The sequence below is a fragment of the Pseudomonas sp. Xaverov 259 genome (assembly GCF_019352915.1).
GTDB lineage: Bacteria > Pseudomonadota > Gammaproteobacteria > Pseudomonadales > Pseudomonadaceae > Aquipseudomonas.
Genome location: NZ_JAAAFV010000018.1, coordinates 90,740 through 148,410, shown reverse-complemented (window position 1 = coordinate 148,410; position 57,671 = coordinate 90,740). Strand labels below are relative to the sequence as shown.

The window sequence follows — 57,671 nt, the reverse complement described above, 5'->3', positions numbered from 1 at the left end:
GCGCTGGGGTTGCAGGCTTGGCCGCAACAGCAGGCTTGGGCGCTGCAGGCTTCTTGGCAACGGCTGGCTTCTTCGCGGCGGCAGGTTTTGCCGCAGGCTTGGCAGCCACTGGTTTTGCTGCAGCAGGCTTAGCGGCAGCTTTAGCGGCGGCTGGCTTGGCTGCTGGTTTGGCAGCGGCCGGCTTGGCAGCAGGTTTGGCAGCTGCGGTTTTAGCCGCTGGCTTGGCGGCAGGTTTAGCAGCAGGTTTCGCTGCCGCTTTAGCAGCCGGTTTAGCCGCAGGCTTGGCAGCGGCTTTAGCAGCCACGGGTTTTGCTGCAGGCTTGGCTGCAGGTTTTGCCGCCGCGGTTTTGGCAGCCGGTTTTGCCGCTGCTTTAGCCGGAGCCCTGGCCGCAGGTTTGGCAGCTGGCTTGGCGGCCGCTTTAACCAGTGGCTTGGCAGCGGTTTTAGCAGCCGGTTTAGCCGCCGCAGTTTTAGCCGCAGGCTTGGCAGCCGGTTTAGCGGCGGCGGTTTTGGCTGGAGCCACTTTAGCGCCGGTGAGTTTTTCGATTTGCTTGGTCAGGGTATCGACCTTGCTGTGCAGCGTCTTCAGTTCCGCTTTGCTGGGCACGCCCAGTCGCGAAATGGCACTGTTGAGACGCTTGTCGAAGGTTTCTTCCAACTTGCCCCAAGTGTCAGAAATGCTCGACTTGGCGGAGCCGGCAGTGGCCTTGGCCGCTTCAACTTTTTTACCAACGGTGGTCTTGGTCAACTTCTCGGCCTTTTCGCCGTCCTTGACCAAGGTCTCGAAGTATTTACCGCCGTCACTGCTAACCTTCGAGTACACGCCTAAACCAGCAAGCCAGATCTTACGGGAATATTTTTCAACCTCCCCGATCCACGAGCTGCCTTCTTTCTGAGTAGTCTTTTTAACAGCCATCCCGATGTCTCCTTAGTGTTTACGCGCGACACGTTCTAGCAATGTCGTCAGCTCTTCGAGCTTAGCAGAGAGTGTCTCCACGTCATGTTTAGACGCAATGCCGATCCGATTCAAGGCACTTGCAACACGCGTGTCAAAAGCTTTTTCAACTTTATCCAGTTGAACTTCAACCAAACCTTTGACGCTGGAGACATTACTCTTTACTTGGTCAATCTGACTGTTGGCGGCATCAAGTTGTTCAACCACAACTTTTTTGCCTTTACTTTCAATATGTTGACCGGTCTTGACCAGCTCTTTGAAGTACTCGCCGCCTTCGCTGCCGACCTTGGCATAGGCGCCAAGTCCTGCCAGCCAGATCTTGCGGGCATAGCTTTTAACGTCACTGAAGGCAGTGGACTGAAGGTCGATTTTTTTCTTCAAAATAACTTTGGCCATGGTGCACCTCACGCAGATTAGGGTCGAGGAACGGCCCGCAGGAGTTGAGGGCTTGGGCACAAAGTAGGCTGGAAAATTAGAATCGGCACCCTAAGAACACATCGATCAGGCCAACGCCTTATCCAAGGCTTTCTCGATTTCGGACTTGATGGTGCCGCTCATGGCCGACATCAACAGGCCAAGTTCCACATCAATACGCAGCGATTCATCGGCGACTAACACCGTGCCTTTAACCCCCGAACGCTTGAGGTTCAGGCTATCGCCCGACCATGATGACTCAAGGCCATATTGCTCCTTGAGTTTGTGCGCCAACTTCTCAGCCTTCGCGCGCGCGCCTTCTTTACCCAGGGAATGTGCACGCTCAACGGTAATACGGGCCATTGCAATGACTCCTCTTTATAACGACTCAGAACACCTGCCATGCGGCAAAAGGTCTCGATGAACACCTATCTTACCTTCAGCCTTGCCAAGACAAAGCAGGCGGTGGGGATTATCATGTCCCGCATTCTCTTTTGGTGACAGCGATATGACTGATCAGCGCAAAGGCAGCGATGCCGAACCCACCACTCACTTCGGCTTCAAGAACGTTCCGGAAAGCCAGAAAGCGGAAAAAGTCGCTGAGGTGTTCCATTCCGTTGCGGCCAAGTACGACCTGATGAACGACGTGCTCTCGGGCGGCATGCATCGCCTGTGGAAGCGCTTCACCATCGAGTTGTCGGGTGTACGCACCGGCAACCGCGTGCTCGATATCGCCGGCGGCACGGGCGATCTGGCGGCCAAGTTCTCCAAGCTGGTTGGCCCGACCGGCCAGGTCGTGCTGGCGGACATCAACGGTTCAATGCTCAAGGTCGGCCGTGATCGCCTGCTGGATAAAGGCGTGGCCGGCAATATCGAGTTCGTGCAGGCCGACGCCGAAAAGCTGCCGTTCCCGGACAACCATTTCGACTGCGTGACCATCGCCTTCGGCCTGCGTAACGTGACCCATAAAGAGGACGCGATCCGCTCGATGCTGCGCGTACTCAAGCCGGGCGGTCGTCTGTTGGTGCTGGAGTTCTCCAAGCCGACCAACGCGCTGATGTCCAAGGTCTACGACACCTACTCGTTCGCCTTCATGCCGCTGATGGGCAAGCTGATCACCAATGACGCCGAGAGCTACCGCTACTTGGCCGAATCGATCCGCATGCACCCCGACCAGGAAACCCTGAAGTCGATGATGGTAGAAGCCGGTTTCGACCGCGTGACCTACCACAACATGACCTCAGGCATCGTTGCCTTGCACCGCGGCATCAAGCCCTGATGCTGTTCGCCGGCCTCCTCGCCAGCGTCGAACACGGCATCAACCGTGTCCTGCGCCTGGACAGCACCGCCCTGGCGCGGCTTGCGCACTTGAACGGCAAAGTCATTGCCGTCGATTGCACCAGCCCCGCCTTGCAGCTGTTTATCCTGCCCAGCGATGAAGGCCTGCTGCTCGCCGGCGCCTGGGCCGCAGAGGCCGACTGCACCCTGCGCGCACCCGCCTCGAGCCTTTTGCACCTGGCGCTGAGCCGCAACAAGACCGCCATCCTGCACAGCCCCGAAGTGGAGCTGGAAGGCGACAGCGCGGTGCTGATGGACTTGGCCGCCGTGCTGCAAGACCTGGAACTGGATTGGGAATACGAGCTGTCACGCTGGATCGGCCCGGTGGCCACCCAGTTGATCAGCGGGCACCTGCGCAGCCGCTCGCGCTGGTACCAGCAAGGGTTCGCCAGCCTTAATCAGAACCTTGCCGAATACCTGAGCGAAGAATCGCGCACCCTGGTCGGAGAACGGGAAGCGCAAGCGCGCTTTCGTGAACTCGACAAGGCCAAAATCGACCTGGAACGCCTTGAGGCACGCTTCGAGCGCCTGAGCCGTTCCCTTGATCCAAGCGATAACGCATGAAGCTGCTCGCCGTCCGCCGTTTGTTTCGTATCCAGCGCGTCGTAATCCGCTACCGCCTTGATGACCTGCTGTTCGCCCTGCCGTTGCCGTGGTTCCTGCTGGCCGTGCGTTATGTGCTGCCGTGGCGCTGGTTCCCGCGCAAACCGCTGGAGCTGAGCCGTGGCGCGCGCCTGCGCCTGGCGTTGCAGGACCTGGGGCCGATCTTTATCAAGTTCGGGCAGATCCTCTCGACCCGTCGCGATTTGCTGCCCGAAGACATCGCCGACGAACTGATGCTGTTGCAGGATCGCGTACCGCCGTTTGACTCCCAGCAGTCGATGAAGCTGATCGAAGAACAGCTGGGTCAGAAAATCAGTGAGGTGTTCAGCCGCTTTGACGTCGAGCCGCTGGCCTCGGCCTCGGTAGCCCAAGTACACGCCGCGCAGCTCAAGACCGGCGAAGAAGTGGTGGTTAAGGTAATTCGCCCAGGCCTCAAGCCGATCATCGGCCAGGACCTGGCGTGGCTGTTTATCCTCGCCCGTGCCGCCGAACGTTTCAGCGCCGACGCGCGCCTGCTGCACCCGGTGGACGTGGTCGCCGACTACGAAAAAACCATCTACGACGAGCTCGACCTGCTGCGCGAGGCGGCCAATGCCAGCCAGCTCAAGCGCAACTTCGAAGGCTCACCGCTGCTGTACGTGCCGCAAGTGTATTGGGACTGGTGCCGCCCCAAAGTGCTGGTGATGGAGCGCATCTACGGCGTGCAGGTCACCGACCTCGCGACCCTGGCCGACCAGCGCACCGACATGAAGATGCTTGCCGAGCGCGGCGTGGAGATTTTCTTCACCCAGGTGTTCCGCGACAGCTTCTTCCACGCCGACATGCACCCGGGCAACATTTTCGTCAGCACCGTCAACCCGTGGAGTCCGCAATACATTGCGATCGACTGCGGCATCGTCGGCAGCCTTACACCGGAAGACCAGGATTACCTGGCGCGTAACCTGTTCGCCTTCTTCAAGCGCGACTACCGCCGCGTGGCGCAGTTGCACATCGATTCGGGCTGGGTGCCGGCAGAAACCAAGCTCAACGAATTCGAAGCGGCGATCCGCACCGTGTGCGAGCCGATCTTTGAAAAACCGTTAAAAGATATTTCCTTTGGTCAGGTGTTGATGCGCCTGTTCCAGACCGCGCGGCGCTTCAACATGGAAGTGCAGCCACAGCTGGTGCTGCTGCAAAAAACCTTGCTCAACATCGAAGGCCTGGGCCGCCAGCTGTACCCGGACCTGGACCTGTGGAACACCGCGCAGCCGTTCCTGGAACGCTGGATGCGCGAGCGCGTCAGCCCGAAAACCCTGCTGGGCAACCTGCACAGCCAGTTCGAACAACTGCCGCACCTGGCCAACATGACCCGCGACCTGCTGGAGCGCATGTCCCAGCCCCACGCCAAAGACCCGGCGCCGCCGTGGCAGAAGCGCAAGGACGACTGGTTCCTGCGCCTGTTGGGCGCCGCGCACCTGGTCGGCGGCGTGATGCTCGCGATTGGCGGGCCGTTGAACCAACTGGGCCACTGGCCGGCTGGCATCATGGTCGCCGTGGGTGTTTATCTGATCGTGCGTCGATAGCCGATCCGGTTATACACTGTCGCAAATTGCCGGAGCCGAACATGAAAGACTGGCTGGACGAGATCAAGTGGGACAGTGACGGCCTGGTGCCGGCCATTGCCCAGGACTACAAGACCGGGCGCGTGCTGATGATGGCCTGGATGAACCGCGAGGCCTTGAGCCTCACCGCCACTGAGCAGCGCGCCATTTACTGGTCACGTTCGCGTGGCAAACTGTGGCGCAAGGGCGAAGAGTCCGGGCACGTGCAGACCCTGCACGAGATGCGCATCGACTGTGACGCCGACGTGGTGATCCTGATGGTCGAGCAGATCGGCGATATCGCCTGCCATACCGGCCGTCACAGCTGCTTCTATCGCGTGTTCGAGAACGGCGAGTGGAAGGTTGTGGAGCCGGTGCTCAAAGACCCGCACGCCATTTACTCCGCAGGACACTGAACATGAGCGATACCCTGAACCGTGTGGCCCAGGTGCTGGAAGACCGCAAAGGTGCGGATGCCGACAGCTCCTACGTCGCCAGCCTGTACCACAAGGGCTTGAACAAGATTCTGGAAAAACTTGGCGAGGAGTCGATCGAGACGATTATTGCCGCCAAGGATGCGCAAATCAGCGGTGATTACAGTGATGTAATCTACGAGACCGCAGACTTGTGGTTCCATAGCCTGGTCATGCTTGCCCAACTGGGGCAGCACCCACAGGCCGTGTTGGATGAACTGGACCGTCGCTTCGGCTTGTCCGGGCACGCCGAAAAGGCCTCGCGCCCGTCCGCCTGAATAACTTTTACAGAGGAATTGCAGCATGGGCATTTTTGACTGGAAACACTGGATCGTCATTCTGGTGGTGGTGGTACTGGTGTTCGGCACCAAGAAGCTCAAGAACCTGGGCACTGACGTGGGCGAGTCGATCAAGGGCTTTCGTAAAGCCATGAACGACGACGAGAAACCGGCCGACCCGATGGCCAACCCAGTGCCTCCGGCCCAGCCAGTTCACCCGCAGGCCACCCAGCCGATCACCGAGCGTCGCACCTTCGACGTGCAGGCTGAGAAAGTCCAAGAGCCGACCCGCAAAGACTCGTGAGCACTGACTAATGTTTGGTATCAGCTTCTCTGAACTGCTGCTCGTCGGCCTCGTGGCCTTGCTGGTACTCGGGCCGGAACGCCTGCCCGGTGCCGCACGCACGGCCGGCCTGTGGATCGGGCGCCTGAAACGCAGTTTCAACGCCATCAAACAGGAAGTTGAACGGGAAATCGGCGCCGACGAGATCCGCCGCCAGCTGCACAACGAACATATCCTGTCGTTGGAGCAAGAGGCGCGCAAGATTCTGTCGCCGGTTCAGGAGCCCGCCAAACCGGTGGAACCTGTGATCGAAAACAGCATTGCCCCGGCCGCCGAAGCGCCGCCACCCGCGCCCGCCCCGACTGAGCCAGCGCCGACGCCCGTGGCGTCGCCCGCTCCCCATGACCCTACATTGCCGCCGCGAGCCCCATGAGCGCTGATAAACCGGAAAACGACCAGCATATGCCGCTGGTCTCGCACCTCACCGAGTTGCGGACCCGCCTGCTGCGTTGCGTAGCGGCCATCTTCATCATCTTTGCCGGGCTGTTCGCCTTCACCCAGCAGATCTACACCTTCGTCTCCACGCCCTTGCGCCAGTACCTGCCGGCCGGCGCGACGATGATCGCCACCGACGTGTCGTCGCCGTTCCTGACGCCGTTGAAGCTGACCATGATGGTCTCGCTGTTCCTGGCGATCCCGGTGATCCTGCACCAGATCTGGGGCTTTATTGCACCGGGCCTGTACAAGCACGAGAAGCGCATTGCGGTGCCGTTACTGGTGTCGAGCATCCTGCTGTTCTATACCGGCATGGCCTTCGCGTATTTCCTGGTGTTCCCGCTGATCTTCAAGTTCTTCGCCGCCGCCACCCCGGCCGGCGTGGAAATGATGACCGATATCACCAGCTACCTCGACTTCGTGATGACGCTGTTCTTCGCCTTTGGCGTGGCCTTCGAAATCCCGGTGGCCGTGGTATTGCTGGTGTGGATCGGCGTGGTCGACGTCAAATACCTGAAGAAAGTGCGCCCGTACGTGATCATCGGCTGCTTCGTGGTCGGCATGATCCTCACGCCGCCGGACATCTTCTCGCAGACCTTGCTGGCCGTGCCGATGTGGATGCTGTTTGAGATCGGCATCCTGTTCAGCAGCTTGATCACCAAGCGCGGCGAACACCCGGATGACCAACCCGCCGACGACGACCAGCCGCCAGCGACGCAACCGTGAACCTGCTGTTGCTTGAGGAGGCCGACTTTATCGCGGTCGACCGGGTGATCCTGCGTGATCGGCGCCTCGTGCACATGCAGGAAGTCCACCGCGTGGTGGTGGGCGACAACCTGCGGGTCGGCCGTATTGGCGGGCTGATGGGCAATGCGCAACTGCTGCGCCTGGAAGCCGGTGAAGCCGAGCTGCAAGTGAGCTTCGACCAGCCACCACCGACCAAACTGCCGCTGACCCTGCTGCTGGCCCTGCCACGCCCGAAGATGCTGCGCCGGGTGCTGCAAACCGTGGCGGCGATGGGCGTGCCAAAGGTGGTACTGGTCAACAGTTACCGGGTCGAAAAAAGCTTCTGGCAAACCCCGTTTCTGGAGCCGGAGGCGGTGCGCGAGCAATTGATCCTCGGTCTGGAGCAGGCACGGGACACGGTGCTGCCCGAGGTCGTCATCGAAAAGCGCTTCAAGCCGTTCGTCGAAGACCGCCTGCCAGCCATGACCGAAGGCACTCTCGGCCTGATCGGCCATCCCGGCGATTACCCGGCGTGCCCACGCGGGCTGGATGAGCCGGTGACCCTCGCCATCGGCCCTGAAGGCGGCTGGATCCCCTACGAGGTGGAGCTGTTGGCCAAAGCTGGCTTGCAACCGGTGCAGTTGGGTGCACGCATCCTGCGCGTAGAAACCGCCGTAACCGCCCTGCTCGCCCGGTTGTTCTGACACGACCTACAGACCCCGATCGTTCCCATGCTCCGCGTGGGAATGCTGCCATGGACGCTCTGCGTCCGCTCTTGGGACGCGGAGCGTCCCGGGATGCATTCCCACGCGGAGCGTGGGAACGATCAACGCCTACAGAAACTTCCTACGCAGCCGATAGCCTTTGAATAAGTCCAAGCCTTGTTCCAAAGGAGATCGCAGCATGTATCGTTGGTTAGCCGAAAAACTGGGGAATGTGAGCGTCAATCGCAAGCTGAGCATTGGCTTTGGCTTGGTATTGATCCTGACGCTGTTGACCACCTTCACCGGCTGGACCGGCTTGGGCGACGTGATCAGTCGCGGCGACAAGCTGGGCTTTATCTCCAGCCTTAACGGCCTGACCAAAGACCTGCGCCTGGCGCGCCTGGACTTTGAAATGCGCCGCGGCGAACAAGGCACCGACGCGGTCAACAGCCTGCTGAAGCAATTGGAGGATGGCCTCAAAACCGCCGAAACGCTGATCGAGCAACCCGACGACAGAGCCTTGGTCGAGCAACAGCTGGAGGCTCTGGGCCAATACAAAAAGGCCTTCGGCGCCATGGTCCTGGCCGGCCTCAAGCGCGAGGGCGCACGCAGCAAGCTCGGCGACACCGCCGACAACGCCGTGGCCAAGATCAACGAAATCGAAGCAGCCCTGCTGCAAGGCGACAGCGTCACGCAGTTCAACAGCGTGGTCGACCTGAGCAAGTTGATCCAGCAATCGCGCTTCCAAGTGCGTGGCTACACCTACAGCGGCAAGACCGAAGCCGAGCAGCCGGCACTGGATGCCATCGACAATGCGCTGAAGAAAATCACCGACCTGCAGGGCAAGCTGCCTGAGCAGTACCAGGCCAACCTGCAAGAGGCTGGCGTGTCCTTGCAAGCCTACCGCGCCGCCGTCAGCCAGTACCGTGACTCCCAGGTGGCCAGTGCGGCCGCGCTGAAAATCATGACTGCCCAGGGCGATATCCTGCTGGGGCACAGCGAAAAACTCACCATCTCCCAAACCGCCGTGCGCGATGCCGATGCCGCGCAGGCCAAACAGCTGTTGTTGCTGGCCACCGTGCTGGCGCTGATCTTCGGCATTCTCGCCGCCTGGGCCATCACCCGCCAGATCGTGATACCGCTCAACCAAACCCTCAAAGTCGCCGAGCGCGTGGCCTCCGGGGACCTGAGCCATAACCTCAACTCCGCCCGCCAGGACGAGCTGGGCCAGCTGCAACGCGCCATGCAAAGCATGACCGTCGGCCTGCGCGAGTTGATCGGCGGTATCAGCGACGGCGTCACCCAGATTGCCAGCGCCGCCGAGCAACTGTCGGCCGTGACCGAACAGACCAGCGCCGGGGTCAACAGCCAGAAGGTCGAGACCGACCAGGTGGCCACCGCCATGAACGAAATGGCTGCCACCGTGCAGGAAGTGGCACGCAACGCCGAAGAAGCCTCCGAAGCTGCCGTGGCGGCAGACCAACAGGCCCGTGAAGGCGACAAGGTGGTGGGTGAAGCCATCGCGCAGATCGAGCGCCTGGCCACTGAGGTGGGTAATTCCACGGTGGCCATGGGCGACCTCAAGCGCGAAAGCGACAAGATCGGCAGCGTGCTTGATGTGATCAAGTCGGTGGCCCAGCAAACCAACCTGCTGGCGCTGAACGCGGCGATTGAGGCCGCGCGAGCGGGTGAGGCCGGTCGCGGCTTTGCCGTGGTGGCCGATGAGGTGCGCAGCCTGGCCCAGCGCACGCAAAAGTCCACCGAGGAGATCGAAGAGCTGATCGTCGGCCTGCAAAACGGCACCCAGCAGGTGGCGGCCATCATGGACAACAGCCGTGGCCTCACCGACAGCAGCGTCGAACTGACCCGCCGTGCCGGCAACGCGCTGAGCAACATCACGCGCACGGTCTCGACTATCCAGGCGATGAACTCGCAGATCGCCACCGCTGCCGAGCAACAAAGCGCTGTGGCCGAAGAGATCAACCGCAGCGTGCTGAATGTGCGCGACGTGTCTGAACAGACCTCCTCGGCCAGCGAGGAAACTGCCGCATCGAGTGCCGAACTGGCACGCTTGGGGGTCTATTTGCAGTCTCTGGTCGGGCGCTTCCGCATCTGACCCGCACCTACGCGGCGGCCGGATCAAGGCCGCCGCAACTTATGAAATTTCCTACGCAGTTATCAGCCCGCCACGACCTCGAATCGATTTAGCGTTTCAGCTGTTGCGAAATGCTTCCCCAGATTTGGAGGTTCACCATGTTCCCTCGGCTGACCCGTTTGCTGGTCAACGCCAGCATCCGTCTCAAACTCGCACTGGGTTTCGGCCAAGTGTTGATCTTAAGTATCCTGATCGCCGCGACCGGCTGGCAGGCCTTGAGCGACGTGCTTTATCGCTCAAACAGCCTGACGACCCTTGGGCAACTGGCCCTTGACGCCGAGGCCATGCGCGCCGACAGGATCGTGTACCGCACCCTGACAGACGCCAGCAGCCTGGCCAAAATGCATGCGCAGGCCGAAACGATCGACCAGCGATTGGCCGACCTTTCAAGCCGCCTCAAAGACCCGGCCGACGTGCAACGACTGCAGGAAGCGACACGCTTGATGGCGAGCGTCAAGACAGCGCTGGCGGACTTGCCCGCGTTGATCGAGCAACGCGAGCGCATCGGCCCGGCCCTCAAGAAAACCGCGCTGCAGGCCAGCGACAGCCTCGCCCAGTTCGCCAGCGATCTGCCCAACCAGGAAGACGAAAAAGCCTTGGACGCCATCGAGAACCTGCGTCAGGCCATGGAGCAGGCCGAAGATCGCGCTCAGAGCCCGGCCTGGGCCGCGGAGTCGCTGCAAGCCTATACCGAGGCATGTATTCAAGCACTCGACGCCCTGAATGTGGCACAAGCGGCGGTAACCGCACTGCCCGTGGACGCGGCGCTGCTCAAAGCCGACCTGGCCAACTATCGCGAACAATTGACCAAGCTCAGGGACGCACAGCTCAATACCGAGACCCTGCAAAACCGCTTTGAACAGCAGCTCAATGATTTGCGTGAGCAAAGCCATCAACTGAGCGAAGAGCAGAACACCAAGCGTGACAGCGAAGCCGAGCAGACCCGCACACGGCTGCTAAGCGTTACCGTGGCGGCCTTGCTACTCGGTGTACTCGCCGCCTGGTGGATCGCTCGGCAAGTAGTCGTGCCTTTGCGCGCAATCCTTACGGCCGCCCACCGTATTGCTGACGGCGACCTGAGCCGGGACATTGAGGAGGACCGTCGCGATGAGCTGGGCCAGTTGCAGCAGAGCATCGGGCAAATGACCCGCAACCTGCGCAACCTGATCAGCGGTATCGGCGACAGCGCCCGGCAGATCGCCAGTTCCGCAACGCAGTTGTCCGCCGTCACCGAACAGACTCGCGCCGGGGTCAACGACCAGAAGGACGAAACCGATCAGGTGGCCACCGCAATGAATGAAATGCTCGCCACTGCCCAGGAGGTCGCGCGGCACGCCGAGCAGGCGTCCGTGGCGGCCAATGAAGCGGACCAGGAGGCCGCTGCCGGCGAAAAAGTGGTGACCCAGGCGGTGGAGCAAATCGGCCATTTGGCCCATGAGATGGCGCGCTCGAGCCAGGCGATGATTGCGCTGCAACACGAAAGCCAGAAGATCGGCAGCGTGCTGGACGTGATCAAGTCAGTGTCCCAGCAAACCAACCTGCTGGCCCTGAACGCTGCCATTGAAGCGGCGCGCGCGGGCAGTGCCGGCCAGGGTTTTGCGGTAGTGGCCGACGAAGTGCGCAGCCTGGCCCAACGCACCCAGGAATCCGCCGAAGAAATCGAGGGGCTGATCCTTGGCTTGAACAACGGCACCCAGCAGGTCGCGGACATCATGGACAACAGCCGCAGCCTGACCGACAACAGCGTCGGCCTGACCCGCGATGCAGGCGATGCCTTGGCAGCGATTGCGCGCACCGTGTCGATCATTCAAGAAATGAACCCGCAGATTGCTGCCGCCGCCGAACAACAGAGCGCGGTGGCGGAAGAGATCAATCGCAGTGTGTTGAAGGTGCGGGATGTCACCGAACAAACCGCTGCGGCCAGTGAAGAAACAGCCGCGGCGAGTGCTCAGTTGACCCGGTTGAGCCTGGATTTGCAGACGTTGGTGGGTAAATTCAGGCTTTGAGGCGTCACTAACGTCGGGACGCAGAGCGTCCCAGCAGGCTTTCCCACGCGGAGCGTGGGAACGATCATTACAGGACTTGGCGCAGGAAGGCTTGAGCGCGCGGGTCTTTCGGCGCATCGAAGAATTCGGCCGGGGCCGCATCTTCGAGCAATTTGCCGTGGTCGAAGAACAGCACGCGGTCTGCCACTTCACGGGCAAAACCCATCTCGTGAGTGACGCAGACCATGGTCATGCCTTCCAGAGCCAGGGTCTTCATCACGTCCAGCACTTCGCCGACCATTTCCGGGTCCAGCGCCGAGGTGGGCTCATCAAACAGCATCACCTTGGGCTCCATGGCCAACGCGCGGGCAATGGCTACCCGTTGTTGCTGGCCACCGGACAAGCGCGATGGAAACTCGTTGGCCTTCTGCGCAATACCGACCTTTTCCAACAGCGCCAAAGCCTTGGCTTCACGCTCTTGCTTGCCACGCTTGCGTACGACTTTTTGCGCCAGGCACAGGTTTTCCAGCACAGTCATGTGCGGGAACAAATTGAAGTGCTGGAACACCATGCCGACTTCACGGCGATAGGCATTCACGTCGGTTTTGGGGTCGGCCAGTTGCAGGCCGTCGATGCTCACCGAGCCTGAGTCGAACTCTTCCAGGCCGTTAAGGCAGCGCAAAAACGTGGACTTGCCCGAACCCGACGGGCCGATCACCACCAGCACTTCGCCCTTGGCGACTTGGGTGGTGACGTGGTCTACCGCGCGCACTACCTGGCCACGGGTGTCGAAGACTTTTACCAGATCGCGGACTTCAATCACTTTGCGCGAGCCTCCGCTCAAGCCGGCTGGCCATTTTCGACAGCGGCAGGTTGATCAGCAGGTACAGGCCTGCCACACAGAACAGGATTTCAAAGGGCGAGAAAGAGGTGGTGATCACTTCACGGCCGCTTTTAAGCAGTTCGGTAATCGCGATCACCGAAACCAGCGAAGTGTCTTTCACCAGGCTGATAAATTGCCCGGCCAGTGGCGGCAGCACGCGCTTGAACGCTTGCGGCAACACCACGTGACGCATCGACTGGCTGGCGCTCAACCCCAGGGAGCGCGCGGCTTCGTTCTGGCCACGGGTAATGGACTGCACGCCGGCGCGGACGATTTCCGCCACGTAAGCGCCGGTGAACAGCGACAGCGCGGCAATCCCGGCAAATTCGCGGGACAGGTTGAGCACCGTGCCGATGAAGAAGTAGAAAATGAAGATTTGCACCAATAGCGGCGTACCACGCACCAGTTCGACGTAGATCGTCGACAGATCGCGCAAGGTCGGGTTGCTCGACAGACGGCATAAGCCGGTTGCCAGACCAATCGCCAAGCCCAGAATTCCGGAGACCACCGACAACCACAAGGTGGTCCACAAGCCCCACATCAGCGGGCCCAGCGCCCAATGCCGGGTGACGCCGATAACATCGCCTTCGGCCACGTCGTCACCCCGTGACACTTGCAGGCTGTTGTCGGCCACGGTCAGCTTTTGCTCGGTGCCTGCGTCGTTGCGCAGGGTGACTTCGGCGACGTCGCCGTTGCGCACCAGCTCAATGACAGTGGAGATGTCGGCGGCGCGCTGGGAGGTTTCGGCCTGATAGGCGAAGTACTGCGGCACGCGGTTCCAGCGCCACTCGTAGGACATCAACGAAGTGGCGTAGTACAACGCGCCGGCCAGGCCAACCAGCACGACCACGGTCAGCAGGTGCCAGGGCCATTGGGCTTTTTTCTGTTTCATTTCACTTTCCGAAGATGTATCGCCTGGCATGAGATCGTTCCCACGCTCTGCGTGGGAATGCCTCACTGGGCGCTCTGCGTCCGCTTTGTGACGCGGAGCGTCACGGGCTGCATTCCCACGCAGAGCGTGGGAACGATCGACTGCATTCCAATGTGGGAGCGGGCTTGCTCGCGAAGGGCGCGACTCGGTACTTCGCCGAACTTATTCCATGTCCTTGAGCCACTCGGAGCTCTTGAACCACTTGTCATGGATGCGATCGTAGGTGCCGTCGTTGCGGATCTGGTGCAGGAAGTTGTTGATGTAGTTGAGGCTGTCGTAATCGCCCTTTTTCAAGCCAAACGCCAGGGGCTCGAAGGTGAAGGGTTCTTCCAGGAACACCAGCTTGCCGTTGCCGACTTTCTTCTCGGCGACCACGTTGTACGGCGCGTCATACACAAAGGCATCGGCCTTGCCGTTGACCACGTCCAGCACGCCTTCCTGCTCGTTGTCATAGCCGTGGTACTTGGCTTTGGAGATCAGCTTCTTGGCAACCATCTCGCCGGTGGTGCCGAGCTTGGAGGTCAGACGGTACTTCTCGTCGTTGAGGTCTTTGTAGGACTTGATCGTGCCTTCCAGGTCTTTGCGAATCAGCAGGGTCTGGCCGACCACGATGAAGGGTTCGCTGAAGTTCAAGCGCAGGTTGCGCTCCTGGGTCAGGGTCATGCCGCTGCCGATCATGTCGAACTTGCCGGTCAGGAAGGCCGGGATGATGCCGTCATAGCCGGTGGACACCAGCTCCAGCTTGACGCCCATGGACTTGGCCATGGCCTTGAGGATGTCGACTTCGAAGCCGATGATTTCACCGCGCTTGTCGGTCATTTCGAACGGCATGTAGGTCGGGTCCATGCCGACTTTCAGCGTGCCGCGCTTGACCGCATCGTCGATGGCGCCAGCATGCGCCGCAGTGGCCGCGACCAGCGCGGTGACGCCAAGCATCAGCATCGAAAGATACTTTTTCATCATCAAGTCCCCTGAAAGATTCTTATAAGGCCGGCGCGCAAAAGGGCTGCACCCATTCGGGGTGCGATCCTAACCCACTCGTTGCCCGTCACAAAGGTTTCACGGGTAAATGTTATCGGCGTATGTCGGAAAAGCCCCACAACGGTGCAACACAGCGCAGGGGCTAGACACATCAGCGCAAAGAGTCGGCAATTGATTGATGTGTAAGCATTTATGACGTTCAGTCGATCTCCGCCATCCAGTCGGTGTCCTTGAACCACTTGTCGTGCAACCGATCGTAGGTGCCATCCTGAGCAATTTGATTGAGGAAGTGGTTGATCCAGTTGAGGCTGTCGTAGTCGCCTTTTTTCAGGCCAAACGCCAGCGGTTCAAAGGTAAACGGTTGCTCAAGGGCAAGGAGCTGGTGGTTTTCCGGCCTGGCCATCGCGATCAGGTTGTAGGGCGCGTCATGGATAAAGGCGTCGGCCTTGCCCTCCACCACCTGGCGCACGCCTTCTTCGGGGGTTGCGAAACTGCTCAGGCGCGCGGTGCCCAGAAACCGTTGCGCCGCCGCTTCGCCGGTGGTGCCTTCAGTCGCGGCTATCCGGTAACCCGCCTCGTCCAGGTCTTCGATGCTGGCAATCTTGCCGGCAAGGCTGGGGTTCAGCAGTACGGTCTGGCCGACCACGATAAAGGAGTCACTGAAGTTCAGCTTGAGGTTGCGTTCCTGCGTCACCGTCATGCCGCTGCCGATCATGTCGAATTTCTTCGCCATCAGCCCCGGCAACAACTCGGTATAAGGCACGGCGACCAGTTCAAGCTCGACGCCCAAGGCGCGGCTCATCGCCTGCAGCAAGTCGATTTCGAAGCCGACGATGCGGCCTTGCTTGTCCTTCATTTCAAAAGGCACATAGGTGGGCGTGGTGCCGACTTTAAGCACGCCCCGCCGAACCGCATCATCCAGGGCGCCGGCGCTCAGCCAGCCGGCGTAAACCAGTACGACGATGCCGGTCAGCACTGCCAAACAATACCTTTTGATCATGAATCCCCCTGCGGCCTAGTCAATTTGGAGGGCGATGCTACCCCAGCGACAGGCACGGCAATACGCTTCGAACAAATGACTTTTGTTTCGAAATAACAAGGGGTTAGCAGTATTAGGAGGATGTTCTGAACGCTGTAGGAACAGCGCACCTAACGCCCCCGAGGTGAGCCCTCGGGGGCGTCGGAATCAGGCCGGTTGGGCCTGGGACGACACCGGTTGCAGCGGCAGCAATGGCGCGTGCGGATCCGCCTTGACCGAAGCACGCCAGGCACCGAGCCACTCGGCGTGGCCTTCGCTCCATACCTGCTGATGCAGACGAGCCAGGGCTACCGGGTCGCTGAGCAACGCCAGGCGTTCGCCGTTGTTGAGGCCGGCCGGGCCGACTTTCATCGCGTGGCGCACACGTTCCTGACGCAAGTGCTCGATCGGCTCCGCCTCACGGTGACGCGAGGTCGCCAGGGCGCAGGCCAGGGCGTTTTGCTGCGGGTCGACCACCGAGCGCACAAACCCGTCATTGAGGGCGTGCCAACGGTTTTCGTGAGTGTACTGCTCGGTCGACAGCAAGGCTTGCGGCGGGTTGTATTCCTCAGGAATGAGGAACAGGCTCTCGTCGCGCGACTTGAGGCCCAGCTTGACCCGGCTGGAGATCACCGACACCGGAATCGACAGCATCAGCGAGCCGACGATAGGGATCAGCCACCACAGGAAGCTTGGGTTCAACCACACCACCAGCAGCGCCCACAGGAAGCCCAGCAGGGTCTGTGGGCCGTGGCGCTTGACCGCCTCGCTCCATGGCGTGGAGTCGTCGTCACGCTGCGGCGAGTTCCAGGTCGCAGCCCAGCCCAGGAACGCGGCGAGCACGAAACGGGTGTGGAAGATCATGCGCACCGGCGCCAGCAGCATGGAGAACAGCATCTCCAGCAGCATCGACAGGGTCACCTTGAACTTGCCACCGAACTCTTTCGCGCCCTTGGCCCAGATCAGGATGATGCTGAGCAATTTAGGCAGGAACAACAGCACGATGGTGGTGGAGAACAGTGCCACCGCCTTGTCCGGGTGCCATTGTGGCCACAGCGGGTACAACTGGCGCGGCGCCATAAAGTACTGCGGCTCCATCAAGGTGTTCACCGCCAGCAACGCCGTCGACAGCACCAGGAAGAAGAACCACAACGGCGCCGACAGGTAGGACATCACGCCGGTCAGGAACACCGCACGGTGCACCGGGTGCATGCCTTTGACCAGGAACAGGCGGAAGTTCATCAGGTTACCGTGGCACCAGCGACGGTCACGCTTGAGTTCATCCAGCAGGTTCGGCGGCAATTCTTCGTAGCTGCCCGGCAGGTCGTAGGCAATCCACACGCCCCAGCCGGCACGGCGCATCAGCGCGGCTTCAACGAAGTCGTGGGAGAGGATCGCACCGGCAAACGCGCCTTTACCCGGCAACGGCGCCAGGGCGCAGTGCTCGATAAACGGCTTCATGCGGATAATTGCGTTGTGGCCCCAGTAGTGGGATTCACCCAGCTGCCAGAAGTGCAGACCGGCAGTAAACAGCGGGCCATAAACGCGGGTGGCGAACTGCTGCATGCGCGCATACAGGGTGTCCATGCCCGACGCACGCGGCGCGGTCTGGATAATCCCGGCATCCGGCGTGGCTTCCATCAGGCGCACCAGGCTGGTCAGGCATTCGCCGCTCATCACGCTGTCGGCGTCGAGTACCACCATGTACTTGTATTCACCGCCCCAACGACGGCAGAAGTCGTCGAGGTTGCCGCTCTTGCGCTTTACGCGACGGCGACGGCGGCGATAGAAGATCTTGCCGAAACCACCGGCTTCGCGACACACATCAAGCCAGGCTTGCTGTTCGGCGATGCAAATATCGGCTTCGTTACTGTCGCTGAGCACGAAGAAATCGAAACGGTCCAGGTCGCCAGTGGCGGCCACCGATTCGAAGGTAGCGCGCAGGCCGGCAAATACCCGGGGCACGTCTTCGTTGCAGATCGGCATCACCAGCGCGGTGCGGGCATCCTTTGGAATCGGCTCGTCACCGGCACTTTTACCGGAGATCCGGTATTTATCGTGGCCAGTCAGCAACTCTAGGAAGCCCATCAGCGCAGTCCAGAAACCGGCCGAGACCCAGCAGAACAGAATCCCGAACATGATCAGGATGCTGGTTTGCAGGGCATAAGGCAGCACCTGGGTGGCGGTTTGCAGCAGGGTCTGGTTGCGGATTTCGTCAAAGTCGACCAGTGACCAGCCCTGGTACGGCATGATGCCTTTCATGTACCAGCCGGCAACAATGGTCTGGCCGAGCATCAGCACCAACAGGATGTAACGGCGGATCGAACCCACGGTACGCCAGCGCGCAGCCGGCAGTACACGCTCGTCCTTCGGCGGCGCCGGAGGGTTGGTGCGACCGGTCATCCGGCGCCAACCGCGCACCAGGATATTGGTGCGCCACGGCTCCGGCACCACTTTGGTCCGACGGATCGGCGGCGTGGCCTTCAGGCAAACCCGACCGTTGGCGTCAAGCGCCAGCATCTCGGCGTCTTGCAGCTCTTCGGCGGTATTGAGCGTCAACCGACGGCCGACCGAGGCTTGGGCAGCCTCGGTGGGTGCGTCGAAAGTCTTTGACGACAGGCGTTCGTGCAGCTCGCTGAAGGAGCTGCAGCCCGCCAGTTCGGCGCGCTGCTCTGCGGTCATCGGCAGGTGCGCCAGGTACTCGGACAGAGTCTCTGGCGTGGCTTGAGAATTACTCATCGGCAGGCAACTGATAGCTCCAGGTTTCGGTCAGGACGTGTTCGGTCTTTTCCGGCTCCGGATTGGCGGGGGCAGCCTCTGGCTGCTTGGCGTCCTTGTCTTTCGCTTCCTTGGCGTCTTTCTTGGCCTGTTTTTCGTGTTGCTTGGCCAGCAGCTTGTCGGCCTTGAGCACTTGGGTCGAAACCTTCTCAGGCTCAGCTTTCACGATGTCCTCGACCAGCGCAGCACGCATTTCGGTAGGCTTGCCTGCGTCCTTGATCTTCATGCGCAGGGTCAGGCGCCAGCCTTTGGTGTGCTCGTTATAGCGCACGCTGTTTTCAACGATTTCGGCGTTGTCGCCCACGCTCACCTGGCTACGTACTGGCGCATCCGCTGGAAGGTTCTTAAGGGACGGGCCCTCGAAGTCCACCAGGTAGGCCACGCTGCCGTCAGGCTGGCGGATCAGGTTGGATTGCTTCACATCACCGGTAGAACGCAAGGTCTGCTTGACCCAGGCGCTGTCGGCCGGGTGCAGGTCTTTCTCGTCCATGGTCCAGTGCAGGCGGTAGCTGACATCCAGCGGCTCGCCGACTTTCGGCAACTCGGCCGGGCTCCAGAACGCCACGATGTTGTCGTTGGTTTCGTCGGCGGTCGGAATCTCTACCAGGTCGACAGAACCCTTGCCCCAGTCGCCTTCAGGTTCGATCCAGGCACTTGGGCGCTTGTCGTAGTTGTCGTCCAGGTCTTCGTAGTGGCTGAAGTCGCGGCCACGTTGCAGCAGGCCGAAACCACGCGGGTTTTCGACGGCGAAGTTGCTGACCGACAGGTGTTTAGGGTTGTTCAGTGGGCGCCAGATCCATTCGCCATTGCCGGCATGGATCGACAGGCCGCTGGAATCGTGCAATTCACGGCGATAGTTAAGCACCTTGGACGGCTGGTTCGCGCCAAACAGGTACATGCTGGTCAACGGGGCGATCCCCAGCTTGCTGACCTTGTCACGCAGGAACATCTGGGATTTGACGTCGACAATCGTGTCGGTGCCAGGACGCAGGGTCAGGCGGTAGGCGCCGGTGGCGCGTGGCGAGTCCAGCAGGGCGAAGATCACCAGCTGTTTCTCACCCGGTTTTGGGCGCTCGATCCAGAACTCGGTGAAACGCGGGAATTCTTCACCGGACGGCAATGCCGTGTCGATCGCCATGCCACGGGCCGACAGGCCATAGGCCTGGCCCTTGCCGACCACGCGGAAGTAGCTGGCGCCGAGCATGGTCATGATTTCGTCTTGCTTGTCGGCCTTGTTGATCGGGTACAGCACACGGAAACCGGCATAACCCAGTTGTTCGGTGGCTTTAGGATCAAATTTCACGTCGCCGAAATCGAAACGACTTGGGTCGTACTTGATTTCCTGGACGCTGTCGGCGGTCACTTCGTTGATTTTCACCGGCGTGTCAAAGTGCATGCCCTGGTGATAGAAGGACAGCTTGAACGGTGTGTTCTGATCGGCCCACTCGGCTTTTTCGTTGCGGAAACGAATCTTCTGGTAGTCCGCGAATTTCATTTCGCGAAATTCGTTCGGCAGATTGCTGCGCGGAGCTTCGTATTTCTGCCCGGCCAGCTCTTTTGCCTTGGCCGACACATCATCCAGACTGAATGCCCACAGTTGACCCGCGCCGAACAGGCAAAACAGGGCAGAGCCCGTTACCAGTGCGTTTCGTAACCGTTTGGCAGACAATTTTGGTGCATTACAGGGACTAACAATCACGAGCAACCCTCGCCGAAAACAGATCAAAAAACCAACGGCCAGCTATCTATATGCCAGGTTGGCGAGCATTGTTCCGACTCCCCTGGGTCAAAATGATTCCCCAAAGGCCGTCGGACAAGTCTCTACCTAAGTCAAAAATGGACCAATTTACGCTGATCCCCATAGCGCGCGATTATCTAGTAGCCCGCGATACAACGCATCAGGGTCAACGAAGTATTTGTAGCGAAACCCTGCGTTTTTAGGCATTAAAGTCGTTTTTAATACATTCATGTCTGTAAGAGGAAGGTCACGGGGCCATCATTGACCAGGTGCACCTGCATATCAGCGCCAAAACGCCCTGACGCCACCTTGCCATGCAATTGTTGCGCTTGTAACAACAAGTGCTCAAAAAGCGCCGCTCCCAGGTCCGGAGGGGCCGCTGTGGAGAAGCTCGGCCGCAACCCGCTTTTGGTATCCGCCGCCAAGGTGAACTGCGACACCAGCAGCAAACCGCCGCCGATATCCTTCAACGACAGGTTCATCTTGCCCTCATCGTCGCTGAACACCCGATAGTTAAGCAGCTTGTGCAGCAGTTTATCGGCACTCTGGGGTGTATCTGAAGGTTCGACGGCGACCAGCACCAGCAAACCCTGGTCTATCGAGCCTACGATTTCACCCGCGACCTCGACCCGGGCGCCACGCACCCGCTGCAACAGGCCCTTCATGCTTCTTCTGGCGGCAGATCAAGCAGGCGCCGTGCCATCTCGCCGGTCGCGCGCACCAACGCATCGGTGATGCCGGGCTCGGACGCGGCGTGGCCGGCCTCACGAATCACCTGCAGCTCACTGTTGGGCCAGGCCTGATGCAGCTCCCAGGCGTTATCCAGCGGGCAGATCATATCGTAGCGGCCATGGATGATTACGCCAGGCAGATGGGCGATCTTGTGCATATCGCGAATCAGCTGGTTCGGCTCCAGGAAGGAGTCGTTAGTAAAGTAGTGGCACTCAATACGCGCGATCGACAACGCGCGTTGCGGCTCGGAGAAACGCTCGACATGCTGCGGGCTCGGGCACAGGCCGAGCATGCGCCCTTCCCAGCCGGACCAGGCCTTGGCCGCGTGCATCTGGGCGATCTGGTCGTTGCCGGTGAGGCGCTTGTGGTAGGCGGCAACCAGGTCGTGGCGCTCGTCTGCCGGGATCGGGGCGAGGTAGTCCTGCCAGTAATCCGGGAACATGCGGCTGGCGCCTTCCTGGTAGAACCAGTGAATGTCCTGCGGGCGGGCCAGGAAGATGCCGCGCAGGATCAGGCCAAGCACGCGCTCGGGGTGGGTTTGCGCGTAGGACAACGACAGGGTCGAGCCCCAGGAGCCACCAAACAGCACCCATTTGTCGATGCCCAGGTGTTCGCGGATGCGCTCAAGGTCGGCGACCAGATCCCAGGTGGTGTTGTTTTCAAGACTCGCGCGCGGCGTAGAACGCCCGCAGCCACGCTGGTCGAAGGTGACGATGCGGTAAAGGTTCGGGTCGAAATAGCAGCGGCTCTGGGCGTCGCAACCGGAGCCTGGGCCACCGTGGATGAAGACGACAGGCAAGCCTTCGGGGGAGCCACTTTCATCGACGTACAGCGTGTGGGTGTCATCGACTGCCAGATCGTGCCGGGCGTAGGGTTTGATCTGCGGGTACCAAGTCTGCATTGCGCGCTCCGTAGGGTGTCGGGTTCATCCCTGAGGGGACGTCTATTATTCTTGCCGTCTGGCATCATAAACCCGAATTGTGCAATGAGCATGTCCTTGAATACTTAGACCTGTGTCAGCCCTTCGCTCCTGAGGTAATGCAGCAGATAGTTATAAAGCTGATCCACCTCCGGGGCTTGGCCGCGCGCGCGCAAGCAACCGTGGACCAGACCTTTGCCGGGATACAGCACAGCCTGGACGCCCGCCGCCTGCAGCCGCTCGGCATAGAGCATGCCGTCATCGCGCAACGGGTCGAACTGGGCCACGGCGATCAACGCCTTGGGTAAACCGCCGAAATATTCGGCCAGCAAAGGCCTGGCATAGGCCGATGGCGCGCCCGTACCTTGCAGGTACAGCGCCAGGTAGCAGTCGGTGTCGGCAGTGCTGAGCAGCGGCGCGTCCATGCAGTCACGGCGCGAGGGCAAATCGGCCGGGCCGCCCAAACCGGGGTAAATCAGCACCTGGGCCACGGGCAGCGGCTGGCCGTCGTCGCGCAGGCCCAGGCACAGCGCCGCCGCCAGATTGCCGCCCGCGCTGTCGCCCATCACCACCAGACGTTGCCGGTTGACGGCGTGCGGCCCCTGCCCGGCCTGGATGGCCTGCCACACGGCGCGACAGTCGTCGTAGGCCGCCGGGAACGGGTGCTCAGGCGCCAGGCGATAGTCGATGGCGATCACCAGCACTTGCAGCGCGTTGGCCAGTTCGAAGCAGATGAAGTCGTGGGAGCCCAACCCGCCGACCACCCAGCCGCCGCCGTGCATATAAAGAAGGCAGGGCCAGCCTTCAGTCGGCGCGGGAGCCGTGGGTAGGTAACTGCGCACGCCTACGCCGCCCAGGGAAAAGTCCGAGACTTGCAGCCCTTCAGGCTTCGGTGGCGTGAAGGCCTGGCACATACGGTCGTAGTTGTGGCGTAAGCCTGCCAGCGAGGAGTCGTCACTGGTGAAGGATTCGGTTTTGGCGACGAAGGCGGCAAGTTGCCGAGAAATCGGATACATGCGCAATATCCCTGACAATGGAGATCTAAAGGTGGGAGCTGGCTTGCCTGCTCCCACAGTTGCTCTGTGTTGTTTGATCTACCGTGCCCGGCTTAAGGCTTGAGGCTGGCCTGCACGGCTGCCACGCCATCGCTGCCATCAAACGCCGTAACGCCGGCCAACCAGCGCTGCAAATCTTCTGGGTGGTCACGCAACCACTGCCTGGCCACATCCTGCGGCGACTGGCGCTCCATGATCGGCACCATCAGTTGGCTTTCCTGGGCGGCGGTGAAGGTCAGGTTCTGCAACAAACGATTGGCGTTGGGGCAGCGCTCGCCGAAGTCCGGCGCGGTGACGGTGGAAACCGTAGCGCGACCTTCGTCCGGGCCGAACACATCCTCACTGCCCGTGAGATAAGCCATTTTCATGTTGATGTTCATCGGGTGCGGGGTCCAGCCGACGAACACCACGAACTCCTTGCGGTTCACCGCTCGTTGCACCGCCGCGAGCATGCCCGCTTCACCGGAGGCAACGAGCTTGAAGCCACCGAGGCCGAAGTGGTTGGTGTCGATCATCTTCTGGATATCGGTATTGGCACCGCTGCCCGGCTCGATGCCGTAGATCTTGCCGCCTAACTTGTCTTTGAAGCGGGCGATGTCGGCAAACGTCTTCAGCCCGGCATCCGCTACGTATTGCGGCACGGCCAGGGTGGCTTGGGCGTCGGCGAGACTCGGCGTGTCGAAGACCTTGACCTGCTTGGCGGCCAGGAACGGCGCGATGTTGTTGTCCATCGCCGGTTTCCAGTAGCCGAGGAAGATATCCAGGCGTTTGTCGCGGATGCCGGCAAAGATGATCTGCTGCACCGCGCTGGTCTGCTTGCTGTCGTAGCCCAGGCCGTTAAGCAGTACGTCGGCCATGCCGGAGGTGGCGATGACGTCGGTCCAGCTGACCACGCCCATGCGGATGGCTTTACAGGACGCAGGTTCTGCGGCCATGGCGTTGGCGCTGATCAAAGCGGCACCGGTGAGGATCAACAACAGTCTTTTCATGGATGAGGTCTCACTCGGCAGCTTTATTGTGGGGAGTGGCGTCTGGTGCGCCGTACCCACAACCTTACCCAGCGGGACCTCTGCTGACACGAACTGTGGCGACCGGCAGTTGCACTGGGGCGACCCGAAAGGCCCCATCGCAGGCAAGCCAGCTCCCACATTTGAAAGTGTTCACAGATCAACATGTGGGAGCTGGCTTGCCTGCGATAGCGATATCAGCCATAACGCTTCTGCCCCCAGACCAGTAACCCTTCCAGCAACTGCTTCAATACCACCTGGGTCGGCGCGGCCAAGTCAGGGCGATACCGAAACGGCTCAACCTCTTCCATATACGTGCTCTGGCACAGCTCCAACTGCACCGCATGAATATCCTGCGTCGGGTCGCCGTAGTGGCGAGTGATATGCCCGCCCTTGAAGCGGCCATTAAGCACATGGGTGAACTGCGGATGCTGAGCGCAGATGCCTTCCAACTGGCTGGCCAGCTCGGGGTCACACGCCGCGCCGTTGAAGGTGCCGAGGTTGAAGTCCGGCAGCTTGCCATCGAACAGGTGCGGGATGACCGAGCGGATCGAGTGCGCATCAAACAGCAAGGCGTAGCCGAACTCGGCCTTAAGCCGCGCAAGTTCTTCTTGCAGGGTACGGTGGTACGGGCCCCAGATCTTTTGCAGGTAGGTCACGCGTTCTTCTTCGGACGGCACCTGCCCTTCACGGAACAACGGCACGCCATCGAACAGGGTCGCCGGGTACAGCCCGGTGGTGGCACCGGCGTAGAGCGGTTTGTCGTCGGACGGCCGGTTCAGGTCGATCACAAATCGCGAGTACTCGGCCGACAAGGTGCTGGCGCCCAATGCCTCGGCAAAGTCATACAACGTGGGGATGTGCCAGTCGGTGTCCGGCAGGCTTTGCGCCTCGGGGATCAGCCCGGCTTCGACCGCAGGCGTCAGGCGCAAACCCGCGTGGGGCATGCTGATCAGCAGCGGCACTCGGCCTTGTTTGAAATTCAGAACCTTATCCACAACAACACTCCTCAGACGGTGACGTCGACGCCATGGCGCACGACGCGTTTATCCAGCTCGCCGCCCAGCCAGTAAGCCAGGTCGGCGGGGCGATCAATCTGCCAGGCGACAAAATCCGCGACCTTGCCCACTTCCAGCGAACCATGGGTGTCACCCATGCCCAGCGCGGTGGCCGCATGCTGTGTTGCACCGGCTAGGGCTTCTTCCGGGGTCATGCGGAACAGGGTGCAGGCCATATTCAGCATCAGGCGTACCGACAGCGCCGGCGAGGTACCGGGGTTGAGGTCGCTGGCGATGGCGATTTTCACGCCGTGCTTGCGCAGCGCATCCATGGGCGGCAGCTGGGTTTCGCGCAGGAAGTAGAACGCGCCCGGCAGCAACACCGCGACAGTGCCGGACGCGGCCATGGCGATGGCGTCTTCTTCGGTCATGAACTCCAGGTGGTCCGCCGACAGTGCGTGGTATCGCGCCGCGAGGCTGGAGCCGTGCAAGGAAGACAGCTGCTCGGCGTGCAGCTTCACCGGCAAACCCAACTGCTGGGCGACCTTGAACACACGCTCCACCTGCTCGGTGGAAAACGCCAGGTATTCGCAGAACGCGTCCACGGCATCCACCAACCCTTCCGCTGCCAGCGCTGGCAGCATCTCGGCGCAGATGTGCTCGATGTAGTCGTCAGCGCGGTCCTTGTACTCCGGCGGCAGCGCGTGGGCCGCCAGGCACGTGGCGCGCACGCTCACCGGCAGCACTTCGCCAAGGCGACGTGCGACCCGCAGCATCTTGCGCTCGTTGGCCAGGTCCAGGCCGTAGCCGGATTTGATCTCCACCGTGGTCACGCCGTCACGCAGCAAACTGCGCAGGCGCTTTTCAGCGCTGGCAAACAATTCATCTTCGGTGGCGGCGCGGGTAGCGCGCACGGTGCTGGCAATACCGCCACCCTTGGCGGCGATTTCGGCGTAGCTCACGCCTTCAAGGCGCTGCTCGAATTCGCCGCTGCGATTGCCGCCGAACACCGTGTGGGTGTGGCAGTCGATCAGCCCGGGGGTGACCCACGCGCCTTGCAGGTCCTGCACCTGGGCGTAGTCCGCCGTCGGTACCTGGCTGCGGGGGCCGATCCACTCGATCAGTGAACCGGCGATGACCATGGCGGCATCCTCGATGATCGAGTATTTGCCGCCTGCCATGGTTGCGACGTGGCAGTGTTGCCAAAGCGTTTTCATCAACGCCTCCCTAAGTTATCGATGAGACAAAGCCGGGTCGTAATGGACCTTGGCCGCTTGCCCGGCAGCGGGTTTGACCCACAGCAGGTAAGCGAGCACCAGCAGCACGATCCACACGGCGCCGACCAGCAAAGCCGCCTGGGTATCCGGGAAGTAGCCCAGCACACCAAACACGAACAACATGAACACGATGGCCGCCGCTGGCGCATAGGGCCAGAACGGCACCGGGAATTTCAGCTCGGCCACCTGTTCCTTGGTCATCGAGCGGCGCATGGCGACCTGGGTAAACAGGATCATCAGCCACACCCACACGGTGGCGAAGGTGGCAATCGAGGCGATCAGCAGGAACACGTTTTCCGGGATCAGGTAGTTGAGCACCACGCCGCCGAGCAACGCCGCACCCATCACCAACACGGTCATCCACGGCACGCCGTGCTTGGACAGCTGCGCAAAACCCTTGGGCGCCTGCCCTTGTTGGGCCAGGCCGTACATCATGCGGCCGGCGCCGAAGATGTCGCTGTTGATCGCCGAGACGGCGGCCGATATCACCACGATATTGAGGATGGTCGCTGCCGAGCCGATGCCCAGATTGCTGAAGATCTGCACGAACGGGCTGCCCTGGCTGCCGATCTGCGGCCACGGGTAGATGGCCATCAACACAAACAGGGTCAGCACGTAAAACAACAGGATGCGCAGCGGCACCGCATTGATCGCCTTGGGAATCACGCGCTGCGGGTCTTTGGCTTCACCGGCGGTGATGCCGATGATTTCGATGCCGCCAAACGCAAACATCACCACCGCGAACGAAGCGATCAGGCCGCCGATGCCGTTAGGCATGAAGCCACCGTGCGCCCACAGGTTGCTGAGGCCGCTGGCCTGGGTCTCGCCAGCAGAATGAATGCCGAACAGCATGATGCCAAAGCCGCCGAGGATCATCGCCACAATGGCGCCGACCTTGAGCAGCGACAGCCAGAACTCCATCTCGCCAAACACTTTGACGTTGCACAGGTTCAGGCCACCGATCAAAAACACGATGCCGAGCACCCAGACCCAACGTGCGACCTCGGGAAACCAGAAGCCCATGTAGATGCCAAAGGCGGTGACGTCGGCGAGGCAGACGATGATCATTTCAAACGCGTAGGTCCAGCCGAGCACAAACCCGGCCAACGGACCAAGGTAGGTGCTGGCGTACTGGCCGAAGGAGCCGGACACCGGGTTGTGCACGGCCATTTCACCGAGGGCGCGCATCACCATGAACACCGCGGCGCCGCCGATCAGGTAGGCCAGCAGCACGGCAGGGCCAGCCATTTGGATGGCGGAGGCGGAACCATAGAACAACCCGGTGCCGATCGCGGAACCGAGTGCCATGAAGCGAATATGTCGGGCGCTTAGCCCGCGTTTCAAACCCTTTTCTTGCTGGTGCATTTCTCGTCCCTATTATTCTTATGAGGAGAAGATCGTTCCCACGCTCCGCGTGGGAACACATCCTGTGACGCTCCGCGTCACGACTCTGAAAGCGGACGCGGAGCGTCCAGGGCAGCATTCCCACGCAGAGCGTGGGAACGATCGGTTACAAGCTCGGCAGAAGTTTTGCCGGCACCAGCTCATTCAGGCAGCGGCTGGCGAGCAGTTCGCTGGCGGCATTGATGTCCGGGGCGAAGAAGCGGTCCTTTTCATAGAACGCCACTTTGTCGCGCAGAATCCCACGGGCTTTTTCCAGCTTGGCCGAGGTTTTCAAACCGTCGCGCAGGTCCAGGCCCTGGCATGCCGCCAGCCACTCAACGGCGAGTACGCCACGGGTGTTCTCGGCCATTTCCCACAAACGCTTGCCCGCAGCCGGGGCCATGGACACGTGGTCTTCCTGGTTGGCCGACGTAGGGATGCTATCCACGCTATGGGGATGCGCCAGCGCCTTGTTCTCACTGGCGAGCGCCGCGGCGGTGACCTGGGCGATCATGAAGCCGGAGTTCACCCCGCCATTGCCGACCAAAAACGGCGGCAGTTGCGACATGTGCTTGTCCATCATCAACGAGATACGACGCTCGCTCAGCGAGCCGATCTCTGCGATGGCCAGCGCCATGTTGTCGGCAGCCATGGCCACCGGCTCGGCGTGGAAGTTACCACCGGAGATCACATCGCCTTCGGCAGCAAACACCAGCGGGTTATCCGACACGGCATTGGCCTCTACCACCAGCACTTCGGCAGCCTGGCGGAACTGGGTCAGGCAGGCGCCCATGACTTGCGGCTGGCAACGCAGGGAATACGGGTCTTGCACCTTGTCGCAGTTCTGGTGCGACTGGGACACCTGGCTGCTTTCGCCGAGCAGGTCACGATAGGCCGCAGCCGCGTCGATCTGCCCACGTTGGCCACGGGCGGCATGGATACGCGCGTCGAAGGGCGAGCGCGAGCCCAATACCGCTTCGACGGTGAGGGCGCCACACGCCAGCGCACCGGCGAACAGGTCTTCGCCTTCGAACAGCCCACGCAATGCATAAGCGGTGGATACCTGGGTGCCGTTCAGCAGCGCCAGGCCTTCTTTGGCCGCAAGTGTCAGCGGCGTCAGGCCGGCGACTTTCAGCGCTTCGGTGGCCTCCAGCCATTCGCCCTTGTAGCGCGCCTTGCCTTCGCCCAGCAGCACCAACGACATATGCGCCAATGGTGCCAAGTCGCCGGAAGCACCGACCGAACCTTTAAGCGGAATATGCGGGTACACCTCGGCGTTGATCAGCGCGATCAGCGCGTCGATCACTTGGCGACGAATCCCGGAGAACCCACGGCTCAGGCTGTTGACCTTAAGCACCATGACCAGCCGCACCAGCGCGTCGCTGATCGGCTCACCGACACCGGCGGCGTGGGACAGCACCAGGGAACGCTGGAGGTTTTCCAGGTCTTCGCTGGCGATGCGGGTCGAGGCCAGCAGGCCGAAACCGGTGTTGATGCCGTAGGCGGTGCGGTTCTCGGCGAGAATCTGCTCCACGCAGGCCACACTGGCTTCGATCTGCGCCGTGGCGCTGTCATCCAGACTGAGGGTTACCGGCTGCTGGTAGATGGCCCGCAGTTGGGCAAGGCTCAGTTGGCCTGGAATCAAATTTAGCGCAGTCACATTCATGCTCCTTGTGAATTATTCTTAGTGCAAATTAGGTAATACGTGGTGCAGCAAAGCGGTGTCCTTGAGCAGCGCGGCGGCGCTCGCGATGTCCGGCGCCAGCCAGCGGTCTTGCTCGTAAGGTGGGACCTTTTCACGCAACAGACGCCAGGCGCTGTCAGTGCCCGCGCCAAAACGCTGGTCCTTCAAAAACTCAAACGCCTGGGCCGCCAGCAGGTACTCAATGGCGAGAATCTGCGTGACGTTGGCCAACAGCTGATGCAGCTTGAGCGCGGCATTCGTGCCCATGCTCAAGTGGTCTTCCTGCAGGCCCGAGGTGACGAAGTTGTCGAGCACCGCCGGTTGCGCCAGTTGACGGTTCTGCCCGCACAGCGAGGCAGCGACGTACTGCACGATCATCATCCCGGAGTTGACCCCAGGGTTGCTGACCAGGAACGCCGGCAAGCCACTGACATGCGGGTTGATCAGGCGGTCGAGGCGACGCTCGGCCACCGAGCCGATTTCGGCCATGGCGATGGCGAGCATGTCGGCCGCCAGGGCCACTGACTGCCCATGCGGGTTGGCCTGGGACACCACGCGGTAGTTGTCCGGTGTGCCGAGCACCAGCGGGTTGTCGGTGGCGCTGTTGAGTTCGGTCTCGATCTGGCGCGTGGCGTGCTCCACTTGGTCGCGAGCCGCGCCGTGAATCTGCGGGATCGAGCGGATGCTCAGCGCGTCCTGGGTGCGGATGCCTTTGCTGCTGGCGATCACTTCACTGCCATCGAGCAAGGCACGCAGGTTGATGCCAACTTGCTGCATGCCGGGGTGTGGCTTGAGGGCGATGATGGCTTCGTCGAAGGCATCGATCTGGCCACGCTGGGCTTCGAAACTCATGGCGCCGATCACGTCGGCCCATTGCAGCAGGTGATGGGCATCGGCCAGGGCCAGGCAACTCAGGCCGGTCATGCACGGCGTGCCATTGACCAGGCACAGCCCGTCTTTGGCGCCGAGCACCACAGGCTGCAAACCTTCGGCTTTCAATGCGGCGTGCGCCGTCACGATCTGGCCGCGATAGCTCACCTCGCCAACGCCGAGCAAGGCCACGCCGATGTGGGCCATGTGAGTCAGGTAGCCCACCGAGCCTTGGGACGGCACTTGCGGCGTGATGCCATGGTTGAGCAACGCCAACAGCGAATGCACCACCTGCGGGTGCAGGCCGGATTTGCCGTGGCTGTAATTGATGACGGCCGCGCAGATGATCGCGCGGGTCTGCTCGTCGCTCAGCACCGGGCCGACGCCACAGGCGTGGCTCAGCAGCGTGTTGCGCGACAGCTGGCTGAGTTGTTCGCCTTTGAGCGACACATTGCACAGCGCGCCCAGGCCGGTGTTCACGCCATAAGCGCGTTCGCCGCTGGTGACGATGCGCTGCACGATGGCCTGGGCATTGTCGATGCGCGCCCAGGCGTGGCCCGAGAGTTCGAGCACGGCGCCGTGGCGGGCGACGGCGACCACGTCCTGCCAACGCATGGGGGCGTCGGCGATGATGATTTTTGTTGCCTGGGACATCTTGAGCCTCTTGAATTGATCGTTCCCACGCTCTGCGTGGGAACGCCGCCTGGGACGCTCCGCGTCCCGCTGTCAGGTGTGACGCAGAGCGTCACGGGATGCATTCCCACGCAGAGCGTGGGAACGATCAGCTACACCACCGCCGCCCGGCGCTGAACAAACCGGTCCACATACTCATCCGCCGGCGAATGCAGAATCTCGCGCGGCGTGCCGACCTGGATCAGCTTGCCGTCCTTGAGAATCGCAATGCGGTTGCCAATGCGCACCGCCTCGTCCAGGTCGTGAGTAATGAACACGATGGTTTTGTGCAGGGTCTTTTGCAGCTCCAGCAACTGGTCCTGCATCTCGGCGCGGATCAGCGGGTCGAGGGCGCTGAAGGCTTCGTCCATCAGGATGATGTCGGTGTCCGCCGCCAAGGCGCGGGCCAGGCCCACACGTTGGCGCATGCCGCCGGAAAGCTGGTGCGGGTATTTGTTTTCATAGCCTTTGAGGCCCACGGTTTCGATCCAGTGCAGCGCGCGTTCGGCGCACACCTGCTTGGTTTCGCCGCGCACCTTGAGGCCGTAGGCGACGTTGTCGAGCACAGTCTTGTGGGGCAGCAGGCCGAAGCTCTGGAACACCATGCTGATCTTGTGGCGACGGAATTGACGCAGGGCTTCCATGTCCAGTTGCAGGATGTCTTCGCCGTCCACCAGGATCGCGCCACTGGTCGGGTCGATCAGGCGGTTGAAGTGGCGCACCAGCGTGGATTTGCCCGAACCCGACAGGCCCATGATCACAAAGATCTCGCCGGTGCCGATGCTCAGGGACAGGTCATTCACGCCGACCACGCAACCGGTCTCGGCCAGTACCTGGTCCTTGGTCTTGCCCTGGCCAACCATCGCCAGGGCTTCCTTGGAACGGTTGCCGAAGATCTTGAAGACGTTTTTAACTTCAATTTTGCTGACAGTAGTCATTTGCTCGCCTCATGCCGTGGACGACCATAGGCCTGGGTAATGCGGTCGATGACCACTGCAAGAATCACAATCGCCAGCCCCGCTTCGAGGCCACGGCCGACGTTGAGGGTCTGGATGCCGACGAGCACGTCTTCACCCAGGCCACGGGCGCCGATCATCGAGGCGATCACCACCATCGACAACGCCATCATGGTGGTCTGGTTGATACCCGCCATGATGCTCGGCAATGCCAGCGGCAGTTGCACGCCAAACAGTTGCTGCCAGCGGTTGGCACCAAAGGCATTGATGGCTTCCATGACTTCGCCGTCGACCTGGCGAATGCCCAGGTCGGTGAGGCGAATCAGCGGTGGCGCGGCGTAGATCACCGTGGCGAAAATCGCCGGCACCTTGCCCAGGCCAAACAGCATCAGCACCGGGATCAGGTACACGAAGCTGGGCATGGTTTGCATGATGTCGAGCAACGGCATCAGCACCGAACGCAGGCGATTGCTGCGCGCCGACAAAATGCCCAATGGAATACCGATCAGCACCGAGATCACCGTGGCGACCATCATCAGTGCCAGGGTTTGCATCAGCTTGTCCCACAGGCCAACCGCACCCACCAGGAACAGCAACCCGACGATCACCGCCGTGGTCACCAGCTTGCGGGTGGCGTGCCAGGCAATACCGCCGACGATGGCGAGCATCAGCCACCAGGGCGCTGCGCGCAGCAAGCCTTCCAGGTTGACGATGGCCCACAACAGCGTGTCGGAGATGTGCCGGAACACATCGCCGTAGTTGGTGACCAGCGAGTCCACCCAACCGTTGACCCAGTCGGCGATGGAAAACGTAAAACTCTCAGGAAACATATCGTGCTCTCGATCCAGTGGGTTGTGGCCGTGTGCCCGGCTAACCCCTCAGGGTAGCCGGACACCCTTGACCTACAAGGCCGCGTCGATTTTCTTGGCTGCGTCGTCGCTCACCCATGCGTGCCAGACTTCAGGATGTTCCTTGAGGAAAATTTTCGCCAGTTTTGGCGACTCAATTCGCTCTTTGGCCATGCGACCGAGGTTCTGGTTAAGCAGATCGATAGGCAGGTTGACCTTCTCCAGCACCGCTACCAGTTCAGGCGCTTGCTCGTGGAAGGTCTTGGACAGACCGACCTTGATGCTCACGCTTTTATCCACACCGGGCTTTTCTTCGAGCTTGACCAGATCGACCTGGCCCATCAGCGGGGTGGGTGACCAGTAGTAAAACAGGATCGGCTCGCCACGCTTGTAGCTCGACAGCACAGCGGCATCCAGCGCCGGGCCGGTGCCAGGGCGGAAGTTGGTGTAGGTGCTTTCAAGGCCGTAGCTTTTGAGCATCTCGCTGTTGTCCAGCTCACAGGTCCAGCCGGCCGGGCAGTTGTAGAAGCGGCCTTTGGACGGTTCTTCCTGGTCCTTGAACACCGAGGCGTATTTGGCCAGGTCGGCGATGTTTTTCAGGTCCGGTGCCTTGGGTTCCAGCTTGCGCTTGGCGTCGCCCTCAATCACGTAACGCGGCACGTACCAGCCTTCGACGGCGCCGACAACGGGCGCGCCAACGCCAACGACTTTGCCGGCCTTCTCGGCCTTGTTCCAGACTTCGCTGCGGCCTACCCACTCTTCGGCGAACACCTGGATGTCGTTGCTGCTCAGGGCGTTTTCCATGGTGATGGAATTGCCCGGCAGGCTGTCGGTTTTGCAGTCGTAGCCTTTCTCCAGCACGGTTTGCAGGATGTCGGTGAGCAACATGCCGCTTTCCCAGTTCAGCCCGGCGAACTTCACCGGCTTGCCTGACTCGCACCAACCCGCCGCCTCGGCGCCGGCAGAGGCCAGCAAGCCTGCAGATAACACGGTGGCCAGCAGGGTTTTATTCATCTTCATTGTTGTGACGCTCCCAATCTTGAAATGGATTACGGCAGTCAGTAGGCGTCCTGCCCTGTCCACGTCCCATCAGGCTTGTGCAGCCAGCCCGTTTGTCGTTGGTGCAGCGCCCTGCTCTATTGGCAGGATCAGGTGATCGGGCACTGTGCCGTGCCATTTTTTCGCACATACGTAATACAGGGCCGCAGGCAGTACCAGGCCGATGATCCAGGAGATATCCACATCACCCAGCGCGGCAACCAGGGGGCCGGTGTAGAACTTGGTAGAGATGAACGGCAACTGCACCAGCACGCCGAACACATAGACGCTGATACCCAGCAGGTTCCAGCGACCGTAGCGGCCATTCGGGTCGGCCAAGGCCGGTACGTCGTAACGTTCACGGGTGATGCAGTAGTAATCCACCAGGTTGATTGCACTCCAGGGAGTGAAGAACGCCAGCAGAAACAGGATGAAAGACTTGAACGCACCGAGGAACGAGTGCTGGCCGAGCAACGCGATCAGGGTTGCAGTGCCGACGATCACCAGCACGAACACCAGACGCTGCAGGCGGGTGACCTCCAGGCGACCACGGAAGCCGCTGACGATGGTCGCAATGCACATGAAGCTGCCGTAGGAGTTCAGGGTAGAGATGGTGACCTTGCCGAACGCGATGCTGAAGTACAGCAGCGCAGCGGTGGCGCCCGTACCACTCAACCCAACGATGTAGGCGACTTCGTGACCGGCAAATTGCCCGTTGGACATGGCCGCGGCAAACACGCCAAGGACCATCGCCACCTGAGCACCAATGACTGAACCTGCGCCGGCGGCGAAAAAGGTTTTCAGCGAAGATGTCTTGCTTGGCAGGTAACGTGAATAGTCCGCCACGTAAGGGCCGAAGGCGATCTGCCAGGAGGCCGCGAGCGACACCGCCAGCAGGAAACTGCTCCAGCTGAAGTGGCGGATCTGCAAAAGCGCGCCAACGTCGGTCTGGCTCATCAAACGACTGAACAGATAGACAAAGGCAATCACGCCAATGACGCTGGCGACTCGCCCGATAAAGTGGATCACCCGGTAACCCAGTACGGTGACCAGTACGATCACGCTGGCAAAAATCAGGATACCGACGCTGTCGCTGACCCCGAACAACTGGCCCAGCGCCTGCCCCGACAGTACGGTGCCGGTCGCGGTGAAACCGAGATACATCAAGCAGACCAGCACAATCGGGATGGCTGCACCATAAACGCCGAACTGCACCCGGCTGGAGATCATCTGTGGCAGGCCAAGCTTTGGCCCTTGCGCCGCATGCAACGCCATGACGCCGCCGCCGATCAGTTGGCCGATCAATAGCCCGATCAACGACCAGAACACATCACCGCCGAGTACCACGGCCAAGGCCCCGGTGACAATCGCGGTGATTTGCAGGTTGGCACCCATCCACAGGGTGAACTGGCTCAATAGACGACCGTGTCTTTCCGCTTCCGGGATGTAGTCGATCGAACGCCTTTCGATCAACGGGGTGGTGTCATTTGCAGCCATGTTGTTCAACCTCTGATGGATTGTTTTTCGGTGGTGCGGGTGAAACATGTCTTGGTACACAGCAGGGCAAATGTGGGAGCTGGCTTGCCTGCGATGCGGGCGACTCGGTCTCTCAACAGAACCGAGGGGATGCCATCGCAGGCAAGCCAGCTCCCACACAAGCCAGCTCCCACAGAACCCGGCCAGTTGTTACTTGATCATCGGCAGGTTGAGGCCCTGCTCTTTGGCGCAATCGATGGCGATCTGGTAACCCGCATCGGCGTGGCGCATCACCCCGGTGGCCGGGTCGTTGTGCAGCACGCGGGCAATGCGCTCAGCCGCTTCGTCGGTACCGTCGCAGACGATGACCATGCCCGAATGCTGGGAGAAGCCCATGCCCACGCCGCCGCCGTGGTGCAGCGATACCCAGGTCGCGCCGCTTGCGGTGTTGAGCAAGGCGTTAAGCAGTGGCCAGTCGGACACGGCGTCGGAGCCGTCCTGCATGGCTTCGGTTTCGCGGTTCGGGCTTGCAACCGAGCCGGAGTCGAGGTGGTCACGGCCGATCACTACCGGCGCCGACAGCTCGCCGCTGCGTACCATTTCGTTGAACGCCAGGCCGAGCTTGGCGCGCTGGCCCAGGCCAACCCAGCAGATACGTGCCGGCAAGCCCTGGAAGCTGATGCGTTCGCGGGCCATGTCCAGCCAGTTGTGCAGGTGCGCGTCGTCCGGGATCAGCTCTTTGACTTTGGCGTCGGTCTTGTAGATGTCTTGCGGGTCGCCTGACAGCGCAGCCCAGCGGAACGGGCCGATACCACGGCAGAACAGTGGGCGGATGTAGGCCGGCACGAAGCCTGGGAAGTCGAAGGCATTTTCTACGCCTTCTTCCTGGGCCATCTGGCGGATGTTGTTGCCGTAGTCGAAGGTCGGAATACCTTGTTTCTGGAATTCCAGCATGGCTTTGACGTGCACGGCCATCGACTGCTTGGCGGCCTTGATCACGGCAGCTGGCTCGGTCTTGGCGCGGGCGCGGTATTCGTCCCAGGTCCAGCCAGCCGGCAGGTAGCCATTGAGTGGGTCGTGGGCGCTGGTCTGGTCGGTGACCATGTCCGGGCGCACGCCGCGCTTGATCAGTTCCGGCAGGATTTCGGCCGCGTTGCCCAGCAAGGCGATGGAGATGGCCTTGCCTTCTTTGGTGTATTTGGCGATGCGGGCCAGGGCGTCGTCGAGGTCGGTGGCTTGCTCGTCGACATAACGGCTGGCCAGACGGAAATCGATGCTGACCTGCTGGCACTCGATGTTCAGCGAGCAGGCGCCAGCCAGGGTTGCAGCCAACGGCTGAGCGCCGCCCATGCCGCCAAGGCCAGCGGTGAGGACCCAGCGGCCGGTGAGGTCGCTGTTGTAATGCTGGCGGCCGGCTTCGACGAAGGTTTCGTAGGTGCCCTGCACGATGCCCTGGCTGCCGATGTAGATCCAACTGCCGGCGGTCATCTGACCGTACATGGCCAGGCCCTTGGCATCCAGTTCGTTGAAGTGTTCCCAGCTAGCCCAGTGCGGCACCAGGTTGGAGTTGGCGATCAGCACGCGCGGCGCGTTGCTGTGGGTCTTGAACACGCCGACCGGCTTGCCGGATTGCACCAGCAGGGTCTCGTCGTCATTCAGGTTGGTGAGGCTCTCGACGATCTGGTCGTAGCACTCCCAGTTGCGCGCCGCACGGCCGATACCGCCGTACACCACCAATTCTTTCGGGTTCTCGGCCACTTGCGGGTCAAGGTTGTTCATCAACATGCGCAGCGGTGCTTCAGTCAGCCAGCTTTTGGCGGTGAGCTTGTTACCGCGGGCAGCACGGATTTCGACGTCACGGTATTTAGTAGGCTTGGTTTTCGAAAAATCGGTCACAGCTGGACTCCTCGGCATGATGCGCGAACTTGGATGGTGCGAAGCAGAGTCTTACGCACACATCTTTACTTGTATGTACAAGCATATGCAATCAAGCGGCCAACTTGGTGGGGGAGCGTGTGAGATTTTTTTGGGAGGCGTGTGAAAGCCTTGGAAATTAAGGCTTCCAGGCTTGTTGAAATTTCTTACAGAGGGAGTTTGCGGACGGGGAAATTGCTAACGATTGCCTGGCGTTGCGCCAAGCTGGGGCATTCGGTAACAAATTGGTGCGCGGCTGGAAACAGCTCTTATGAACACTGAAAAGCAAATGTGGGAGCTGGCTTGCCTGCGATAGCGGTGTGTCAGCATCAGATCTGCTGATCTGACACACCGCTATCGCAGGCAAGCCAGCTCCCACAGTTTTTTAACCGCGTGCGGTCAGTTCGATTACGCAGCAGCGGCCGGTGACGGAAATATCCAGCAGGTCATTGTTACCGTCGATTTGCAGGCAATCGTGATGGCCGAGCTTTTCACCCAGCACCTTCACCTCATCCGCCACGCTGAACACCAACACCGTGTGCGCCGTGCTGAAAAAACGCTGCACACCATCCATCCACTGCAACCGCGCGTGGTAACGCTCAGGCGAATAAATCAGGTTGAAATCGCGAATGGGTCCAGTGATCAGGCGGCAAGACACTTCACTCTCACCCTTGAACGCAAATGCCTGCAACGGTAACAACCCACGCTGCTCCTCACCATCCACGGTCAGGACCATACCCGCGCCTTTGATCACGGTGATCACACGCTGGTAGCCGGCAAAGGTAGAAAACCCGCCCGACTCGGCAATATCGGCAATCGACAAGCGCCAGCCAAAGCCATCCAGGCCAATGCCCGCGTCACGGGTGATTTCTTCGGTGCTGCCGCCGCCGTTTTTCCACGGCATGCGGATGTAGTCGGCGGCGCGCCAGACTTTCACTTCACTCATTTACTGAAACGTCCTTCCAGGCTATGACGGGAACCGGGGTGGATCAAACGCGCGGCGGTGACCGGCTGGCGGCCGGACCAGGTGCGGCGGCGAATCAACAGGCAGGGCTCGCTTGGCTCGATCTGCAACAGCTTGCACTCGGCAGCGTCGGCGAGGATCGCTTCAACCACATGCTCGCCCTCGGTCAGTGGCGCGACCTGGTTGAGGTAGGCGTAGGGTGTTTGCTGGGTGAAATCCTGCTGCAAGTATTCCGGCGCAACCAGGGCGTTGACGAAGCGATCTTCGATTTGCACCGGAATATCGTTTTCGAAATGCACGATCAGCGAGTGGAACACCCGCCCGCCCTCACGCATCTCCAGCGCCACGGCGCGCTCGGAGCCGGCGGCCTCTTCGCCCAGGTGAATAACCTGGCAGGTATGCCGATGACCGCGCGAGGCGATCTCATCGGCAATGTTGTGCACTTCAAACAGCGCCGACTGGCTCTTGGGCTCGGCAACGAAGGTGCCGACGCCCTGCATGCGCACCAGCAAACCTTCGGCGGTCAGTTCACGCAGCGCGCGGTTGATGGTCATGCGGCTGAAGCCAAGCTGGTTGACCAGTTCACTCTCCGACGGCACGCGGTAATGCGGCGGCCAGTTGCCGTTGAGGATCTGCTGGCTGATCATCTGTTTGACGCGGGCATACAAGGGCGCCGGACTTTCGTCCATGTGGGCAGCCAGCGAAGACTTGGCAGGCGGAGTCGGCACAGGGAATCCTTGCAGGGGGAAAAGATGCATAGATTGCCGGAGTTTACCGAGCAGGCAAACGTCTGTATATGTATATACAAATAAACACACGACCGGGGTGCCTTGATCATGTCCGCTTTCTTTGCCGAACGCGCGCTGCTGCCTAATGGATGGGCCAACGATGTACGCTTTGAAGTCAGCGCCGATGGCGTGCTGACCCACGTTGAGCCCAATGCCAGTGCAGACGCTGCCGAACGGCTCAGAGGCCCGGTTCTAGCGGGCATGCCTAACCTGCACTCCCATGCGTTCCAACGCGCCATGGCCGGTTTGGCCGAAGTGGCCGGCAACCCGAATGACAGTTTTTGGACCTGGCGCGACTTGATGTACCGCATGGTCGGCAAGATCAACCCGGAACAACTGCAGGTCATCGCCCGCCAGCTGTATATCGAAATGCTCAAGGCCGGTTACACCTCGGTGGCCGAGTTTCATTACGTACACCACGACGTCAGCGGCCAGGCGTATGCCGACCGCACGGAGCTGTCGCAACAAATCAGCCAGGCGGCCGCCAGCAGCGGTATCGGCCTGACGCTGCTGCCGGTGCTCTACACCCATTCAGGCTTTGGTGGCCAGGCGCCGAATGAAGGCCAGCGGCGCTTTATCAACAGCACCGAAGATTACCTGGACCTGCAAGCACGCCTGAAGCCCATTCTGGCGGCGCAGCCAGCGCAGCAACTGGGCCTGTGCTTCCACTCGTTGCGTGCCGTTACACCCGAACAGATCAATGCTGTGCTGGCCGCCAGCGACAAGGCGTGCCCGGTGCATATCCACATTGCCGAGCAGCAAAAAGAAGTCGACGACTGCCTGGCCTGGAGCGGCAAGCGCCCGCTGCAATGGCTGTATGACCATATCGAAGTGAATGAGCGTTGGTGCCTGGTACACGCCACCCATGCTGACGCCGATGAAGTCACGCGCATGGCCAAGAGCCGGGCAATCGCCGGTTTGTGCCTGACCACCGAAGCCAACCTGGGCGACGGGATTTTCCCGGCGGTGGATTTCCTCGCTCAAGGCGGGCGCATGGGTATCGGTTCCGACAGCCATGTGTCACTGAGCGTGGTGGAGGAGTTACGTTGGCTCGAATATGGCCAGCGCCTGCGCGACCAGCGGCGCAACCGTCTGTATCGCAGTGATCAACCAATGGTTGGCCGCACGCTGTTTGATGCTGCGCTCGACGGTGGCGCCCAAGCGCTGGGGCAGCCGATTGGTCGGCTGGAAGTCGGCAAGCGGGCAGATTGGATTGTGCTGGACGGCAAGGACCCGTACCTGGCGACGGCGACCGAGGATGGCATTCTCAATCGCTGGCTGTTCGCCGGTGGTGATCGCCAAGTGCGTGATGTGCTGGTCAACGGCAAGTGGGTGGTGCGCGATGGGCATCATGCCAGCGAGGAAGAAAGCAGCCGGGCGTTTACACAAGTCTTGAGAGATCTGCTGGGCTAACAGGCAACACATAACAAATGTGGGAGCGGGCTTGCTCGCGAATGCGGTGTGTCAGTCAGAACATCTGATACTGATACACCGCATTCGCGAGCAAGCCCGCTCCCACATTTTGATCGGCGACACGCTCAGGTTATTGCGAGGTCTTCGCCATCTGTTTGTCCGACGTACGCCAGATCAGCCGCGTGGTGTCATACCCCTGCTGCCGCGCCCGGCTCAGCAGGTCTTCGCGGGTGTCGGCATTTACCGTTGGCGTGCGTGACAGGATCCACATGTAGCGCCGGCTCGGGCTGCCGACGATGGCGGTCTTGTAGTCATCACTCACGTACAGCACCCAGTAATCACCCTTGGCAACGCCCGGCAACAGCGCGGTGAACCAGTTATTGAATTCCACCCAGAGCTTGTCGGTCTTGCCCGGCACTTGCGGCGTGGCCGTGCCCTTGGCTTCTTCCCACTTCCACTCTGTGGTCAGGCAGCGGTTGAACACCGACATGTCGCCATCCGGCAACAGGGTGTATCGGGCTTCGGACTGCGCGCAGTTGCGCTGGAAGTACATCGGCAATCGGGCCAACTCATACCAGGTGCCCTGGTAACGCTTGAGGTTGACGTTGCTCGCGGTCTTGGGTTGCAGATCATCGCCAGAATGGCTGGCGCAGCCCGCCAAAAACAGACTGGCGCAAAGAAACAAAACAAAACGCATCATTCTTCTTCTCCCGCAGGCTCGCGCCCCGGTTTACTTCAGGCCTTGCCCGGAAAACATCAGAACTTTGTCACCGGCGTACTGCACGCTGATAAAGCTGTTTTTATCGCCCCACGTACAGCTGGACATGCCCAGCGCACCGGAACAATCAGTCGGCTTACCCAGCAACGACTCCACCTCGGCCTTGGCCATGCCAGCCGACAGCTTCGCGTAATTTTCTTGATTGACCTTACTGCACGCGGCTAGCAGCACGCAAAAAGCCAGCAAGGCGAGACGGCGTAAAGACATGGAAAAGCTCCTGGAGAGACAAAGCAGCTGGGGTATCTGCCAGAAGCTTAGAAGGGAAAAGGGGTGTCTGGTTCCCGATGAGGGGTGGTATTTCTTTTTTCTGCGCACCGGTACTTTTCAGCGCCTTTTCGAACGTAAAACCCCAACCTTTCATCAGTCCAACGCTACGATCAGACCAAATAAAGACTAATATCGGTCCACCATCGAGGCAGGGCTTACCCGTGAAATTCTCATCCCAGATAAAACCGATCAGCTACCTGAAAAGCCATACGGCTGAGATTGTCAAAACCCTCACAGAAAGCCGCGAACCGCTGGTTATCACTCAAAACGGTGAGGCAAAGCTGGTGGTGATGGACGTAAAGAGCTTTGAAGAACAGGCGGAAACCATGGCCTTGTTAAAGCTTTTGGCCCTGGGTAATCGACAGATTGAATCAGGTCAGTTTGAGGATATGGAGGACGTATTCGCAGAGCTGGACAAGGACGACGCTCAATGACGTTCAGGGTTGTGATTCTTCACTCAGCAAAGAACGACCTTAAAGACATCAAGTCATACCTCATTCGACAATTCTCTGCGTCAACCTGGCAAACGACCTTTGAATCGTTGAAACACGCTATGCGCCGCCTCGAAACTCAGCCTTATGCAGGCTCGATACCGGAAGAAATCGAGCGGCTGAATATGAGCCAGTATCGCCAAGTGGTGAGTGGCATGAACCGGATCATCTACGAAATCCGTGAACAAATCATCTATGTCCACATCATCGCCGACACTCGAAAAAACCTGCAGGCACTGCTGCTGAAAAATCTTATCCAGTAAACAAAAAAGCCCCGAAACGCTGTAGGCATTTCGGGGCTTTTTGATCACCACAAATGTTTACTTCTTGTGATAAGCCGTCACACGCTCAACTTCTTCCTTCGAGCCCAGGAACACCGCCACACGCTGGTGCAGGCCTTCCGGCTGGATGTCGAGGATGCGTTGGTGGCCGTCGGTGGACGCGCCGCCCGCTTGCTCAACCAGGAACGACATCGGGTTGGCTTCGTACATCAAACGCAGCTTGCCCGGCTTGGAAGGCTCGCGGCTGTCACGTGGGTACATGAACAGGCCACCACGGGTCAGGATGCGGTGTACGTCAGCCACCATCGCAGCGACCCAGCGCATGTTGAAGTTCTTCTTCAACGGGCCTTCTTCGCCGGCCATCAACTCGCCCACGTAGCGGGTCACAGGCTCTTCCCAGTGGCGCTGGTTGGACATGTTGATCGCAAATTCCTGGGTGGAGGCAGGAATGGTGATGTCTTCGTGGGTCAGTACGAAGCTGCCCATTTCACGGTCCAGGGTAAAGCCTTTAACGCCGTCGCCCAGGGTCAGCACCAGCATGGTCTGCGGGCCGTAGATGGCGTAGCCGGCAGCGACCTGCTCGGTGCCTGGCTGCAGGAAGGCCTTTTCGTTCAAGGCTTCGTTCTGGCTCAGGTATTCATTCGGGCAGCGCAGTACCGAGAAGATGGTGCCGACCGGTGCGTTGATGTCGATGTTGGACGAGCCGTCCAGTGGGTCGAACACCAGCAGGTACGCGCCTTTCGGGTATTTGCCCGGGATCTGGTAGGCGTTGTCCATTTCTTCGGACGCCATGCCGGCCAGGTGGCCGCCCCATTCGTTGGCTTCGAGCAGGATTTCGTTGGAAATCACGTCGAGCTTCTTCTGCACTTCACCTTGGACGTTTTCAGTGCCCATGCTGCCCAGAACACCACCCAGTGCGCCTTTGGACACGGCGTGGCTGATTTCCTTGCAAGCACGCGCCACCACTTCGATAAGGAAGCGCAGATCGGCAGGCGTGTTGTTGCTGCGGGTCTGCTCGATCAAATAGCGACTCAGGGTAACGCGGGACATGGAAGGCTCCGGAAAATGGGGGGCTTAAAAACCCGCGCAGTTTAACGCGAGTCGAGGGTTATTTCCTCTAATCAGAGGATTTAACCCCAATAGAGTTCACGGTTTGACCTGGGGCTTGCGCAACAGACTGTAGGCCATGGCCCCCAGCGCTGCCACACCGAGCAGCAGCACCGCCCACAGGCCAAGCTTCTTCCAGTCCGTACCCGCTTGGGGCGAAGCGGCAATCGCAGGCGACTTGAGCGTCACCTCTCCTGCGACCGTAGCCTGCCCCAAGGTCTTGATACGCTCGGCGCTGTAGTCGGGAATCAGCGTCGACAGCGGCAAGTTCGCGGCCTTTATCGACGGGTTGCCCAACGCCAGGGTAAACGGCGGCTCACCGCGCGCCAGGAACACCAACTGCGTGGCACGCACGGCAAAGCGCAAAGCTGGCGCGTCCACGCCCAGGCCGCCGCCGCGCTCGTCCACCTGCAACTTGAGTTCGCCTACGGCCACGCCTGGCAATTGCAATTCATCCTGCACCACGTCCTGGCCATTCTGGGCCAGGCGATACAGCAAGCCATTGCTCAGCGGTTGCCAGGCCTGATTGGCTTCGCGCCGCCCCGCCAACTTCACGGGCGCCAGCGTGTTGGGCTGCTTGAGCTCGACGCGCAAGCGCTCTATGTGCAGCCCTGTTGGCAGTTGCCAGCTGTATTCACCGGCCTTGAGCCGCGTGCCCGCTAGCGGCTGCGACCACACCAACGGCAGCGGCAAGCTGCTGCGGGTCGCGCTGACCAGTTTGGCCGACGTCAACTGCGGCGCCGCCTGCCCTTGCCATACCAGGCGCAGATACCGCGCCGATTGCCCCGGCAAGCTCACGTCATGCTGCTCGACACGCTCGTCGGCAAACGACAAGCGCGCCACTTGCCCGTCGCCCCATGCCTGCCAGTGCTGCAAGTCATCGCTGGCTTCAATGCTGAAACGCTGGAAACCGTCCTGCTCACGGCTCCAGTCCAGACTCAACTGCTGCAACGGCGCCTTGATCGAACTGGCGTCCAGCACCCAGCCCCGCAGCACTTGCGCGCCGGTTTTAGGCGGGAGCACTTGCAGCAAGGTGCCTTCGGCGGTGGACTTCATCACTACATTTGGCACGCTTTCACGGGTGTCGGCAGCGTACAGAGGGAACCACTTCACATCGGTCACGTCGCGGCTTTCGGTACGTTGCGCGGACTGGCGCGACAGCGCATACGCCTGTGGCTCGCCGGCGGCATTGAACACGCGCACATCACTCAGGTCAGCCTGGCGCGCAGCCAATTGCACGCTCAGCGGCAGCTCCAGGCGATACCAGGGGCCATTGCCGCTCACGGCCAGCGGCACGTGCGTGGTGAAGTCGGCCGGCCCTTCCTGCGCGTACACCGCCGAACACATCAACCATAACGCCAACCCGCTCAGACTCAGCTTGCCCATCAAGAAGATGCTCCCTCGGTTGCAGTCACAGGTTCGGCACGCTTGGGCGGCAGCGGTGCAAAGTAGCCCACCACCAGCAACAACCCGCCCACGCCGATAAACGATACGATCCGCGCCAGACCGCCACGGTTGCTCAGCTCAACAAAGAACAACTTGGCGACCACCACGGCAATCAGCGCCGCGCCGATCAGCCACACTTCGCGTCTGTTGCGCAGGTGGCCGCCGATCATCAGGCCCAGGGCGATAAGGGTCCACACAATCGACAGGCTGGCTTGCACCAACATCGATTCCAGCAACGTATCCAAGTCAAATGGCACACCGCCCCAATGATGGGCGGTGCGCATCACCAAGGCCGTAAAGAAGGCAAACAGCGAAACACCCACGACCCCTTGGGCAAGCCGCTCAGCCTGCGGCGCCACAGTGCGCGACCACACGTAAACACCCAGCAGCGCAAACAGCAGCCCCAGGTCCAACGGGTTGAGCAGCGGTATATACGGCAACGGCTCGGCCGTACCGTCGCTGAACGTATTGGCCAGCCAGAACCATGCAAGCATCAATACCGCCAACGGCAGCGCCGCCAGCACGCGGTATTCACGCGGGTACGCCGACACCGGCCACGGCCAACGACGTGGCGAAGCGGCCAGCACCAGATACAGGCTTGGCAAGATCGCCCAGCCCAACCAGCGCCAGGCGTTGTAGTGATCCGAGAGCAACAGCAAGCCGTAGCGTAGCTCCAGCGCCAGCACGCCAATCAACACCCAGCAGCCCAACACATGGGCCATGCTCAAGGGACGCGGCTCGACGAGTTGCGCCAGGCGGCGCAGCGACACGCCATGCACGACAAATACCGCAATCCAGGCCAAAGCAGCGAAATTCGCCGCAGGGTGGTAGTACTCATTCCATGCGCCCGCCAACACCAGTCCGGAAACCGGCATCAGCAAGGTAGACGCCACGCCCAACGCCGCCCACCGCAGCCGCAGCGCCAGCACGGTCCAGAGCGCTACGCTCAACGCAGCCGCCAACAGCAACAGCGTGGCATGCAAGGCCACAGGCGCCGAGCGCAACACTTCACCGCCCAGGGCCAGCGCCCACCACGCCACGCCCCAGGCCAACAGCACATGCGCCAGGTACCCACGAGGCAAGCGCCAGGCGCTGGTCATGGCGGCGATGGCCATGATCATTGGCGTCCACACATTGGCCACCGGGTCGAGCACAAACAACACGCCTGCAAGCAGTTGCACCGCGACACCGCAGTACACAACCGCTTTGGACGCGATCAATCGCCCGGCCCAGACTGTCGCAAGACCGGCCAGCGCCCAACTGATCACGCTGCCCTGCGTCGACAGCAACAACGCCGGCAGCAGGTATGCACACGCCAGGCCAAGGGCGGCGAGCCACGGCGCGCCTTGGCGTTCCCAATTTCGGCTCTGCTCCGGCAGCGATTTGTGCACTTGATAAAAGGTAAACAGCAGCGCAACGCCGAGCAGCAACGCCCCCAATGGCAGCCCTTGCAACAAGGTGCCCGTGCCACTGCGCAGTTCGCTGAGGAAGATCAGCGTCGATCCCAGTTGGAGCAACAAGGCGAACGCCCGCGCCAGGGTTTTATGCTGGCGCATGCCCAACCAGAAGATCCCCGCGCCCTCAACCGCCCACGCGGCCGCCGTCCAGCGCGCATCAAGGCCCAACGGAATCGCCAGGCTGGCAAAGATCACCCCTAGCGCCAGGCATGTTTCGGCCAGTAGCAAAGTGCGTCCACCCTGAAGCAGTCGCGCCAGGACCATATAGATAATGCCCAGGCCCAGTGCGCTGAATGCAGGCGCAAATTCCAGGTGCTGCACCAGCGCGAACTGCAAGCCAAAGCCCACCAAGGGCGGACCAAACAGCAGGCTGCCGTCGACATAATCGCCCTTGGCCGCCGACCAGCGCAGCAGTGCGTCACGTTCTTCAGGTGCGTCGCCCAACGCCTGCAATTTACGTCGGGCATACAGTAGGCCAATAGCCAGGTACATCAGGAAAAACAGGATCAGGAACGGCTCGGTACTCCACAGCAACTCCGGCGCGTAAGCGCGCATGCCCCAAGCGAAACCAATGCCGAAAGTGCCGAAAAACCCGATCAGGTTGAGCACGCGCCAGGCCTTGAACCAGGCGATGGCGAGAATGCCGGCATTGAGCAGGGCGAAATAACTGAACAGCGCCACATGATTACCGGCGCCGGTGGAGGCCAGAATCGGCGCAGCAAAACCACCCAGCGCCGCCGCGCAGGCAAGGCCGAGGGCGTCCTGGCTGATTGCCAGGGTGGCCGAGAACACCGTGATCACCACCAACAAGGCAAACGCGGCGCCTGGGTCAATCAGTGGGTGCAGGCGCATCGCGGCGAACACCGTCAGGTACAACACGGCAATGCCGGTGCCTTGCAGCATCAGCCCGTAATTGCTGTTGCGCAGCCGCAGCCACCAGCCCAGGCCCAGCAAGGCGATGGCGGCGCCAGCAACTCCGGCGTAACGCAGTTCGATCGGCACCACCACGCCTTCGGTGGCATAACGCAGCAAAAACGCCAGGCCGAGAAACAACAGCACCACGCCAACGCGCAGCACGGTATTGCCGCCGAACAGCCAATCGCGGGCGCCGCGGATGGCGCGCTCGATCAGGTTGGGGCTAGGTGGGGTGACGGGTTGTTGAGGGCGTGGCGTGGCAACCCAGACATCATCCGGCAGCGGCTGGCTCGGTTCGGCAACCATGGCGACAGGTGCCAGCTCGGCAGGCAGTTCCCAGACCAGCTCGGGCGGCTTGGTGACAGGTGCGGGTTCGGGAATGGGCGGTTCGACGGTCGCGCTACGGGTCGGCGTGGGCACTTCCAATTGCCGCAGACGATCGCCTAGGGCGATCAACGCCTTCTGTGTGGTTTCCAACTGACGCGCTTGTTGGTCCGCCTGAGCCGACAGCCTCGACAGGCGAATCGCCTGGCCAATGCCCAAGCCCAGCAGTGCACCGATACCGGCGTCGGAAAACGACTCATCGAGCGCCCAGCCAAGCACCAGGCCAATCAGCATGAAGATCCATTGCATGGTCGATATCCCTAAGCGAACCGGGCCTTAGTATATCGACGCAAAGCCAATGTGGGAGCGGGCTTGCTCGCGAATGCGGAGTATCAGTTAACAAATATGTCGACTGTCACACCGCATTCGCGAGCAAGCCCGCTCCCACATTTTAGTATTGCGCTGTTTAGTCGAGGGCTTTCCAGATCTCGGTGGCGTATTCGCGGATGGTGCGGTCCGAGCTGAACCAGCCCATGCGCGCGGTATTGAGCACCGCCGAGCGCCACCAGGCCTTGGAATCGTGCCAATGCGCCTCGACCCGGGCCTGGGCGTCCCAGTAAGCGTCGAAGTCGGCGCATACCAGGAAGCGGTCGTAGTCGATCAGCCCGTCGATCAAGCCCACATAACGGCCCGGGTCATCCGGCGAGAACACCCCGCCACGGATCGCTTGCAGCACATCGTTAAGGCGATGGGACGCGGCAATGTCCGGCCCGGCGTTGAACTCACCGGCGTGCTTGCGCGCTTCCACCTGCTGGGCGCTGAGGCCGAAGATAAACATATGCTCGGCGCCCACGCGCTCGTGCATCTCCACGTTGGCGCCGTCCATGGTGCCGATGGTCAGCGCGCCGTTGAGGCCGAACTTCATGTTGCTGGTGCCGGAAGCTTCAAAACCGGCAGTGGAAATCTGCTCCGACAAATCCGCTGCCGGGATGATGCTTTCCGCCAGGCTGACGTTGTAGTTGGGTAGGAACACCACCTTGAGCAAACCGCGCACGGTCGGGTCGTTGTTCACGGTGCGGGCGATATCGTTGGTCAATTTGATGATCAACTTGGCCTGGTGATAACTGGCGGCCGCCTTGCCCGCGAAGATCTTCACGCGCGGCACCCAGTCGGTGCCCGGCTCGGCACGAATGGCCTGGTACAGCGCCACGGTGTGCAGCAGGTTGAGCAACTGGCGTTTGTATTCGTGGATGCGCTTGACCTGCACGTCGAACATCGCCGCCGGGTTCACCGAAATACCCAGGCGCTCGTGGATGATCTCAGCCAGCGCTCGCTTGCTGTGCAGGCGCTGATCGGCGAAGGCTTTGCGGAAGGCCTGCTTCTCGGCGAAGGTTTCCAACTCCGTCAGGCGCGTTTCCATGGTGTCGAGAATGTCCGGGCCCAGCGCTTCCACCAGCATCTCGGTGAGCTTGGGGTTGGCCTGGTACAGCCAGCGGCGGAAAGTAATGCCGTTGGTTTTGTTGTTGATGCGCTCCGGGTACAGCTTGTGCATCTCGGAGAACACCGTGCTGCGCATCAACTGGGTGTGCAGCCCGGAAACGCCGTTAACGCTATGGGAGCCAAGGAACGCCAGGTTACCCATGCGCACGCGGCGGCCGTTGTCTTCTTCGATCAGCGACACGGCGCGCAATACGTCGAAATCGTGGATGCCCTTGGCGCGCAGCGAATCGATGTGCTGGGCGTTGATCAGGTAGATGATCTGCATATGCCGGGGCAGCATGCGTTCCATCAAACCGACAGGCCAGGTTTCCAAGGCCTCGGGCAACAAGGTGTGGTTGGTGTAGGAAAGGGTTTCAACGGTCACATCCCACGCGGCTTCCCACGGGATGTCGTGCAGGTCGACCAGTTGGCGCATCAACTCGGCCACGGCGATGGACGGGTGGGTGTCGTTGAGCTGAATCGCGGCGTGTTCGCCCAGGCTCAGTACCGAGCCGTGCATGTTCTTGTGGCGGCGCAGCAAGTCTTGCAGCGAGGCCGAAACGAAGAAGTATTCCTGGCGCAGGCGCAATTCCTGCCCTGCTTCGGTGCTGTCGGCCGGGTAAAGCACTCGGGAGATGCTTTCGGCGCGCGCCACTTCAGCGACGGCGCCCAAGTGGTCACCGGCGTTGAAACGCTCCAGGTGCAGGTCTTCCACGGCGCGGGCACGCCACAGGCGCAGGGTGTTGACGCTGGCACCGCGCCAGCCGACCACTGGGGTGTCGTAAGCCACCGCGCGCACGGTTTCGTTGGGCGTCCACACCTGGATCATCTTGCCGGTGGCATCCGCCAGGGTTTCGACGCTGCCGCCAAAGCCGATCGGGTAGATCACCTCGGCGCGCTCGAATTCCCATGGGTTGCCGAAATCCAGCCAGCGCTCGGTCTGCTCTTGCTGCCAGCCATCGACGATTGCCTGGCGGAACAGGCCGTGTTCATAACGAATGCCATAACCGTGGCCGGCAATGCCCAAGGTCGACATGCTTTCCATAAAGCACGCGGCCAAGCGGCCCAGGCCACCGTTGCCAAGGGCCGCGTCGGGCTCCAGCAGGCGGATGCGCTCCAGGTCCACGCCCAGTTCGGACAGGGCTTCGCGGGCAATTTCCAACACGCCCAGGTTGCTCAGGCTGTCGTAGAGCAAACGGCCAATCAGGAATTCCAGCGAGAGGTAATACACCCGCTTCTGGCCTTTGCGGTAGATACGCCGCGTGTGGTTCATCCAGTGGTCGACCATCTGGTCACGGGCGGCCAGGGCAATGGCTTCGAACCAGTCGTGGTCGAAGGCGTGATCCGGGTCCTTGCCCACCGCGTAGGTGAGTTTGGTCAAGACAGCATCGCGGAATGCGGCTACCTCTGCTTCTCGTGCAAGCGGTTCCTGAGACATCGGTGCGACCTCGGGCGAGATTGAAGGAGTTGCTAGAGCCTAGTCGGTCTGACAGACGGTAGACGTGCTGGTTCGGCAGTTTTTTAACTCATTCACCTATGCGGGAAATTGATGCAGGGGCCGTGCCTGCTTTGCTCCCCTGCACCGTTGGAGATGAAATCTGCAAAATATTGTTCAAAAAACCACCAATCCCGGTATGATCGCGCGCCCGGATACAGCCCCACCTTGGAACCTTGATGAAGCCTCAACTGATCGCCGCCGCGGAACTCGACCGTCTCGAGACCTGGCAGAAATATTCCGCCCACATGTGCGGCGGCTGCGTGTCCAGCTGCTGCACGCTGCCGGTCGAGGTGAAGATCAAGGACCTGATCCGTATTGGCATCGTCGATGAGTTCGAGCGCGGCGACCCGCCGAAGAACATCGCCAAGCGTTTGCAGAAGGAAGGCATCGTCGAGCGCTTCAATTCCAAGTCGGAAATTTTCACCCTGCAGCGCATGAGCAACAACGACTGCCTGTACCTGGATCGTAAGACGCGCTTCTGCACTATTTATGACAAGCGCCCGGATACCTGCCGCAACCACCCAAAAATCGGGCCGCGGCCGGGATATTGCGCGTATAAGCCCAAAGAAGTGGTGCGCGAGACCAAGTTCCGGACCCTCGATAAGTTCTGACCGATCGTACCCCTCGCTCTGCGTGGTTGCGATCAGACAGGCTTCGTACACTGGAAAGATTCTAAGCCTACGCCCATATGGGCCATCTCTGATGGATCAAAGGCTTGCCACCTGACATAGCTACCAGACCGTCGCTGATAACGTTGAGTGTCTTTATTCCAGGAGGATGCTCATGCGCTATTTAAAAGTCACCGCCCAAGATCGCAGCGGCAACGGAAAAGCAGACACCGCGCTGCTGCACTTTCACGACCCGCTGGCCAGCCAGATACGCGAAGCCGTTGCAGTCGACATGAATGCTGATGGCAGCATCGAGTTCGGATTTGCGGGCGATATCAATCACGATGGCAAACAGGGTTTTCAGGACCAATTACTGCTGACGGAGTTTGCCGAAACTTTTCTGCAACTCAACTGGTTCAATATTGGCGATAACTGGGAGCGCTACCTCAAAATTTTTACGAGCGACTACCACAAGGACGGTTCTCCAAACATCGTCACCTGCCAATTCAGTGAGGATAATGGCGACCTCAGTCAGCCTATCCGCATCAAGTGTGCCTCGGCCTATGACGGCGACAATGATGGTGTATTCGACACATTCACCCACAGTGATATCAACTCGGATGGGCGTGCGGACAAAGCTGACAAAATCCAATTAAGCAAAATAGTCAAAACGTTCCTGGCCTTTCGGTGGTTTGGCACCGGACCACAAGGCTGAAGAACGGCCTGCACCTCGACACAATCAAAACCGTAAAAGCATCCCACATTTAAAATGCATCCCCTGTGGGAGCCGGGCTTGCCCGCGATGAGGCCGGCACAGTCACCACAAAAACTGCAGGCATAAAAAAACGCCCCCGGCCTTTCGACCGGGGGCGTTTTTCATTCAGCCTGAGTTAACTCAGTTCTTGGCTTTCTTGGCAGCGCGGGTGCGCTCGCCTTCGTCCAGGATCTTCTTACGCAGGCGGATCGACTTAGGCGTAACTTCGCACAGCTCGTCGTCCTGGATGAATTCCAGGGCCTGTTCCAGGGTGAAGCGAACAGGTGGGACCAGAGCGATGGTTTCGTCTTTACCCGAAGCACGCATGTTGTCGAGCTTCTTGCCTTTGGTTGGGTTAACGCCCATGTCGTTGTCACGGCTGTTCAGACCAACGATCTGACCGTTGTAGATCTCTTGACCGTGTTCAACGAACAGCTTGCCACGCGCCTGCAGAGTTTCCAGGGAGTAGGTCAGCGCCTTGCCGGTTTCTACCGATACCAGAACACCGTTCTGACGGCCGGACATGTCGCCGGACTTCATGGTGTCGTAGCGATCGAAGATCGAGGTCAGGATGCCAGCACCGTTGGTCAGGGTCAGGAACTGGTTACGGAAACCGATCAGACCACGAGCAGGGATGTTGTATTCCAGACGTACACGGCCTTTGCCATCCGGCACCATGTTGGTCAGGTCGCCCTTACGCAGGCCCATTTCTTCCATGACCTTGCCCTGGGATTCTTCAGGGGTGTCGATGGTTACGTTTTCGAACGGTTCCTGCTTCACGCCGTCAACAGTACGGATGATCACTTCTGGACGACCAACGCCCATTTCGAAGCCTTCGCGACGCATGGTTTCGATCAGTACCGAGAGGTGCAGCTCACCACGGCCGGAAACCTTGAACTTGTCAGCCGAGTCGCCTTCTTCAACGCGCAGAGCAACGTTGTACAGCAGCTCTTTGTCCAGACGTTCCTTGATGTTACGGGAAGTCACGAACTTGCCTTCTTTACCGCAGAAAGGCGAGTCGTTTACCTGGAAGGTCATGGAAACGGTTGGCTCGTCAACGGTCAGAGGCTTCATCGCCTCGACGGTGTCCGGCTGGCACAGGGTGTCGGAGATGAACAGCGAGTCCATACCGCTCACGCAAACGATGTCGCCAGCGAAGGCTTCTTCAACGTCGATGCGGTGCAGGCCGTGGTGCCCCATCAGCTTCAGGATACGGCCGTTACGCTTCTTGCCGTCGGCGCCGATAGCGACAACCGGGGTGTTCGGCTTGACGCTACCACGGGCAATACGGCCAACGCCGATAACACCCAGGAAGCTGTTGTAGTCCAGTGCCGAGATTTGCATCTGGAACGGGCCTTCACGGTCAACCTTCGGTGGTGGAACGTGGTCAACGATTGCCTGGTACAGCGGGGTCATGTCTTCCGCCATGGCGGTGTGTTCCAGACCGGCAATACCGTTCAGGGCCGAAGCGTAGATGACTTGGAAGTCCAGCTGTTCTTCGGTAGCACCCAGGTTGTCGAACAGGTCGAAAATCTGGTCCAGAACCCAGTCCGGACGCGCGCCTGGACGGTCAACCTTGTTGATGCACACGATCGGACGCAGGCCAGCTTCGAAAGCCTTCTTGGTCACGAAACGGGTTTGCGGCATAGGGCCGTCTTGAGCGTCAACCAGCAGCAGAACGGAGTCAACCATCGACATTACGCGTTCTACTTCGCCGCCGAAGTCGGCGTGGCCCGGGGTATCCACGATGTTGATGTGGTAGCCGTTCCAGTTGATAGCGGTGTTTTTAGCCAGGATGGTAATACCGCGCTCTTTTTCCTGGTCGTTGGAGTCCATCACGCGCTCGTCGTTGAGCTCGTTGCGCTCCAGGGTGCCGGATTGACGCAGGAGTTTGTCTACCAGGGTGGTTTTACCATGGTCAACGTGAGCAATGATGGCGATGTTACGTAGATTTTCGATCACTTGTGTATCTCGATCAGAGGATTCGGTGTGCTGACAGGTCGTGGCAGCGATTAACAGTAGAGTCAGGCCTTGCCGTTACAGCTTGACGGCAGAGTCGGGGGGCCGGTGACGCAGGCCACAGGCAAACAGCCCCGGGCTCTTAGCTCGGTCGATAAACGCGCACATTGGCATACCCCTCACTGAGCAAATGGTGGGCATGCAGGCGACTCATCACGCCTTTGTCGCAATACAGCAGGTACTGACGGCTGTTATCCAGTTCCTTGAAGCGCGCGTTCAATGCGTAGAACGGCAGCGCTTGCACGTCGATGCCAGCGATTTCCAGCGGCTCATCCTCGGCGGCATCCGGGTGACGGATGTCGACGACGATCTGGCCGGCCAGGGCTTCGCTGACTTCTTCGATTTGCACATCCTGGCCCAACTCATCGATGACGCGATCGATCGGGACCAGTTTGGCGTTCTCGAGCGCACGCTCAAGAATCGCCATATCAAACTGTTGTTCTTCATACTCCACGCGGTTGCGCTTGGCGTGGGTCTTGGGGTTCACCGAAATGACCCCGCAATATTCAGGCATGTGCTTGGCAAAGTCGGCCGTGCCGATTTCTTCTGCCAGGTCGATGATGTCCTGCTTGTGGCTGGCGATCAGCGGGCGCAAGACCAGCTTCTCGGTGACGCAATCAATCAGCGACAGGTTCGGCAGCGTCTGGCTGGACACCTGGGAGATCGCTTCACCGGTCACCAACGCGTCGATCTGCAACTGATCGGCGATTCGCGACGCAGCGCGCAACATCATACGCTTCAATACCACGCCCATATGACTGTTATCGACTTTGCCGAGAATTTCGCCCAGCACTTCCTCGAACGGCACGCTTACAAATAGCACGCGTTGGGAGCTGCCGTACTTCTTCCAGATAAAGTGCGCGACTTCCATCACGCCCAATTCGTGTGCACGCCCGCCCAGGTTAAAGAAGCAGAAGTGGCTCATCAGGCCGCGGCGCATGATCTGGTAGGCAGCCACCGTGGAATCGAAACCGCCGGACATGAGTACCAGGGTCTGTTCCAGTGCGCCCAGCGGGTAGCCGCCGATGCTGTTGTGCTGGCTGTGGATCACAAACAACCGTTGGTCGCGAATTTCCATGCGCACTTCAATTTGCGGCGCTTTAAGGGAAATTCCGGCGGCGCCGCACTCGCGACGCAGCTTGCTGCCGACGTATTTCTCTACATCCATGGAGCTGAAGGTGTGCTTGCCGGCACGCTTGCAGCGCACCGAAAAGATCTTGCCTTCAAGCGCACTGCCGTAGTGCTGCTTGCACTTTTCGGTGATGTCGTCGAAGTCGCCCAACGGGTACTCATCCACCTGCAGGAAGTGCGCGATGCCCGGCATGCAGCTCAGGCGCTCGGTCATGTCCTTCAAGGCTTTGGCGTCGGTAATGCGGGTTTCCAGCTCGAGGTTGTCCCACACGCCGTTCACCACCACAGCCGGGTCCAGGTCTCGGAGCACGGCACGGATGTTCTTGGCCAACTGACGGATGAAACGCGTCCGTACCGGTCGGCTCTTGATGGTGATCTCGGGGAAGACTTTTACGATTAATTTCATGGAAACAGCGCGCGCCGGGCCTGCTGAAAAAGGGGGGCGCGGATTATAGCGGAAATCGCTCAAGGTTTAACCAGTTAATATGCATCACAGACGCAACGCACCAAAACGGGTCATTTGCGCAAATTAACGCTACATTGCAGTGCGTTATTTATTCCGCTTCAGCGGATTGCACCGTTATAGGGGCCATTTTGAAGCAAAAAGGCCATGTTGGCGCACTGGCATGCAATTTGCTCTCTTGTGAGGCAGGTTGCCTTGGTCGAGTATTCGCGCCGGCATCACCCACATTCTAAGGGCTAACTCCACTACCCCAGCCCGAAGCCACCCGGAGGACACCATGTCGAAGTCGGTTCAACTCATCAAAGATCATGACGTTAAATGGATTGATCTGCGCTTCACGGACACTAAAGGTACTCAGCACCACGTGACCATGCCGGCTCGTGACGCGCTGGATGATGCGTTCTTCGAAGAAGGCAAAATGTTCGACGGTTCCTCCATTGCCGGCTGGAAAGGCATCGAAGCTTCCGACATGATCCTGATGCCGGACGACAGCACTGCCGTACTCGACCCGTTCACCGAAGACCCAACGCTGATCATCGTCTGCGACGTGATCGAGCCTTCGACCATGCAAGGCTACGACCGCGACCCACGTGCGATCGCCAAGCGTGCCGAGGAATACCTGAAGTCGACCGGTATCGGCGACACCGTATTCGTAGGCCCGGAGCCAGAATTCTTCATCTTTGATTCGGTCAAGTTCAAGTCCGACATCTCCGGTTCCATGTTCAAAATCTTCTCCGAACAAGGTTCGTGGATGTCCGACCAGGACATCGAAGGCGGCAACAAAGGCCACCGTCCAGGCGTCAAAGGCGGTTACTTCCCAGTTCCGCCGTTCGACCACGACCACGAAATCCGTACCTCCATGTGCAACGCCATGGAAGAAATGGGCCTGGTTATCGAAGTTCATCACCACGAAGTGGCGACTGCCGGCCAGAACGAAATCGGCGTGAAGTTCAACACCCTGGTGGCCAAGGCTGACGAAGTTCAGACCCTGAAGTACTGCGTACACAACGTGGCTGATGCCTACGGCCGTACCGCTACCTTCATGCCTAAGCCACTGTACGGCGATAACGGTTCGGGTATGCACGTTCACCTGTCCATCGCCAAAGATGGCAAGAACACCTTCGCTGGCGAAGGTTATGCCGGCCTGTCCGACACTGCCCTGTACTTCATCGGCGGTATCATCAAGCACGGTAAGGCCCTGAACGGCTTCACCAACCCGTCGACCAACTCCTACAAGCGTCTGGTCCCAGGTTTCGAAGCACCGGTAATGCTGGCCTACTCGGCGCGTAACCGTTCCGCTTCGATCCGTATTCCTTACGTGTCCAGCCCTCGCGCTCGCCGTATCGAAGCACGCTTCCCGGACCCGGCAGCCAACCCATACCTGGCCTTCGCTGCGCTGGTAATGGCTGGCCTGGACGGTATCCAGAACAAGATCCACCCAGGCGACGCCGCCGACAAAAACTTGTACGACCTGCCGCCTGAAGAGGCCAAAGAGATCCCACAAGTGTGCGGCAGCCTGAAAGAAGCCCTGGAAGAGCTGGACAAGGGCCGTGCGTTCCTGACCAAAGGCGGCGTTTTCAGCGACGACTTCATCGATGCCTACATCGAGCTGAAAAGCGAAGAAGAAATCAAAGTACGCACCTTCGTACACCCACTGGAATACGAGCTGTACTACAGCTGCTGACCCGGTAGCGCTGCTTAACGCGGCGTAACGAAAAAGACCTCCCTTGGGAGGTCTTTTTTTTGCCTGGCGTTTAGCGAGCCGGGGCGTGGCGGTCGAGCAGTTTGCCCACCATCAAGGTGCCGAGGGCACTGAGCTGGTGAATCGCCAGGACGGTATCGCGGTGCTTGCCTTCCAGCGCCTCGGACAAATCAAGCAACAAGGTGCTGACCGAGGTAAAGGCTTCGAAGCTGTTGACCAGCAGGGATTCGTCGTCGCTGCCAGGGTCGATGGTGAAAACGCTCGGAGGCGGATTTGGAGTTGCTTTGAACATGTCTTAACTTCCTCGAATGAGGCCGCCATCGACTCGCTACTAAACGATAGGGTGGCAGCTGTGCGCAGGTTAGTAGACCGGGGAAGTTAAGCAAAAGCCGGCGCACCCGAAGGTGCCCTACGCACAGCCGCCATATAGGTCGGAGTGGTACGACTTAACTTAACCCTCAGGCTACTAAACCCGATCGCTGATGAGCAGCGACCGAGCAACCTTAGACACGACAAGCCAGCCGTACAAGCCGGCGGATTCTGGCGCACCTGTAGGCAAGCACGCAAGTTAAGGTAGCCTCTGGCTGACACTGCTGCAGGCTTGCAACCCAATTGAAGATGTGGAAGCTGGCTTGTTGT

General features: G+C 60.4%; 50 protein-coding genes and 1 pseudogene (1 of these 51 cut by a window edge). 17 read left to right on the top strand and 34 right to left on the bottom strand.

The features are described 5' to 3' along the window. From K0H48_RS03790 to K0H48_RS03780, 3 genes are all read right to left on the bottom strand, one after another. Positions 1-916, bottom strand: partial view of a phasin family protein gene (locus tag K0H48_RS03790; protein ID WP_219266451.1) — the 5' portion only. Its footprint begins 98 nt before the window's first position; 916 of the gene's 1,014 nt are visible here — the first part of the coding sequence; it begins with the start codon at positions 914-916; its stop codon lies beyond the left edge, outside the window. Between the two features lie 12 nt (positions 917-928). After that, positions 929-1,351 carry a phasin family protein gene (locus K0H48_RS03785; RefSeq protein ID WP_219266450.1) on the bottom strand — a complete coding sequence of 141 codons (423 nt, stop codon included), beginning with the start codon at positions 1,349-1,351 and terminating at the stop codon, positions 929-931. A 105-nt stretch (positions 1,352-1,456) separates the two neighbouring features. Beyond that, positions 1,457-1,732: a polyhydroxyalkanoic acid system family protein gene (locus K0H48_RS03780; protein WP_017138585.1), complete on the bottom strand. Its 276-nt coding sequence runs from the start codon at positions 1,730-1,732 to the stop codon at positions 1,457-1,459. A 145-nt stretch (positions 1,733-1,877) separates the two neighbouring features. Here K0H48_RS03780 and ubiE point away from each other — a divergent pair, with 145 nt between their 5' ends. From ubiE to K0H48_RS03725, 11 genes are all read left to right on the top strand, one after another. Continuing rightward, positions 1,878-2,648, top strand: a complete 771-nt coding sequence (gene ubiE, locus K0H48_RS03775; RefSeq protein ID WP_003171186.1) for a bifunctional demethylmenaquinone methyltransferase/2-methoxy-6-polyprenyl-1,4-benzoquinol methylase UbiE — start codon at positions 1,878-1,880, stop codon at positions 2,646-2,648. Beyond that, positions 2,648-3,271 carry an SCP2 domain-containing protein gene (locus K0H48_RS03770; RefSeq protein ID WP_219266449.1) on the top strand — a complete coding sequence of 208 codons (624 nt, stop codon included), beginning with the start codon at positions 2,648-2,650 and terminating at the stop codon, positions 3,269-3,271. Before ubiE ends, K0H48_RS03770 begins: the two co-directional genes overlap by 1 nt. Then, positions 3,268-4,872, top strand: coding sequence for a ubiquinone biosynthesis regulatory protein kinase UbiB (gene ubiB / locus K0H48_RS03765; protein WP_138817217.1), 1,605 nt, complete (start codon positions 3,268-3,270; stop codon positions 4,870-4,872). The genes K0H48_RS03770 and ubiB overlap by 4 nt, the downstream gene beginning before the upstream one ends. A gap of 41 nt (positions 4,873-4,913) precedes the next feature. Continuing rightward, positions 4,914-5,306 (top strand): phosphoribosyl-AMP cyclohydrolase, encoded by a 393-nt coding sequence (gene hisI, locus K0H48_RS03760; RefSeq protein WP_058423690.1) that lies wholly within the window; start codon positions 4,914-4,916, stop codon positions 5,304-5,306. Positions 5,307-5,308: 2 nt separating this feature from the next. After that, complete coding sequence (locus K0H48_RS03755) at positions 5,309-5,641, top strand: phosphoribosyl-ATP diphosphatase (RefSeq protein ID WP_017138590.1); 333 nt, start codon at positions 5,309-5,311, stop codon at positions 5,639-5,641. A gap of 25 nt (positions 5,642-5,666) precedes the next feature. Next, complete coding sequence (locus K0H48_RS03750; RefSeq protein WP_056860633.1) at positions 5,667-5,945, top strand: twin-arginine translocase TatA/TatE family subunit; 279 nt, start codon at positions 5,667-5,669, stop codon at positions 5,943-5,945. Positions 5,946-5,955: 10 nt separating this feature from the next. After that, a complete protein-coding gene (tatB, locus tag K0H48_RS03745; protein WP_219266448.1) occupies positions 5,956-6,357 on the top strand; it encodes a Sec-independent protein translocase protein TatB in 402 nt (133 codons plus the stop codon). Further along, positions 6,354-7,145 carry a twin-arginine translocase subunit TatC gene (gene tatC / locus K0H48_RS03740; protein WP_065930773.1) on the top strand — a complete coding sequence of 264 codons (792 nt, stop codon included), beginning with the start codon at positions 6,354-6,356 and terminating at the stop codon, positions 7,143-7,145. The genes tatB and tatC overlap by 4 nt, the downstream gene beginning before the upstream one ends. Then, positions 7,142-7,849 (top strand): 16S rRNA (uracil(1498)-N(3))-methyltransferase, encoded by a 708-nt coding sequence (locus tag K0H48_RS03735; protein WP_219266447.1) that lies wholly within the window; start codon positions 7,142-7,144, stop codon positions 7,847-7,849. Before tatC ends, K0H48_RS03735 begins: the two co-directional genes overlap by 4 nt. A gap of 199 nt (positions 7,850-8,048) precedes the next feature. Further along, positions 8,049-9,965, top strand: coding sequence for a methyl-accepting chemotaxis protein (locus K0H48_RS03730; protein ID WP_219266446.1), 1,917 nt, complete (start codon positions 8,049-8,051; stop codon positions 9,963-9,965). A gap of 137 nt (positions 9,966-10,102) precedes the next feature. Then, entirely contained in the window at positions 10,103-12,010 is a 1,908-nt protein-coding gene (locus K0H48_RS03725) for a methyl-accepting chemotaxis protein (RefSeq protein ID WP_219266445.1), read from the top strand. A 67-nt stretch (positions 12,011-12,077) separates the two neighbouring features. Here K0H48_RS03725 and K0H48_RS03720 read toward each other — a convergent pair whose 3' ends face one another. The 22 genes and pseudogenes from K0H48_RS03720 to hutC all read right to left on the bottom strand — a co-directional run bounded on the left by K0H48_RS03720 (position 12,078) and on the right by hutC (position 38,869). Beyond that, positions 12,078-12,812, bottom strand: a complete 735-nt coding sequence (locus K0H48_RS03720) for an amino acid ABC transporter ATP-binding protein (protein WP_017138597.1) — start codon at positions 12,810-12,812, stop codon at positions 12,078-12,080. After that, on the bottom strand, positions 12,805-13,764 hold the full coding sequence (locus K0H48_RS03715; protein WP_219266444.1) for an amino acid ABC transporter permease: 960 nt from the start codon (positions 13,762-13,764) through the stop codon (positions 12,805-12,807). Before K0H48_RS03715 ends, K0H48_RS03720 begins: the two co-directional genes overlap by 8 nt. Positions 13,765-13,965: 201 nt before the next feature. After that, positions 13,966-14,763, bottom strand: a complete 798-nt coding sequence (locus K0H48_RS03710) for a transporter substrate-binding domain-containing protein (RefSeq protein WP_138817223.1) — start codon at positions 14,761-14,763, stop codon at positions 13,966-13,968. A gap of 220 nt (positions 14,764-14,983) precedes the next feature. Continuing rightward, positions 14,984-15,784 (bottom strand): transporter substrate-binding domain-containing protein, encoded by an 801-nt coding sequence (locus K0H48_RS03705; protein WP_219266443.1) that lies wholly within the window; start codon positions 15,782-15,784, stop codon positions 14,984-14,986. A 112-nt stretch (positions 15,785-15,896) separates the two neighbouring features. Continuing rightward, a pseudogene (mdoH, locus tag K0H48_RS03700) lies at positions 15,897-18,541 on the bottom strand (glucans biosynthesis glucosyltransferase MdoH). Continuing rightward, complete coding sequence (locus K0H48_RS03695; protein WP_219266441.1) at positions 18,534-20,279, bottom strand: glucan biosynthesis protein G; 1,746 nt, start codon at positions 20,277-20,279, stop codon at positions 18,534-18,536. Before K0H48_RS03695 ends, mdoH begins: the two are co-directional and overlap by 8 nt. A 266-nt stretch (positions 20,280-20,545) precedes the next feature. After that, positions 20,546-20,983 (bottom strand): D-aminoacyl-tRNA deacylase, encoded by a 438-nt coding sequence (gene dtd, locus K0H48_RS03690; protein ID WP_219266440.1) that lies wholly within the window; start codon positions 20,981-20,983, stop codon positions 20,546-20,548. Next, on the bottom strand, positions 20,980-21,951 hold the full coding sequence (pip, locus tag K0H48_RS03685; RefSeq protein WP_219266439.1) for a prolyl aminopeptidase: 972 nt from the start codon (positions 21,949-21,951) through the stop codon (positions 20,980-20,982). Before pip ends, dtd begins: the two co-directional genes overlap by 4 nt. 104 nt (positions 21,952-22,055) lie before the next feature. Continuing rightward, positions 22,056-22,985, bottom strand: coding sequence for an alpha/beta hydrolase (locus K0H48_RS03680; RefSeq protein WP_219266438.1), 930 nt, complete (start codon positions 22,983-22,985; stop codon positions 22,056-22,058). A 92-nt stretch (positions 22,986-23,077) separates the two neighbouring features. After that, a complete protein-coding gene (locus tag K0H48_RS03675) occupies positions 23,078-24,013 on the bottom strand; it encodes a choline ABC transporter substrate-binding protein (RefSeq protein ID WP_219266437.1) in 936 nt (311 codons plus the stop codon). Positions 24,014-24,228: 215 nt separating this feature from the next. Further along, complete coding sequence (gene hutG, locus K0H48_RS03670; protein ID WP_219266436.1) at positions 24,229-25,029, bottom strand: N-formylglutamate deformylase; 801 nt, start codon at positions 25,027-25,029, stop codon at positions 24,229-24,231. Between the two features lie 11 nt (positions 25,030-25,040). Continuing rightward, the gene (hutI, locus tag K0H48_RS03665; RefSeq protein WP_219266435.1) at positions 25,041-26,246 is read right to left on the bottom strand and encodes an imidazolonepropionase; all 1,206 of its coding nucleotides are present in this window, start codon (positions 26,244-26,246) and stop codon (positions 25,041-25,043) included. A gap of 15 nt (positions 26,247-26,261) precedes the next feature. Further along, complete coding sequence (locus K0H48_RS03660) at positions 26,262-27,671, bottom strand: amino acid permease (RefSeq protein WP_219266434.1); 1,410 nt, start codon at positions 27,669-27,671, stop codon at positions 26,262-26,264. Between the two features lie 145 nt (positions 27,672-27,816). Beyond that, complete coding sequence (gene hutH, locus K0H48_RS03655) at positions 27,817-29,355, bottom strand: histidine ammonia-lyase (protein WP_219266433.1); 1,539 nt, start codon at positions 29,353-29,355, stop codon at positions 27,817-27,819. Between the two features lie 18 nt (positions 29,356-29,373). After that, positions 29,374-30,897 carry a histidine ammonia-lyase gene (hutH, locus tag K0H48_RS03650; protein WP_219266432.1) on the bottom strand — a complete coding sequence of 508 codons (1,524 nt, stop codon included), beginning with the start codon at positions 30,895-30,897 and terminating at the stop codon, positions 29,374-29,376. Positions 30,898-31,028: 131 nt separating this feature from the next. Continuing rightward, on the bottom strand, positions 31,029-31,853 hold the full coding sequence (locus K0H48_RS03645; RefSeq protein WP_138817236.1) for a glycine betaine/L-proline ABC transporter ATP-binding protein: 825 nt from the start codon (positions 31,851-31,853) through the stop codon (positions 31,029-31,031). Continuing rightward, complete coding sequence (locus K0H48_RS03640; RefSeq protein WP_138817237.1) at positions 31,850-32,701, bottom strand: proline/glycine betaine ABC transporter permease; 852 nt, start codon at positions 32,699-32,701, stop codon at positions 31,850-31,852. Before K0H48_RS03640 ends, K0H48_RS03645 begins: the two co-directional genes overlap by 4 nt. Before the next feature lie 72 nt (positions 32,702-32,773). Continuing rightward, a complete protein-coding gene (locus tag K0H48_RS03635; RefSeq protein WP_138817238.1) occupies positions 32,774-33,739 on the bottom strand; it encodes an ABC transporter substrate-binding protein in 966 nt (321 codons plus the stop codon). A gap of 69 nt (positions 33,740-33,808) precedes the next feature. Next, entirely contained in the window at positions 33,809-35,254 is a 1,446-nt protein-coding gene (locus K0H48_RS03630; RefSeq protein ID WP_219266431.1) for a cytosine permease, read from the bottom strand. A gap of 189 nt (positions 35,255-35,443) precedes the next feature. Next, entirely contained in the window at positions 35,444-37,147 is a 1,704-nt protein-coding gene (gene hutU, locus K0H48_RS03625) for a urocanate hydratase (RefSeq protein ID WP_219266430.1), read from the bottom strand. A gap of 385 nt (positions 37,148-37,532) precedes the next feature. Beyond that, positions 37,533-38,093 carry a HutD family protein gene (locus tag K0H48_RS03620; protein WP_219266429.1) on the bottom strand — a complete coding sequence of 187 codons (561 nt, stop codon included), beginning with the start codon at positions 38,091-38,093 and terminating at the stop codon, positions 37,533-37,535. Further along, positions 38,090-38,869 (bottom strand): histidine utilization repressor, encoded by a 780-nt coding sequence (gene hutC, locus K0H48_RS03615; protein ID WP_178112710.1) that lies wholly within the window; start codon positions 38,867-38,869, stop codon positions 38,090-38,092. The genes K0H48_RS03620 and hutC overlap by 4 nt, the downstream gene beginning before the upstream one ends. A gap of 78 nt (positions 38,870-38,947) precedes the next feature. On the opposite strand from hutC, the gene K0H48_RS03610 reads away from it, so the two are divergent. Further along, positions 38,948-40,312 carry a formimidoylglutamate deiminase gene (locus K0H48_RS03610; RefSeq protein ID WP_219266428.1) on the top strand — a complete coding sequence of 455 codons (1,365 nt, stop codon included), beginning with the start codon at positions 38,948-38,950 and terminating at the stop codon, positions 40,310-40,312. A gap of 130 nt (positions 40,313-40,442) precedes the next feature. Here K0H48_RS03610 and K0H48_RS03605 read toward each other — a convergent pair whose 3' ends face one another. Together K0H48_RS03605 and K0H48_RS03600 are read right to left on the bottom strand one after the other, a co-directional pair. After that, the gene (locus K0H48_RS03605) at positions 40,443-41,012 is read right to left on the bottom strand and encodes a lipocalin family protein (RefSeq protein WP_025859016.1); all 570 of its coding nucleotides are present in this window, start codon (positions 41,010-41,012) and stop codon (positions 40,443-40,445) included. A 30-nt stretch (positions 41,013-41,042) separates the two neighbouring features. Continuing rightward, on the bottom strand, positions 41,043-41,297 hold the full coding sequence (locus K0H48_RS03600; RefSeq protein ID WP_017849914.1) for a hypothetical protein: 255 nt from the start codon (positions 41,295-41,297) through the stop codon (positions 41,043-41,045). Between the two features lie 221 nt (positions 41,298-41,518). On the opposite strand from K0H48_RS03600, the gene K0H48_RS03595 reads away from it, so the two are divergent. Together K0H48_RS03595 and K0H48_RS03590 are read left to right on the top strand one after the other, a co-directional pair. Then, a complete protein-coding gene (locus K0H48_RS03595; protein ID WP_065930790.1) occupies positions 41,519-41,791 on the top strand; it encodes a type II toxin-antitoxin system Phd/YefM family antitoxin in 273 nt (90 codons plus the stop codon). Then, entirely contained in the window at positions 41,788-42,111 is a 324-nt protein-coding gene (locus K0H48_RS03590) for a type II toxin-antitoxin system RelE/ParE family toxin (protein ID WP_219266427.1), read from the top strand. The genes K0H48_RS03595 and K0H48_RS03590 overlap by 4 nt, the downstream gene beginning before the upstream one ends. A 57-nt stretch (positions 42,112-42,168) precedes the next feature. Here the strand turns inward: K0H48_RS03590 and K0H48_RS03585 are convergent, their stop codons facing one another. From K0H48_RS03585 to K0H48_RS03570, 4 genes are all read right to left on the bottom strand, one after another. Further along, positions 42,169-43,179, bottom strand: a complete 1,011-nt coding sequence (locus tag K0H48_RS03585; RefSeq protein ID WP_003237460.1) for a class 1 fructose-bisphosphatase — start codon at positions 43,177-43,179, stop codon at positions 42,169-42,171. A gap of 96 nt (positions 43,180-43,275) precedes the next feature. Beyond that, positions 43,276-44,622, bottom strand: a complete 1,347-nt coding sequence (locus tag K0H48_RS03580; protein ID WP_219266426.1) for a DUF3999 domain-containing protein — start codon at positions 44,620-44,622, stop codon at positions 43,276-43,278. Further along, on the bottom strand, positions 44,622-47,687 hold the full coding sequence (locus tag K0H48_RS03575) for a DUF2339 domain-containing protein (protein WP_219266425.1): 3,066 nt from the start codon (positions 47,685-47,687) through the stop codon (positions 44,622-44,624). The genes K0H48_RS03580 and K0H48_RS03575 overlap by 1 nt, the downstream gene beginning before the upstream one ends. 157 nt (positions 47,688-47,844) lie before the next feature. Next, positions 47,845-50,295 carry a glycogen/starch/alpha-glucan phosphorylase gene (locus K0H48_RS03570; RefSeq protein ID WP_219266424.1) on the bottom strand — a complete coding sequence of 817 codons (2,451 nt, stop codon included), beginning with the start codon at positions 50,293-50,295 and terminating at the stop codon, positions 47,845-47,847. Between the two features lie 236 nt (positions 50,296-50,531). On the opposite strand from K0H48_RS03570, the gene K0H48_RS03565 reads away from it, so the two are divergent. Then, positions 50,532-50,966, top strand: coding sequence for a YkgJ family cysteine cluster protein (locus K0H48_RS03565; protein ID WP_016972268.1), 435 nt, complete (start codon positions 50,532-50,534; stop codon positions 50,964-50,966). 172 nt (positions 50,967-51,138) lie between these two features. Then, positions 51,139-51,678 carry a hypothetical protein gene (locus tag K0H48_RS03560; RefSeq protein WP_219266423.1) on the top strand — a complete coding sequence of 180 codons (540 nt, stop codon included), beginning with the start codon at positions 51,139-51,141 and terminating at the stop codon, positions 51,676-51,678. A gap of 180 nt (positions 51,679-51,858) precedes the next feature. On the opposite strand, the gene typA is transcribed toward K0H48_RS03560, so the two are convergent. Then, a complete protein-coding gene (typA, locus tag K0H48_RS03555) occupies positions 51,859-53,679 on the bottom strand; it encodes a translational GTPase TypA (RefSeq protein WP_053140412.1) in 1,821 nt (606 codons plus the stop codon). Positions 53,680-53,818: 139 nt separating this feature from the next. Further along, positions 53,819-55,273: a tRNA uracil 4-sulfurtransferase ThiI gene (gene thiI / locus K0H48_RS03550; RefSeq protein WP_056860657.1), complete on the bottom strand. Its 1,455-nt coding sequence runs from the start codon at positions 55,271-55,273 to the stop codon at positions 53,819-53,821. A gap of 334 nt (positions 55,274-55,607) precedes the next feature. On the opposite strand from thiI, the gene glnA reads away from it, so the two are divergent. Next, the gene (glnA, locus tag K0H48_RS03545) at positions 55,608-57,014 is read left to right on the top strand and encodes a glutamate--ammonia ligase (RefSeq protein ID WP_110622433.1); all 1,407 of its coding nucleotides are present in this window, start codon (positions 55,608-55,610) and stop codon (positions 57,012-57,014) included. Between the two features lie 70 nt (positions 57,015-57,084). Here glnA and K0H48_RS03540 read toward each other — a convergent pair whose 3' ends face one another. Next, positions 57,085-57,324: a DUF6124 family protein gene (locus K0H48_RS03540; RefSeq protein ID WP_219266422.1), complete on the bottom strand. Its 240-nt coding sequence runs from the start codon at positions 57,322-57,324 to the stop codon at positions 57,085-57,087. Between the last annotated feature and the right edge of the window lie 347 nt (positions 57,325-57,671).

Bases quoted from the DNA above. Each gene is read 5' to 3' on its own strand.
- K0H48_RS03785 (WP_219266450.1), bottom strand. From the start codon at position 1,351: ATGGCCAAAGTTATTTTGAAGAAAAAAATCGACCTTCAGTCCACTGCC.
- K0H48_RS03780 (WP_017138585.1), bottom strand. From the start codon at position 1,732: ATGGCCCGTATTACCGTTGAGCGTGCACATTCCCTGGGTAAAGAAGGC.
- ubiE (WP_003171186.1), top strand. From the start codon at position 1,878: ATGACTGATCAGCGCAAAGGCAGCGATGCCGAACCCACCACTCACTTC.
- K0H48_RS03770 (WP_219266449.1), top strand. From the start codon at position 2,648: ATGCTGTTCGCCGGCCTCCTCGCCAGCGTCGAACACGGCATCAACCGT.
- ubiB (WP_138817217.1), top strand. From the start codon at position 3,268: ATGAAGCTGCTCGCCGTCCGCCGTTTGTTTCGTATCCAGCGCGTCGTA.
- hisI (WP_058423690.1), top strand. From the start codon at position 4,914: ATGAAAGACTGGCTGGACGAGATCAAGTGGGACAGTGACGGCCTGGTG.
- K0H48_RS03755 (WP_017138590.1), top strand. From the start codon at position 5,309: ATGAGCGATACCCTGAACCGTGTGGCCCAGGTGCTGGAAGACCGCAAA.
- K0H48_RS03750 (WP_056860633.1), top strand. From the start codon at position 5,667: ATGGGCATTTTTGACTGGAAACACTGGATCGTCATTCTGGTGGTGGTG.
- tatB (WP_219266448.1), top strand. From the start codon at position 5,956: ATGTTTGGTATCAGCTTCTCTGAACTGCTGCTCGTCGGCCTCGTGGCC.
- tatC (WP_065930773.1), top strand. From the start codon at position 6,354: ATGAGCGCTGATAAACCGGAAAACGACCAGCATATGCCGCTGGTCTCG.
- K0H48_RS03730 (WP_219266446.1), top strand. From the start codon at position 8,049: ATGTATCGTTGGTTAGCCGAAAAACTGGGGAATGTGAGCGTCAATCGC.
- K0H48_RS03725 (WP_219266445.1), top strand. From the start codon at position 10,103: ATGTTCCCTCGGCTGACCCGTTTGCTGGTCAACGCCAGCATCCGTCTC.
- K0H48_RS03715 (WP_219266444.1), bottom strand. From the start codon at position 13,764: ATGAAACAGAAAAAAGCCCAATGGCCCTGGCACCTGCTGACCGTGGTC.
- K0H48_RS03710 (WP_138817223.1), bottom strand. From the start codon at position 14,763: ATGAAAAAGTATCTTTCGATGCTGATGCTTGGCGTCACCGCGCTGGTC.
- K0H48_RS03705 (WP_219266443.1), bottom strand. From the start codon at position 15,784: ATGATCAAAAGGTATTGTTTGGCAGTGCTGACCGGCATCGTCGTACTG.
- dtd (WP_219266440.1), bottom strand. From the start codon at position 20,983: ATGAAGGGCCTGTTGCAGCGGGTGCGTGGCGCCCGGGTCGAGGTCGCG.
- pip (WP_219266439.1), bottom strand. From the start codon at position 21,951: ATGCAGACTTGGTACCCGCAGATCAAACCCTACGCCCGGCACGATCTG.
- K0H48_RS03680 (WP_219266438.1), bottom strand. From the start codon at position 22,985: ATGTATCCGATTTCTCGGCAACTTGCCGCCTTCGTCGCCAAAACCGAA.
- K0H48_RS03675 (WP_219266437.1), bottom strand. From the start codon at position 24,013: ATGAAAAGACTGTTGTTGATCCTCACCGGTGCCGCTTTGATCAGCGCC.
- hutI (WP_219266435.1), bottom strand. From the start codon at position 26,246: ATGAAAACGCTTTGGCAACACTGCCACGTCGCAACCATGGCAGGCGGC.
- K0H48_RS03660 (WP_219266434.1), bottom strand. From the start codon at position 27,671: ATGCACCAGCAAGAAAAGGGTTTGAAACGCGGGCTAAGCGCCCGACAT.
- hutH (WP_219266433.1), bottom strand. From the start codon at position 29,355: ATGAATGTGACTGCGCTAAATTTGATTCCAGGCCAACTGAGCCTTGCC.
- hutH (WP_219266432.1), bottom strand. From the start codon at position 30,897: ATGTCCCAGGCAACAAAAATCATCATCGCCGACGCCCCCATGCGTTGG.
- K0H48_RS03645 (WP_138817236.1), bottom strand. From the start codon at position 31,853: ATGACTACTGTCAGCAAAATTGAAGTTAAAAACGTCTTCAAGATCTTC.
- K0H48_RS03640 (WP_138817237.1), bottom strand. From the start codon at position 32,701: ATGTTTCCTGAGAGTTTTACGTTTTCCATCGCCGACTGGGTCAACGGT.
- K0H48_RS03635 (WP_138817238.1), bottom strand. From the start codon at position 33,739: ATGAAGATGAATAAAACCCTGCTGGCCACCGTGTTATCTGCAGGCTTG.
- K0H48_RS03630 (WP_219266431.1), bottom strand. From the start codon at position 35,254: ATGGCTGCAAATGACACCACCCCGTTGATCGAAAGGCGTTCGATCGAC.
- hutU (WP_219266430.1), bottom strand. From the start codon at position 37,147: ATGCCGAGGAGTCCAGCTGTGACCGATTTTTCGAAAACCAAGCCTACT.
- K0H48_RS03620 (WP_219266429.1), bottom strand. From the start codon at position 38,093: ATGAGTGAAGTGAAAGTCTGGCGCGCCGCCGACTACATCCGCATGCCG.
- hutC (WP_178112710.1), bottom strand. From the start codon at position 38,869: ATGCATCTTTTCCCCCTGCAAGGATTCCCTGTGCCGACTCCGCCTGCC.
- K0H48_RS03610 (WP_219266428.1), top strand. From the start codon at position 38,948: ATGTCCGCTTTCTTTGCCGAACGCGCGCTGCTGCCTAATGGATGGGCC.
- K0H48_RS03605 (WP_025859016.1), bottom strand. From the start codon at position 41,012: ATGATGCGTTTTGTTTTGTTTCTTTGCGCCAGTCTGTTTTTGGCGGGC.
- K0H48_RS03600 (WP_017849914.1), bottom strand. From the start codon at position 41,297: ATGTCTTTACGCCGTCTCGCCTTGCTGGCTTTTTGCGTGCTGCTAGCC.
- K0H48_RS03590 (WP_219266427.1), top strand. From the start codon at position 41,788: ATGACGTTCAGGGTTGTGATTCTTCACTCAGCAAAGAACGACCTTAAA.
- K0H48_RS03585 (WP_003237460.1), bottom strand. From the start codon at position 43,179: ATGTCCCGCGTTACCCTGAGTCGCTATTTGATCGAGCAGACCCGCAGC.
- K0H48_RS03580 (WP_219266426.1), bottom strand. From the start codon at position 44,622: ATGGGCAAGCTGAGTCTGAGCGGGTTGGCGTTATGGTTGATGTGTTCG.
- K0H48_RS03575 (WP_219266425.1), bottom strand. From the start codon at position 47,687: ATGCAATGGATCTTCATGCTGATTGGCCTGGTGCTTGGCTGGGCGCTC.
- K0H48_RS03570 (WP_219266424.1), bottom strand. From the start codon at position 50,295: ATGTCTCAGGAACCGCTTGCACGAGAAGCAGAGGTAGCCGCATTCCGC.
- K0H48_RS03565 (WP_016972268.1), top strand. From the start codon at position 50,532: ATGAAGCCTCAACTGATCGCCGCCGCGGAACTCGACCGTCTCGAGACC.
- K0H48_RS03560 (WP_219266423.1), top strand. From the start codon at position 51,139: ATGCGCTATTTAAAAGTCACCGCCCAAGATCGCAGCGGCAACGGAAAA.
- thiI (WP_056860657.1), bottom strand. From the start codon at position 55,273: ATGAAATTAATCGTAAAAGTCTTCCCCGAGATCACCATCAAGAGCCGA.
- glnA (WP_110622433.1), top strand. From the start codon at position 55,608: ATGTCGAAGTCGGTTCAACTCATCAAAGATCATGACGTTAAATGGATT.
- K0H48_RS03540 (WP_219266422.1), bottom strand. From the start codon at position 57,324: ATGTTCAAAGCAACTCCAAATCCGCCTCCGAGCGTTTTCACCATCGAC.